Source organism: Cellulosimicrobium cellulans (assembly GCF_006539945.1).
Classification (GTDB): domain Bacteria; phylum Actinomycetota; class Actinomycetes; order Actinomycetales; family Cellulomonadaceae; genus Cellulosimicrobium; species Cellulosimicrobium cellulans.
On record NZ_BJNZ01000031.1, the window covers coordinates 1 to 57,671 of the forward strand.

Annotated in this window: 48 protein-coding genes; 27 read left to right on the forward strand and 21 right to left on the reverse strand. The window is 75.3% G+C overall.

Going from position 1 to position 57,671, the window contains the following annotated elements:
* The 4 genes from CCE02nite_RS21100 to CCE02nite_RS20575 form a co-directional block, all read left to right on the forward strand.
* A partial coding sequence (locus CCE02nite_RS21100; protein WP_141390905.1) for a response regulator transcription factor occupies nt 1–469 on the forward strand: 469 nt, incomplete at its 5' end.
* Nucleotides 470–728: 259 nt separating this feature from the next.
* Nucleotides 729–2,636 carry a glycosyl hydrolase family 18 protein gene (locus CCE02nite_RS17585; protein ID WP_141390946.1) on the forward strand — a complete coding sequence of 636 codons (1,908 nt, stop codon included), beginning with the start codon at nt 729–731 and terminating at the stop codon, nt 2,634–2,636.
* A gap of 303 nt (nt 2,637–2,939) precedes the next feature.
* Complete coding sequence (locus tag CCE02nite_RS17590) at nt 2,940–5,564, forward strand: glycosyl hydrolase family 18 protein (RefSeq protein WP_141390906.1); 2,625 nt, start codon at nt 2,940–2,942, stop codon at nt 5,562–5,564.
* A 204-nt stretch (nt 5,565–5,768) separates the two neighbouring features.
* The gene (locus CCE02nite_RS20575) at nt 5,769–6,389 is read left to right on the forward strand and encodes a hypothetical protein (RefSeq protein WP_170227370.1); all 621 of its coding nucleotides are present in this window, start codon (nt 5,769–5,771) and stop codon (nt 6,387–6,389) included.
* 106 nt (nt 6,390–6,495) lie between these two features.
* Here CCE02nite_RS20575 and CCE02nite_RS17600 read toward each other — a convergent pair whose 3' ends face one another.
* Complete coding sequence (locus CCE02nite_RS17600) at nt 6,496–7,536, reverse strand: hypothetical protein (protein WP_141390907.1); 1,041 nt, start codon at nt 7,534–7,536, stop codon at nt 6,496–6,498.
* Nucleotides 7,537–7,814: 278 nt separating this feature from the next.
* The gene (locus tag CCE02nite_RS17605; RefSeq protein ID WP_141390908.1) at nt 7,815–9,653 is read right to left on the reverse strand and encodes a DUF4012 domain-containing protein; all 1,839 of its coding nucleotides are present in this window, start codon (nt 9,651–9,653) and stop codon (nt 7,815–7,817) included.
* A gap of 139 nt (nt 9,654–9,792) precedes the next feature.
* Between CCE02nite_RS17605 and CCE02nite_RS17610 the strand changes: the two genes are divergently transcribed.
* The 9 genes from CCE02nite_RS17610 to CCE02nite_RS17650 all read left to right on the forward strand — a co-directional run bounded on the left by CCE02nite_RS17610 (nt 9,793) and on the right by CCE02nite_RS17650 (nt 19,657).
* Nucleotides 9,793–10,356 carry an RNA polymerase sigma factor gene (locus tag CCE02nite_RS17610; protein WP_255318945.1) on the forward strand — a complete coding sequence of 188 codons (564 nt, stop codon included), beginning with the start codon at nt 9,793–9,795 and terminating at the stop codon, nt 10,354–10,356.
* A 70-nt stretch (nt 10,357–10,426) separates the two neighbouring features.
* The gene (locus tag CCE02nite_RS17615) at nt 10,427–11,881 is read left to right on the forward strand and encodes a hypothetical protein (protein WP_141390909.1); all 1,455 of its coding nucleotides are present in this window, start codon (nt 10,427–10,429) and stop codon (nt 11,879–11,881) included.
* A gap of 289 nt (nt 11,882–12,170) precedes the next feature.
* Entirely contained in the window at nt 12,171–13,409 is a 1,239-nt protein-coding gene (locus CCE02nite_RS17620) for an inositol-3-phosphate synthase (protein ID WP_141390910.1), read from the forward strand.
* Complete coding sequence (locus CCE02nite_RS17625; RefSeq protein ID WP_141390911.1) at nt 13,406–14,323, forward strand: SCO3242 family prenyltransferase; 918 nt, start codon at nt 13,406–13,408, stop codon at nt 14,321–14,323. The genes CCE02nite_RS17620 and CCE02nite_RS17625 overlap by 4 nt, the downstream gene beginning before the upstream one ends.
* Nucleotides 14,320–15,267, forward strand: a complete 948-nt coding sequence (locus CCE02nite_RS17630; protein WP_255318946.1) for a sugar phosphate isomerase/epimerase family protein — start codon at nt 14,320–14,322, stop codon at nt 15,265–15,267. Before CCE02nite_RS17625 ends, CCE02nite_RS17630 begins: the two co-directional genes overlap by 4 nt.
* Nucleotides 15,264–15,968 carry an EboA domain-containing protein gene (locus tag CCE02nite_RS17635; RefSeq protein ID WP_141390912.1) on the forward strand — a complete coding sequence of 235 codons (705 nt, stop codon included), beginning with the start codon at nt 15,264–15,266 and terminating at the stop codon, nt 15,966–15,968. Before CCE02nite_RS17630 ends, CCE02nite_RS17635 begins: the two co-directional genes overlap by 4 nt.
* Entirely contained in the window at nt 15,968–16,846 is an 879-nt protein-coding gene (locus CCE02nite_RS17640; RefSeq protein ID WP_141390913.1) for a TatD family hydrolase, read from the forward strand. Before CCE02nite_RS17635 ends, CCE02nite_RS17640 begins: the two co-directional genes overlap by 1 nt.
* A gap of 28 nt (nt 16,847–16,874) precedes the next feature.
* A complete protein-coding gene (gene eboE, locus CCE02nite_RS17645; protein WP_174774932.1) occupies nt 16,875–18,242 on the forward strand; it encodes a metabolite traffic protein EboE in 1,368 nt (455 codons plus the stop codon).
* Nucleotides 18,239–19,657, forward strand: coding sequence for an alkaline phosphatase family protein (locus tag CCE02nite_RS17650; RefSeq protein ID WP_141390914.1), 1,419 nt, complete (start codon nt 18,239–18,241; stop codon nt 19,655–19,657). The genes eboE and CCE02nite_RS17650 overlap by 4 nt, the downstream gene beginning before the upstream one ends.
* A 5-nt stretch (nt 19,658–19,662) precedes the next feature.
* Here the strand turns inward: CCE02nite_RS17650 and CCE02nite_RS17655 are convergent, their stop codons facing one another.
* From CCE02nite_RS17655 to CCE02nite_RS17665, 3 genes are read right to left on the reverse strand one after another with little or no spacing between them, the layout of a single operon-like run.
* Complete coding sequence (locus CCE02nite_RS17655) at nt 19,663–20,052, reverse strand: HepT-like ribonuclease domain-containing protein (RefSeq protein ID WP_141390915.1); 390 nt, start codon at nt 20,050–20,052, stop codon at nt 19,663–19,665.
* On the reverse strand, nt 20,052–20,555 hold the full coding sequence (locus CCE02nite_RS17660) for an XRE family transcriptional regulator (RefSeq protein WP_141390916.1): 504 nt from the start codon (nt 20,553–20,555) through the stop codon (nt 20,052–20,054). Before CCE02nite_RS17660 ends, CCE02nite_RS17655 begins: the two co-directional genes overlap by 1 nt.
* A gap of 47 nt (nt 20,556–20,602) precedes the next feature.
* Entirely contained in the window at nt 20,603–21,289 is a 687-nt protein-coding gene (locus CCE02nite_RS17665; protein ID WP_170227371.1) for a DUF4241 domain-containing protein, read from the reverse strand.
* Nucleotides 21,290–21,373: 84 nt separating this feature from the next.
* Here CCE02nite_RS17665 and CCE02nite_RS17670 point away from each other — a divergent pair, with 84 nt between their 5' ends.
* Nucleotides 21,374–21,796 carry a GNAT family N-acetyltransferase gene (locus tag CCE02nite_RS17670; RefSeq protein ID WP_141390918.1) on the forward strand — a complete coding sequence of 141 codons (423 nt, stop codon included), beginning with the start codon at nt 21,374–21,376 and terminating at the stop codon, nt 21,794–21,796.
* A gap of 89 nt (nt 21,797–21,885) precedes the next feature.
* Here the strand turns inward: CCE02nite_RS17670 and CCE02nite_RS17675 are convergent, their stop codons facing one another.
* Complete coding sequence (locus tag CCE02nite_RS17675) at nt 21,886–25,509, reverse strand: S8 family peptidase (protein WP_141390919.1); 3,624 nt, start codon at nt 25,507–25,509, stop codon at nt 21,886–21,888.
* Between the two features lie 288 nt (nt 25,510–25,797).
* Here CCE02nite_RS17675 and CCE02nite_RS17680 point away from each other — a divergent pair, with 288 nt between their 5' ends.
* Nucleotides 25,798–26,523 carry a hypothetical protein gene (locus CCE02nite_RS17680; protein ID WP_141390920.1) on the forward strand — a complete coding sequence of 242 codons (726 nt, stop codon included), beginning with the start codon at nt 25,798–25,800 and terminating at the stop codon, nt 26,521–26,523.
* A gap of 4 nt (nt 26,524–26,527) precedes the next feature.
* Here the strand turns inward: CCE02nite_RS17680 and CCE02nite_RS17685 are convergent, their stop codons facing one another.
* From CCE02nite_RS17685 to pnuC, 7 genes are all read right to left on the reverse strand, one after another.
* The gene (locus CCE02nite_RS17685) at nt 26,528–28,054 is read right to left on the reverse strand and encodes an AMP-binding protein (RefSeq protein ID WP_141390921.1); all 1,527 of its coding nucleotides are present in this window, start codon (nt 28,052–28,054) and stop codon (nt 26,528–26,530) included.
* A gap of 22 nt (nt 28,055–28,076) precedes the next feature.
* On the reverse strand, nt 28,077–28,688 hold the full coding sequence (locus tag CCE02nite_RS17690; RefSeq protein WP_141390922.1) for a hypothetical protein: 612 nt from the start codon (nt 28,686–28,688) through the stop codon (nt 28,077–28,079).
* The gene (locus CCE02nite_RS17695) at nt 28,678–30,642 is read right to left on the reverse strand and encodes a hypothetical protein (RefSeq protein ID WP_141390923.1); all 1,965 of its coding nucleotides are present in this window, start codon (nt 30,640–30,642) and stop codon (nt 28,678–28,680) included. Before CCE02nite_RS17695 ends, CCE02nite_RS17690 begins: the two co-directional genes overlap by 11 nt.
* Nucleotides 30,639–31,883, reverse strand: a complete 1,245-nt coding sequence (locus tag CCE02nite_RS17700) for a hypothetical protein (protein ID WP_170227372.1) — start codon at nt 31,881–31,883, stop codon at nt 30,639–30,641. The genes CCE02nite_RS17695 and CCE02nite_RS17700 overlap by 4 nt, the downstream gene beginning before the upstream one ends.
* The gene (locus CCE02nite_RS17705) at nt 31,859–33,466 is read right to left on the reverse strand and encodes a MoxR family ATPase (RefSeq protein WP_141390925.1); all 1,608 of its coding nucleotides are present in this window, start codon (nt 33,464–33,466) and stop codon (nt 31,859–31,861) included. Before CCE02nite_RS17705 ends, CCE02nite_RS17700 begins: the two co-directional genes overlap by 25 nt.
* Nucleotides 33,467–33,556: 90 nt before the next feature.
* Nucleotides 33,557–34,684 carry an AAA family ATPase gene (locus CCE02nite_RS17710; protein ID WP_141390926.1) on the reverse strand — a complete coding sequence of 376 codons (1,128 nt, stop codon included), beginning with the start codon at nt 34,682–34,684 and terminating at the stop codon, nt 33,557–33,559.
* Entirely contained in the window at nt 34,681–35,325 is a 645-nt protein-coding gene (pnuC, locus tag CCE02nite_RS17715) for a nicotinamide riboside transporter PnuC (RefSeq protein WP_141390927.1), read from the reverse strand. Before pnuC ends, CCE02nite_RS17710 begins: the two co-directional genes overlap by 4 nt.
* 252 nt (nt 35,326–35,577) lie before the next feature.
* Between pnuC and CCE02nite_RS17720 the strand changes: the two genes are divergently transcribed.
* Complete coding sequence (locus tag CCE02nite_RS17720) at nt 35,578–36,021, forward strand: OsmC family peroxiredoxin (RefSeq protein WP_141390928.1); 444 nt, start codon at nt 35,578–35,580, stop codon at nt 36,019–36,021.
* Between the two features lie 90 nt (nt 36,022–36,111).
* Here CCE02nite_RS17720 and CCE02nite_RS17725 read toward each other — a convergent pair whose 3' ends face one another.
* The gene (locus CCE02nite_RS17725) at nt 36,112–37,155 is read right to left on the reverse strand and encodes an NAD-dependent epimerase/dehydratase family protein (protein ID WP_141390929.1); all 1,044 of its coding nucleotides are present in this window, start codon (nt 37,153–37,155) and stop codon (nt 36,112–36,114) included.
* A gap of 63 nt (nt 37,156–37,218) precedes the next feature.
* Entirely contained in the window at nt 37,219–37,929 is a 711-nt protein-coding gene (locus tag CCE02nite_RS17730) for a TetR/AcrR family transcriptional regulator (protein ID WP_141390930.1), read from the reverse strand.
* A 115-nt stretch (nt 37,930–38,044) separates the two neighbouring features.
* Here CCE02nite_RS17730 and CCE02nite_RS17735 point away from each other — a divergent pair, with 115 nt between their 5' ends.
* The 3 genes from CCE02nite_RS17735 to CCE02nite_RS17745 all read left to right on the forward strand — a co-directional run bounded on the left by CCE02nite_RS17735 (nt 38,045) and on the right by CCE02nite_RS17745 (nt 44,587).
* On the forward strand, nt 38,045–38,797 hold the full coding sequence (locus CCE02nite_RS17735; protein ID WP_141390931.1) for a hypothetical protein: 753 nt from the start codon (nt 38,045–38,047) through the stop codon (nt 38,795–38,797).
* Entirely contained in the window at nt 38,794–40,908 is a 2,115-nt protein-coding gene (locus CCE02nite_RS17740; RefSeq protein ID WP_141390932.1) for a YhgE/Pip domain-containing protein, read from the forward strand. The genes CCE02nite_RS17735 and CCE02nite_RS17740 overlap by 4 nt, the downstream gene beginning before the upstream one ends.
* A 706-nt stretch (nt 40,909–41,614) precedes the next feature.
* Nucleotides 41,615–44,587, forward strand: a complete 2,973-nt coding sequence (locus tag CCE02nite_RS17745; RefSeq protein WP_141390950.1) for an FAD-binding and (Fe-S)-binding domain-containing protein — start codon at nt 41,615–41,617, stop codon at nt 44,585–44,587.
* A 55-nt stretch (nt 44,588–44,642) separates the two neighbouring features.
* On the opposite strand, the gene CCE02nite_RS17750 is transcribed toward CCE02nite_RS17745, so the two are convergent.
* The gene (locus CCE02nite_RS17750) at nt 44,643–45,152 is read right to left on the reverse strand and encodes a DUF6174 domain-containing protein (RefSeq protein ID WP_141390933.1); all 510 of its coding nucleotides are present in this window, start codon (nt 45,150–45,152) and stop codon (nt 44,643–44,645) included.
* A 70-nt stretch (nt 45,153–45,222) separates the two neighbouring features.
* Nucleotides 45,223–46,809, reverse strand: coding sequence for a MocR-like pyridoxine biosynthesis transcription factor PdxR (pdxR, locus tag CCE02nite_RS17755; protein ID WP_141390934.1), 1,587 nt, complete (start codon nt 46,807–46,809; stop codon nt 45,223–45,225).
* A gap of 110 nt (nt 46,810–46,919) precedes the next feature.
* Here pdxR and CCE02nite_RS17760 point away from each other — a divergent pair, with 110 nt between their 5' ends.
* Genes CCE02nite_RS17760 through CCE02nite_RS17775 form a run of 4 tightly spaced genes read left to right on the forward strand, consistent with a single transcriptional unit; the run spans nt 46,920 to nt 49,903 of the window.
* Nucleotides 46,920–47,903 (forward strand): aldo/keto reductase, encoded by a 984-nt coding sequence (locus CCE02nite_RS17760; RefSeq protein ID WP_141390935.1) that lies wholly within the window; start codon nt 46,920–46,922, stop codon nt 47,901–47,903.
* 59 nt (nt 47,904–47,962) lie between these two features.
* Nucleotides 47,963–48,490 (forward strand): GNAT family N-acetyltransferase, encoded by a 528-nt coding sequence (locus CCE02nite_RS17765; protein ID WP_141390936.1) that lies wholly within the window; start codon nt 47,963–47,965, stop codon nt 48,488–48,490.
* Nucleotides 48,491–48,530: 40 nt separating this feature from the next.
* Nucleotides 48,531–49,148 (forward strand): nitroreductase family protein, encoded by a 618-nt coding sequence (locus tag CCE02nite_RS17770; protein ID WP_141390937.1) that lies wholly within the window; start codon nt 48,531–48,533, stop codon nt 49,146–49,148.
* The gene (locus CCE02nite_RS17775) at nt 49,145–49,903 is read left to right on the forward strand and encodes a hypothetical protein (RefSeq protein WP_141390938.1); all 759 of its coding nucleotides are present in this window, start codon (nt 49,145–49,147) and stop codon (nt 49,901–49,903) included. The genes CCE02nite_RS17770 and CCE02nite_RS17775 overlap by 4 nt, the downstream gene beginning before the upstream one ends.
* Nucleotides 49,904–49,937: 34 nt before the next feature.
* On the opposite strand, the gene cofC is transcribed toward CCE02nite_RS17775, so the two are convergent.
* Entirely contained in the window at nt 49,938–50,717 is a 780-nt protein-coding gene (gene cofC / locus CCE02nite_RS17780) for a 2-phospho-L-lactate guanylyltransferase (RefSeq protein WP_255318947.1), read from the reverse strand.
* The gene (cofD, locus tag CCE02nite_RS17785; RefSeq protein WP_141390939.1) at nt 50,710–51,663 is read right to left on the reverse strand and encodes a 2-phospho-L-lactate transferase; all 954 of its coding nucleotides are present in this window, start codon (nt 51,661–51,663) and stop codon (nt 50,710–50,712) included. Before cofD ends, cofC begins: the two co-directional genes overlap by 8 nt.
* A 104-nt stretch (nt 51,664–51,767) precedes the next feature.
* Here cofD and CCE02nite_RS17790 point away from each other — a divergent pair, with 104 nt between their 5' ends.
* From CCE02nite_RS17790 to CCE02nite_RS17800, 3 genes are all read left to right on the forward strand, one after another.
* A complete protein-coding gene (locus CCE02nite_RS17790) occupies nt 51,768–52,088 on the forward strand; it encodes an MTH1187 family thiamine-binding protein (RefSeq protein WP_141390940.1) in 321 nt (106 codons plus the stop codon).
* A 115-nt stretch (nt 52,089–52,203) separates the two neighbouring features.
* A complete protein-coding gene (locus tag CCE02nite_RS17795) occupies nt 52,204–53,676 on the forward strand; it encodes a restriction system modified-DNA reader domain-containing protein (protein ID WP_141390941.1) in 1,473 nt (490 codons plus the stop codon).
* A gap of 71 nt (nt 53,677–53,747) precedes the next feature.
* A complete protein-coding gene (locus CCE02nite_RS17800; protein WP_141390942.1) occupies nt 53,748–54,386 on the forward strand; it encodes an aspartate/glutamate racemase family protein in 639 nt (212 codons plus the stop codon).
* 13 nt (nt 54,387–54,399) lie between these two features.
* Here CCE02nite_RS17800 and CCE02nite_RS17805 read toward each other — a convergent pair whose 3' ends face one another.
* Nucleotides 54,400–55,254 (reverse strand): ABC transporter permease, encoded by an 855-nt coding sequence (locus CCE02nite_RS17805; RefSeq protein WP_141390943.1) that lies wholly within the window; start codon nt 55,252–55,254, stop codon nt 54,400–54,402.
* Entirely contained in the window at nt 55,251–56,339 is a 1,089-nt protein-coding gene (locus CCE02nite_RS17810; RefSeq protein ID WP_141390944.1) for an ATP-binding cassette domain-containing protein, read from the reverse strand. The genes CCE02nite_RS17805 and CCE02nite_RS17810 overlap by 4 nt, the downstream gene beginning before the upstream one ends.
* Before the next feature lie 94 nt (nt 56,340–56,433).
* Here CCE02nite_RS17810 and CCE02nite_RS17815 point away from each other — a divergent pair, with 94 nt between their 5' ends.
* A complete protein-coding gene (locus CCE02nite_RS17815; RefSeq protein WP_141390945.1) occupies nt 56,434–57,528 on the forward strand; it encodes a helix-turn-helix transcriptional regulator in 1,095 nt (364 codons plus the stop codon).
* Nucleotides 57,529–57,671: the final 143 nt, after the last annotated feature.

Genomic DNA, 57,671 nt, shown 5'->3' on the forward strand with positions numbered 1-57,671 from the left:
GCCGGTGGCGGACGACGCCGCGTCCGGTGCCCCGGCGTCGGCGGTCCCGCTCGGTGCCGCGCCCGCCTCCGGGCTCGGCGGGGCGCCGTCCGGGTCGTGGGCCGCCGCGGCGCGCGCGGCCGGACTGCACGCGCCGCTGCCCGGAGCTCTCGGCGGGTCCCGGCCGGGGGCTGGGCCGGCGGTCGCGACCCGTCCCACGCCTCCGGACGCGTGCCGGCTCGCGGTGCGGGAGAGCGACGTGTCGGACGAGGCGCTCGCCGAGCTCCGGGGGCGGTGGTCCGACGAGCTCACCGAGCGCGAGCTCGACGTCGCGCTGCTCGTCGTCCAGGGCGCGTCGAACAGGGAGGCCGCGGACCAGCTCTACCTCTCGGTGCGCACGGTGGAGGTTCACCTCGGCCGGGTGTTCCGGAAGCTCGGGGTGCGCTCGCGCGTCGAGCTCACCGTGCTCGCGCACCGCGTGGGGCGTTGAGGGGAATCCACGAGTCTCGTCGCCGCGGTACGTACCGAGGGTCCGGAACGAGGGTGGATTCGGGACGGTTTGTCCGGTTCTGCGCACCTCTGTCCTACGGGTGAACCCTTACGTGGCAGGTAAGTTCGCACCATGAACAATGTGGGAAGCGCGGATAACGCCATGGTGCCCGCGTCATTACGTTCGAGAGGACCCGAGGGCGACGACGACTCCGGAGGACGGCGACGTGGCCCACCGCACCAGCAACGAGGCAGGACCCATGGACGTGTCCCTCTTCACCAGACCACCCCGCGCCGGGCGCCGACGCGGCGCACGCCTCACCGCGCTCGCGACCGCTGCGGCGCTCGTCGGCGGGCTCCTCGCGGGAGTCGCGCCGGCTCAGGCCGCCGAGGTCGCACCCGCCGCCGTCTCCCACCCGGGCGACAGCGACGTGAACGGCTACCGCAACGTCGGCTACTTCACGCAGTGGGGCGTGTACGGCCGCAACTTCCAGCTCAAGAAGGTCCAGGACTCCGGCGCCGCCCAGGACCTCACGCACATCAACTACTCGTTCGGCAACATCCACCACCAGAACCTCACGTGCTTCATCGCGAACAAGGCGCAGGGCACGGGGCCGAACGGCTCCGACGGCGCCGGCGACGCGTGGGCGGACTTCGGCATGGGCTACACCGCGGCGAGCTCCGTGGCCGGCGTCGCCGACACGTGGGACCAGCCGCTCGCCGGCTCGTTCAACCAGCTCAAGCAGCTCAAGGCGAAGAACCCGCAGCTCCGCGCCCTCATCTCCATCGGCGGCTGGACCTGGTCCAAGAACTTCTCGAAGGCCGCCGCGACGCAGGCGTCGCGCGAGAAGTTCGTGTCGTCGTGCATCGACATCTACATCAAGGGCAACCTCCCCGTGATCGACGGCCGCGGCGGGGCCGGCGCTGCCGCCGGCGTGTTCGACGGCATCGACATCGACTGGGAGTGGCCCGGCTCGAACAACGGCGAGGTGGGCAACTACGTCGACACCGTCAACGACCGCGCGAACTTCAAGCTGCTGCTCGCCGAGTTCCGCAAGCAGCTCGACGCGTACGGTGCGCAGACGGGCAAGCACTACCTGCTCTCGGCGTTCCTCCCGGCCAACCCGGACGACATCGCGGCGGGCGGCTGGAACGACCCGGCGATCTTCGAGTACCTCGACTACGGCAACGTCCAGGGCTACGACCTGCACGGCGCGTGGGACCCCGCGCTCGCCGGTCCCCAGGCCAACCTGTACGACGACCCCGCCGACCCGCGGGCTGCCAACCGCCGGTTCAGCGCCGACAAGGCGGTGCAGGAGTACCTGCGCGCCGGGGTCGACCCGAGCCAGCTCGGCCTCGGCATGGCCATGTACGGCCGCGGCTGGAAGGGCGTGACGTCCTCGGCCCCGTGGTCGGCGGCGACGGGAGCGGCCCCCGGTACCTGGGAGGCGGGCAACGAGGACTACGACAAGCTCCGCACGCGAGGCCAGGACTACTACGACCCGGCCACGGTCTCGGCCTGGCGCTATGACGGTGACCAGTGGTGGGGCTACGACAACGCACGGTCCGTCGCCGCCAAGGCGGAGTACATCGACCGCCTGAACCTCGGCGGCGGCATGTGGTGGGACCTCTCCGGCAACCACGACGGCACGCTGCTCGGGGGCTTCACGGACAAGATCCGTGCGCTCCCGGCCGGTCCGGTCGACGGCACGGACGGCCCGACCGACCCGACCGATCCCACGGACCCGACGGATCCGACCGACCCGACCGATCCCACGGACCCGACGGACCCGACGGACTGCCTGGCGGCGTGGTCGTCGAGCGCGGTGTACACGGGCGGCGCGACGGTGTCGTTCGAGGGGAAGAACTACCGCGCGAAGTGGTGGACCCAGGGTGACCGCCCGAGCGCGGGCGGCCCGTGGGAGGCGACCGGCACGTGCGGCGCCACCGACCCCACCGACCCCACCGACCCCACGGACCCGACCGACCCGACCGACCCGACCGACCCGGGTACGTGCACCGCACCCGCCTGGTCGTCGAGCGCGGTCTACACCGGTGGCGCGACGGTCTCCTACCAGGGCCAGAGCTACCGCGCGAAGTGGTGGACGCAGAACAACGTCCCGGGCGCGGAGCAGTACGGCCCCTGGGAGTCGCTGGGCGCCTGCTGACGCTCGGCCCTCGTCGGCCCCTGACGGCGCCGGTCGCCACGAGCGACCGGCGCCGCCGAGCGGGACCCGCCCACGACGTCGTCGACGGCGGGCGCGGGCGACGAGTCCTGTGCACCCCGCCCGTGCACCCTCCCCTCGCCGCGTCGCCGACGCACCCGTCGTCGACGGCCGTCGTGGCGGGTCCCGCTCGGCAACCCTCAGCACCCCCTCAGCAATCCGTCGGTCGCCCTCCCCCGGGCGACCGTGCCCGACGCGACGCCGACCGGCGTCGTGCGCAGCAACCCAGCAGATCGAGTTACCCCCATGCGGTTGTCCCTGACCCCCCGGGCGCGCGCCCCCCGCGCTCCCGGACGCCGGCCACAGGCCGTCGCGGCCGTCACGACGCTCGCCGTGCTCGCCACCGGTCTCGTCGGTGCCGCCGCCGCGCAGGCCGCGACCCCCGTGGCCGCCGCCGCGACCACGACGTGCGCGGACCCCTGGTCCCCGACCCCGGCCTACGGGGGCGGCGCGACCGTCTCGCACGACGGCCAGAACTACCGGGCGAAGTGGTGGACGCAGAACAACGTCCCGGGCGCGGAGCAGTACGGCCCCTGGGAGTCGCTCGGTGCGTGCGGCGACACCCCGACCGAGGAGCCGACGACCGACCCGACGACCGACCCGACGACGGACCCGACGACGGACCCCACGACCGACCCGACCACGGACCCGACCACGGACCCCGCCGCGAACCCGGACGAGAAGTGCCGTCCTGACGGGATGGCGCAGACACCGGGCGTCCGGACGCCCTACTGCGACGTGTACGACGAGAGCGGACGCGAGAAGCTGCCGAACGGCCTGGACCGCCGCGTCATCGGCTACTTCTCGAGCTGGCGGACCGGCGCGAACGGCCAGCCGCGCTACCTCGCGAGCGACATCCCGTGGGACAAGCTCTCCCACATCAACTACGCGTTCGCGCACATCGACGGGAACGACGAGGTCTCGGTGAACGCCGGCGCGGCGGGCAACGCGGCGACGGACATGACGTGGCCGGGCGTCGCGGGCGCGGAGATGGACCCGACGCTCGACTACACGGGCCACTTCAACCTGCTGGCGAAGTACAAGAAGGCCAACCCGGGCGTCAAGGTCATCCCCGCGGTGGGCGGCTGGGCCGAGACGGGCGGATATTTCGACGCGAGCGGCAAGCGCGTCGCGTCCGGCGGTTTCTACACGATGACGGAGTCGCAGGCCCGGATCGACACCTTCGCCGACTCGGTCGTCGACTTCGTCCGCGAGTACGGGTTCGACGGCATCGACATCGACTACGAGTACCCGACGTCGAACAACCAGGCCGGGAACCCCGACGACTTCGCGATCTCCGACAAGCGCCGCGGGCAGCTCTTCCAGGGCTACGTGAACCTCATGAGGACGCTGCGCGAGAAGCTCGACGTGGCGGGCGCGCAGGACGGCGAGTACTACATGCTCACCACCGCGACGCCGTCGTCGGGGTGGCTGCTGCGCGGCATGGAGGTCTACCAGGTCACGCAGTACACGGACTACGTCAACATGATGACGTACGACCTGCACGGTGCCTGGAACGAGTACGTGGGCGGCAACGGCGCGCTGTTCGACGACGGCAAGGACCCCGAGCTCGCGGCCGGCGGCGTGTACAGCGCCTACAAGGGCATCGGCTACCTCAACGGCGACTGGGCCTCGCACTACTTCCGGGGAGCCATGCAGTCCGGTCGCATCAACCTGGGCGTGCCGTTCTACACCCGCGGCTTCCAGGGCGTCCAGGGCGGCACCTACGGCATGGGCGGCACCGCGAAGGCGCCGGCCGGGTTCCTGTGCCCGGCGGGCACCAACAACAAGTGCGGCTACGGCGCGGAGGGCATCGACAACCTCTGGTACGACAGCGACCCGCAGGGCAACGCGGTCCCGGCCGGCGTCAACCCGATGTGGCACGTGCTGAACCTCGAGAAGGGCGTGACGGGCGACTACGTCTCCGCGTACGGCGTCACGGACACGATCCAGGGCACGTACGAGCGCCACTTCGACCCGGTCACCAAGAACGAGTGGTGGTGGAACGCGCAGACCAGGACGTTCCTCTCCGGTGACTCGACCGAGGCGATCGCCGCCAAGGCGGACTACGTCGCGGACACCGGGCTCGGTGGCCTGATGATCTGGGAGCTCGCGGGCGACTTCGGCTACGACCAGGCGAAGGGCCAGTACGAGATCGGCAGCACCCTCGTCGACCTCATGCACAGCAAGCTCTCGGCCACGACGCCCTACGGCGCGTCGAAGGCGAACGCCGACCGGACGATGCCGACGCAGGCGCTCGACGTCGACATCCGGTACACGGAGTTCGCGCTCGGCGACAACAACTACCCGATCTCGCCCAAGGTCGTCTTCACCAACGACGGTGCGAAGGACATCCCGGCCGGCGCGACGATCTCGTTCCAGTACGGCACGACCGACCCGGGCGAGATGAGCGACTGGAGCGGCTTCAAGACGACGGTCACCGCGAAGGGCCACACGGGCGACAACGTCGGCGGCCTCGACGGCGACTTCCACACCGTGCAGTTCACGGTCCCGACGGGGGGCATCCCGGCGGGCGGCTCGATCACGAACCAGCTCAAGTGGTCGATGCCGGCCGCCCAGTTCTCCAACGTGATCGTCACGGTCGACGGCGTGGACTACGCCACGACGTACGACCACCCGCGCGGCGTGACCGTCGTCGACCTCCCGGGCTCCGGGGGAGGCGAGGGCCCGGGCGGCCCCGGCACCGGCACGGGTGAGTGCACCGCGGCGGCCTGGGTCGCGGGCACGGCCTACAGCGGCGGCGCGGTGGTGAGCCACGGCGGCCACGAGTGGACGGCGCGCTACTGGACCCAGAACGACACCCCTGGCGCCTCGGCGTGGGGTCCGTGGGCCGACGGCGGCGCGTGCTGACGCACCACCGACGTCCCTGACGAGGTCCCGCCTCGGTGGCTCGCGGGTACGGGGAATCCCGTACCCGCGAGCCGCCATCGTGTGGGTCTCACGCATCTCCACCCGCGTTCGCGCTCGCTAGCGTGACGAGAACCGACGAGGTCTCCGCAGCTCCCCCCAGTGGGCTGCGGGGACCTCCGACCGTGAAAGGCGACCATCGTGCACGTGCACCATCGAACGACCCGTATCTCCCGCTCCCTGGCGGTCGTCGCGCTCGGCGGCGTGCTCCTGGCCGGGTGCTCGGGTGCCTCCGCGCCCGACGCGACCGCCGACGGGGGCTCGGGCCCGGCCACGGCCGAGGACCACGGCGCGCACGGCGCCCACGCCGACCAGGGCAAGGTCCCGGTCGGGCCCCTCCAGCTCCCCGCGGCCGAGTACTGGTCCGTGCTCCAGCCTGCCGACGGCCTCACGCAGGTCCGCGCGGGCGGTTGCCCCGAGGACGCGGTCTGCCCCAGCTTCGAGATCCTCACCGGCGCGGCCCTCGACGGCGTCGACCCCGCCGCGGCGCACGTGCCCGACGGCTCCACCTGCCCCGGAGGCGACGAGCTCGCCGCGCGGGCGGTCGGGGAGGCGACGGAGTCGGACGTGGAGGTCGCCGGCACGCCCGCCACGCTCGCGCGCTGGACGCTCTCGTGCGTCGACGGGTCCGGCGCCGAGGTGCGCACGGTCGAGCAGCTCCAGTGGTACGTGCCGGACGCGCCTGGTGGTGCCGTGCTCGTCGTCGACCGCTGGGCCTTCGAGGGCCTGGAGTCTCGCCTCGCAGCCGGAGGCTGGGTGCCCGCCTGACGGCCTGACGGTCCGGGCGGACCCGGCGCCGCCCCACGACCCGTGGACGCCACGAAGGCCTCGCACCCTGCCGGGTGCGAGGCCTTCGTCGTCCGTGCGGTGCCGGTCAGCCCTGACGGGCCCGGCGCGTCAGGAGGACGATCGCCGCGCCGACCACGGCGAGCCCCGCCGCGATCGCCGCGTACAGGCCGACCGTGGCGCCGGTCTCGGCGAGCGTCGGGTTCTGGCTCCCGGCGACGGGGTTGTCGACCGTCGTCACACCGGGGAAGCAGTTGCTCGTGTCCTGCGGGTACGTCACCGGGACGGTCACCTCGGGGTTCACGGCGAACGTCACGTCCACCGTGCCCGTGGCCCAGCCGTGGGTCGCGGTGTTGATCCACATGTTGTTCACGAGCTCCCAGCCCTCGTCGGCCGGCAGGTCGACGAAGCGCTCGGGATACGCACCGGGCCACAGGACCCGTCCGCTGAGGGGCAGGTCGGCCATGACCTCGTCCTCGCCGTCCGGGTTGTGCCACGTCAGCGTCGCCGTCGTGTTGGGCGTGCCGGTGACCGAGACCCCGTAGTCGAGATAGGAGACGCCCTCGACGCAGACGGGCGTGAGCACGTCGACGTTGATCGTCGGCTCCGGGGTGCCGGGCGGGTTCGTCGCGCACTCGGGGGTCGACGGCGGGTAGGCCACCACGGTCTCGGCCGTGGGGTTGACCTCGAAGACGACCGTCACGCCCGCGCGGACCCAGTCGAACTCGTCGCCGACGACCCACTCGCCGTCCACGAGGCTCCAGCCGGGCCAGTCGACCGGGTCGCCCGCGCCGTCGACCTCCGCACCGGGCCACAGGACCCGGCCCGAGAGCGGCAGCCCGGACTGGACGACGTCCTCGCCGTCCGGGTTGACCCAGGTGATCGAGAGGGGGTTCGCCTCGTCGTTCTCGTAGTTCTCGGGGAGCTCGAAGACGTAGTCGAGGTACGGGACGTCGCCGTCGCAGACCGGAGAGGCCACGGTGATCTCCGGGACGTAGGTCTCCGGATCGGTGGTGGCTGCGCTCGCGGACGTCGCGGCGACGGGGACGGTCAGGAGCGCGGCGACCGCGGAGAGCGCTCCGACGAGCACCGCCCGTCCCGTGCTGCGCAGACCCTTCGAGGTACGCATGGCTTCTTCACCCGTCTCGGTTCAGGATTTGTGGAGTTCCGGTACACAGAGAGCCCCGGAGTGCGGTCCGTGATGCATCGCGTCACGGGCCAGTGGCACGGGTCGAGCGACAGGCGCCCAGAATAGCGAGGATCAGGACCCGAACTGGACGGTCGTCCGGGTGAATTGTGGTCGCCAGGACCATCGTTATCGCGCCGTGATCCTGTGCAGGTTCCGGTGTGTGGACGGGCACCCCTCGCGGGCGGCGCCGCCGGCGTCCGGCAGGACGCCGCGACGGTTCACGCGCACGCGGCGACCGGGACCACCTCGAGGCCGGGCGTCGACACCGTCGGGGTCGTCCACACGTCGATCGTGCCGTCGGCGCCCGGGTGGTCCAGCGTGCCGGGCGAGGTCACGGTGAACGAGACCGTCGTGCTCTGACCCGGCGCGAGCTCGACGGGGAGCGAGGACGCGCGCCGGCCGCCCACCTCCGCGACGAGCGATCCCGTCGGGCCCCCGCCCACCCGGACGGTGCCGACCTCGCCGCCGCGCGGCGGGTAGAGGACGACCACCGTGCGCACGTTCCCCGGGGTGACGCCCGAGATGCCCCCGCCGGTGACGTACCACGGCAGGCTCGTCCCGGCGTCGGCCGGCGCGGTGGACGTGAGCGCGGTGGTGAAGGTGTCGACGCGTCCGCCGTCGGCGCAGACGCTCCCGGTGAGCCGGACGTCCGTGTCGAGGTAGTAGCCCATCTTGCCGCCGGTGGCGTCGTTGAGGAACACGCCGACGGAGCTCGCCGCGCGGTCGGCGGTGTCGATGTCGCCCGCGACGACGGTTCCCGCCAGGCGGTCCTGCTCGTCGGGGTGCGCGGACCAGAGGAGCACGCGGTGCTCGTCCGCGCCGCGGGCGAGGGCGTCGCGCGCGAGGCCCGGGTCCGCGGCGCCGGTGAGGAAGGTGTCGAGGACGGTCGACGCGACGGAGGCGAAGAACGCGTCCGTCTGCTCCCCGGGCTCGAGCTCGGCGTAGGCGTCCGAGAGGAGGACCTGGGCGAGGTTGCCCGCGTCGAGCGCGACGGTCTCGTCGCCGAACGGCACCTCGACCCCTCCGGTGGCCTCGAGCAGGTAGGACAGCGCGACCGGGTCGATCGCCGCCACGCCGTCCACCGCCTCGCCCTGCGACTGCTCCCACATGGCCGCCGTGAGCTCCGCGGTCGTCGGGAAGTCGGGCGTGAGCGGGGTGTCCTGCACGTAGCGGCCCACGCGGTCGGTGAAGAGCTGCTCCACCCCGGGGTCCAAGGGGAGGACGGGCTCGGCGAACGGCGGGACGTCGGCCGTCGAGGCCTGGCGCTCCAGCGAGACGGCGCCGTCGTCCACCGTGAGGACCGCGAGCGCTCCGGGGATGCCGCCGCCCGCGCGCAGCTCGGCGTTGTTCAACGAGGCCACGAGGTATCGGCGCGGTCCGTCGGCACCGAGCATGGCCGGGCCGAGCGTGGCGAGGCGGTCGGCGGTGCGCACGACGGGGCGCAGGTCGTCCGTCCGCGCGACGAGCGTCGCGTACGGCTCCGCGATCTCCTGGTGCAGCGCGTCGGGGTCCACGCGGGCGAGCCGGGCGTCGATGTCGTCGAACGTGGCCGCTGCCCGGGCCATGGCCGGTGCCGCCTCGGTGAGCGGGGCGAGGTCGACGCCGTCGCCCGTGAGCGTCAGGCTGTCTCCCTCGACCGCGCCGAGCGCCTGCGTGAGCGACGGCAGGACGACCGCCGCGAGGTCGTCCACGGTCGCGGCCGCGGCGGAGAACGCCCGGACGTCCTGGCCGTACACGGGAAGGTGGGCAGCCAGGGACCACAGCGGGCCGTCGGTGCTGGCGCGCGCCGTCGCGGTGTAGGGCTGGACCCGGTCCAGGGCGGCCTCCGCGGTCTCGACGTCGCCGGAGCGCAGCGCCTCCTCGGCCGCGGGGACCTCGTCGAGCGCGCGCGTCAGCGCGTCGCGCGCGGCGAGGGCGTCGCGGGCCAGCAGCGCCACGCACACCACGAGGAGCACGGCCAGCAGGATCAGGCCCCAGCCCAGCCAGGACGCCCAGTGCCGACGTCGGCGACCGCCCGTGTGGCGCGGCGGCAGGTCGGCCGGCTCCGTCGTCGTCATGCCCCACAGCGTAGGTGCTGAGCGGGGGCGGGATCGGTGCCGTCACGGGTGAGGTTCGGGTGAAGGACGCGCCGTGCAAGGAATGATCGGCTCGGGACACAGAGCGGTTGACAGCCCGCCCCGCCGACGAGGAGCCGCCGTGACGACCGACGAGGGCAACGACGAGACCATCGAGGCCGCCGTCCACGACGAGGCCTGGTTCGCCGCGGTCTTCGCCGCGCACGCGACGCCGCTCTACCGCTACTTCCGCCGCCGGCTGCCGAGCGCCGCCGGTTCCGTGGGGCCCGACGCCGACGACCTCACGGCCGAGGTCCTCGCGACGGCCTGGCGGCGCCGCGAGGACGTGCCCGACGGCGCCGAGCTCCCGTGGCTGTACCGCACGGCGGGCTTCGTCCTCGCCAACCACCGGCGCAAGGCGCGGGCGGTGCCGGTGGCGGAGGTGCCGGACCGTGGTGACGAGGGCGCGGACGTCGAGCACGTCGTCGTGCAGGACGACGAGGTCCGGCGCGCGCTGGGCGCGCTGTCGGTCCGCGACCGGCGCATCCTCCTCCTGCACGCCTGGGAGGGCCTGGGCGGCGACGACCTGGCGGCGGTCCTCGGCACGTCGCGCGGGGGCGCGGACGCCGCGCTCTCGCGGGCGCGCGCGCGGCTGCGCGCCGCGTGGGCGGAGCAGTCGGCCCTCGCGCAAGAGTCGGGCGCCTGAGCACACATCACGGGTAGACCCGACCGGCCGCGGCCCCCGCGGCACGGTCCCGCAGTACCTGGAGGGCGACATGACCACCCGAACCCCCGACCAGCCCGACGACGCCGACCTCGAGCGCCTCCGCGCCGCCGACCCGGCGGCCGGCGCCGCACCGGACATTGGCGCCCTGGAGGCCGCGGTCCGCGACCGCGTCCCCGAGGCGTTCGCCGGCGGGGCGACGGCCGGCTCGCCCGACAGCCCCCCGCTCTCCGGGTCCGCGGGCCCGACGGCGACCCTCGTGGACGAGCTCGCCGAGCGTCGCGCCCGCCGCCTGCGCCGGCGGGCCCCGCTCCAGGTCGCCGCGGTGGCCGGCGTGCTCGTCGTCGGGGCGGGCGGCTACGCGCTCGGTGCGGGAGCGGTCGGGGCCTCGTCCGCGGGGGACACGGCCGTCGAGTCCACCGCGCTCGCGCCCATCCAGCTCGGCGCCGCCGACGCTCCCGCCGCGGAAGACGCCGCCGGCGGGGCCCCGGAGAGCCTCGCCGCCGGGTCGCGCGCGACGGCGGACATGGCGTACCCGGGGCTCTGGGGCGGGCGCACCGTGTTCCACCAGGACGGGCTCCCCACGCAGGGCGCGAGCGCCGATGCCTGGGCCTACGACGCGGCGAGCGTGTACTCGCAGGAGACGGCGCGCCGCGTCGCGGACGTGCTCGGGGTCCCCGGAGAGGTGCGCGAGGACTACGGGTCGTACGCCGTGGGGTCGACCGACGGGACCGGGCCGAGCCTCTACCTCCAGGCTGACGGGCTCGGGAGCGTGAGCTACAACGACCCGACGAAGGACCCGTGGGGCTGCGTCGTCGTGACGCCGATGCCGGCCGAGGGCGACGAGGGTTCGGGGAGCTCCGGCGCCGAGCCGGGGGCGTGCGAGGAGTCCGACCACGGCGCGCCCCCGAGCGGTGGGGACGCCGTCGACGCGCTCCGCGACGTGCTCGCGTCGCTCGGGCTGGACCCCGCGGGGTTCGAGGTGGTCGCGGACGAGCAGCCGGCCGACCAGGGCGCGCCGCGGGCGACGAGCGTGACCGCGTACGAGGTGGTCGAGGGTCAGCGCACCGGGACGCAGTGGAGCGCGACGTACTCCGGTGCCGGCCTCGCGTCTTTGTACGGGGGACTGGCGCCGCGCGTCGCGATCGGCTCCTACGACGTGGTGAGCCCTGCCGAGGCGGTGGGCCGCCTGGGTGACCCGCGGTTCGGCGGGGGCGGGATGATCGCCCTGGCGCGGGAGGGAGCGGCCGCCGAGCTCGTGCCGGAGATCGCGCCGGCCGAGCCGGAGGCGCCGACCGTGCCGCCGACGGTCGGCGAGGGCGTCCGGTTCGCGTGGCCCGTCACGGAGGTGACGATCACGGACGCGCGGCTCGGCCTCGCGGTGCAGTACCAGCCCGACGGCGCGGCGGTGCTCCTGCCCGCGTACGAGCTGTCCGACGCCGACGGCAACGTGTGGTCGGTCGTGGCCGTCGCCGACGACCAGCTCGACTTCGCCCCCGCCGGCTGACGCGAACCACCGAGCGCGGCCGGGCGGTCGTCATCCGCGCGATGACGACCGCCCGGTCGTTTTTGTCGTACGCTTTTGCACGCTGCAAGCGTCGTGCCTCGCGAAAGTGGCCACGCTTTTGATTGACCATCGACAAAAGTGTGACTAGGGTCGCAGCAGACCGGGCGCCCACCGGGTCGGAGAGCGTTCACACGCCCTCGTCCGGGCGTGCGGTCCGACGATGGCAGGGAGGCCATCGTCATCGTGCTCGGCGGCGCTCCGGCGCCCGCCGACGGGAACGGGAGCAACGATGCACCACTTCGCTTCTGACAGCTCGTCAGACCGCCCGGCTCCGGACGCGCGCACGGGGCTCTGGCTCGTCGGCGCCCGCGGCTCCGTCGCGACCACCGCGACCCTCGGCCTCGCCGCCATCGCGGACGGGCGCGCCGCGCCGACGGGGTGCGTCACGGTCTCGGAGCCCTTCGCGTCGGCCCCGCTCCCGGCGTTCGGCGACCTCGTGGTGGGTGGTCACGACATCTCCGACGTCTCGATGGTCAAGCACGCCGAGCAGCTCGTCGAGGCCGGGATGATCGCCCCGCGCCTGCTCACCGCCGCGCACGCCGCGCTGGAGCGGGCCGACGCCGAGGTCCGGCCCGGCTACACCGCCCACCCCGCCGAGGGCGCGCCGCGCGAGTCCCAGCAGGTCGCGGCGGAGCGTCTGGCCGCAGACATCGTCGACTTCCGCGAGCGGCACGGGCTCGCGCGCGTCGTCGTCGTCGACCTCGTGTCGACCGAACCCCTGCCCGAGCCGGGCCCCGAGCTCTCCGACCGGGAGCTCCTGCGCGCCGCGCTCGCGGACCCGGAGCGCGCCGTGCTCCCGCCGAGCTCCGTGACCGCGTACGCCGCCCTGCTCGCGGGGGCCCCCTTCGCGGAGTTCACGCCGTCGGCGAGCATGCACCTGCCGGTGCTCCTCGAGCTCGCCGCCGAGCGCGGCGTCCCCGTCGCGGGGCAGGACGGCAAGACCGGCCAGACGTGGCTGCGCACGATCCTCGCGCCCGCCTTCGCGGCGCGCGGCCTGCGCGTCCTGTCCTGGGCCGGGGCCAACCTGCTCGGCGGCGGCGACGGCGCGACCCTCGCCGACCCGGAGGCCGTGCAGAGCAAGCTCGCGTCCAAGTCCCGGGGCCTCCAGGACCTCACGGGCAGCGGGGTCACCCCGCTGCACATCGACAACGTGCCGGACCTCGGCGACATCAAGGTCGCGTGGGACCACGTGCACGTCGAGGGCTTCCTCGGCTCGCGACTCACGCTCCAGACCACGTGGTCGGCCTACGACTCGATGCTCGCGGCGCCGCTCGTGCTCGACCTCGCGCGCCTGCTCGCGCTCGCCGACGCGGCCGGGTACGGGGGTCCGGTCCCCGAGCTCGGGTTCTTCTTCAAGGACCCGTGGGGGAGCGACGTGCACGACTTCGCGGCGCAGACCGTCGCGCTCGCGGACTGGGTCCGCGAGGCGGCGGCCCGCGTCGGTGCCGCACCGGCCGACCGGCCGTGACCGGCTCCCTCCACGACCACCTGGACCTCGTCCGCGCCCCCGCGGTCCTCTCGGTGGTCGGTGACACCCTCGCGGGCGCTGCCGCCGCCGGTCACGCGCTCACACCGCGCCGTGCGCTGCTCCCGCTCGCGTCCGCGTGCCTCTACGCGGGGGGCATGGCGCTCAACGACTACGCCGACCGGGAGCTCGACGCCGTCGAGCGGCCCGAGCGGCCGATCCCGTCCGGTCGCATCTCCGAGGGCCGCGCGCTCCGGGTGGCGGTGGGGCTCACGACCGCGGGCGTCGGCCTTGCCGCCGCAGGCGGGGGAGCGCGGGCGCTCGCCGTCGCCGTCCCGCTCGCCGCGAGCGTCTGGACGTACGACACGGTCGCCAAGGAGCACGCCGTCGGCCCCGTCGTGATGGCCGCGTGCCGCGGGCTCGACGTCCTGCTGGGTGCGGGCGTCGGACACCTGCGCGCCGCGCTGCCCGCCGCGGCGGGGATGGCGGTGCACACCGCGGGCGTGACGTTCGTGTCGCGCGGCGAGGTGCACGGCACGACGTCGTCCCTCGCCGCCGGCGTGGCGGCCGCCACCGCGGTGGGCGGGGCGGTCGTGGGCGTCGGGGCGCTGCGCCGTGGTCGTGGGGCCGGCCCAGGCCGCGCGACCCGCGTGGCGACGGCGGTCGCCGGGGTCGTCGCGGTCGGTGCGTACCTCGCGACAGCGCTGCCTCGTCAGGTGGACGCCGCGATCACGCCGTCCGCGGGAAACGCCTTCGCGGCGACGAAGGCCGGGATCCGCGCGATGCTGCCGCTCCAGGCGGCGTGGGCGGCGCGCGGCGGGAGCCTCGCGTCGGTGGGCGTGCTCGCGGGCGTCGAGGTCGCGGGCCGGCTCCTGCGCCGGGGCGGTCGCGGGCGCGCCGAGATGAGCGAGACGTGAGCGCTCACGAGACCCGGCAGGCGATGCCCTTCACGCTCGGGTACGGCACCAACGGCTTCACGGACCACCCGCTCGACGTCACGCTCGACGTGCTCGACCACGAGGGCTACGGCGCCGTCGCGCTCACGCTCGGGTTCCCGCACCTCGACCCGTTCGCGCAGGGGTGGCGCGCGGAGGTCGACGCGCTGCGCGCGCGCCTCGCCGCGCTGCGCGGCGGCGCGGGGATGCGGGTCGTCGTCGAGACGGGCACGCGGTTCCTGCTCGACCCGTACCGCAAGCACCGGCCCACGCTCGTGGACGCCGAGGCCGACGCCCGGCTGCGCTTCCTGCGCCGCGCGGTCGAGATCGCGGCCGCGCTCGACGCCGAGTGCGTGTCCTTCTTCTCCGGCGTCCTGCCCGACGGCGCGTCCCCGGCCGAGGGCTGGGCGCTCCTGCGCGACCGCCTGCCCGGCCTCGTCGAGCACGCCCGCGACCACGGCGTGCGGCTCTCGCTCGAGCCCGAGCCGGGGATGCTCGTCGAGACCGTCGGCGACGCGCTGCGGCTGCGCGACGAGCTCGGTGGCGACGCGGGGGACCTGGCCGACCTCGGTGTGACCGTCGACGTGGGCCACTGCCTCGTCGTGGAGCCCGACGGCGTCGTGGGCGCGCTGCGCGCCGCCGCGCCGTACCTCGCGAACGTGCAGCTCGACGACATGCCGCGCACGCACCACGAGCACCGCCCGTTCGGCGAGGGCGAGATCGACCTGCCGCTCGTGCTCGCGACCCTCGCCGACGTCGGGTACACCGGCGTCGCCGCGGTCGAGCTGCCCCGCCACTCGTACGACGCCCCCGGGCTCGCGCACCGCAGCATGACAGCGCTGGAGCAGGCCTGGGACCGACGCTCCGCGGTGCCCGCGCCCGACCAGGAACCACCCGTCTCCGACCACCCCCAGGAGGTGCCATGACCGAGCCAGCCCCCGCCGCCCCCGCGGCCCAGGACGGCGCGACCACCGAGGGCGAGCGCTGGCTCGCCGAGGCGCGCGCCGCCGTCGAGCAGGACCCCGCGGCCGTGTCGCGCGCGTTCGCGCTCGCCGGTCGCAAGGTCGGCCGCACACCGGTCCGTCCCGAGACCGACCCCGCCGGCATCGTCCACGGCACCGTCGACGACGGCGCGCGCGCCGCGCTCGTGGTCGCCCTCGCCGAGGCGGTCGGGCGCCGCGGGTCCGACGCCGACGCCGCGCTCGCCGCTCGCCTCGCGGACCTGTACCAGCACGGCGACACCGCCGAGCGGCGCGGCGTCCTGCGCGGGCTCGACGCGCTCACCGAGAGCGGGGCGCTCGCGGGCGACGCCGCGGCCTCGGTCGTCGCCGTCGGGCGCGACCTCGCCGCCGACGCGCTGCGCACCAACGACCAGAGCCTCGTCGCCGCGGCGGTCGGGCCGTTCGCGGCCGCCCACCTCGACCCGCACGCGTGGCGGCACGCCGTGCTCAAGCTCGTGTTCATGGGCGTGAGCCTCGACGCCGTCGCCGGCCTCGACGAGCGCGCGGACGACGAGCTCGCCCGCATGGCGCGCGACTTCGCCGCCGAGCGCCGCGCCGCGGGCCGCGTCGTGCCCGACGACGTCGCCCTCCTCGCCCCTGACGTCACCACCGGGAGGACCGCCTGATGCGCATCTTCGACCCCCACATCCACATGACCAGCCGCACGACGGACGACTACGAGGCGCTGTACGCGGCGGGCGTGCGCGCGCTCGTGGAGCCGGCGTTCTGGCTCGGCCAGCCGCGCACGAACGTGGGGTCGTTCCTCGACTACTTCGACGCCCTCCTGGGCTGGGAGCGGTTCCGGGCGGCGCAGTTCGGCATCCGCCACCACGCGACGATCGCCCTCAACCCCAAGGAGGCCAACGACGCGCGCTGCCGCGAGGTGCTCGACGAGATCCCGCGCTACCTGCTCAAGGACGGCGTCGTGGCCGTCGGCGAGGTCGGGTACGACTCGATGACGCCCGAGGAGGACGAGGTGTTCTCCCGCCAGCTCCAGATGGCGCGCGACGTCGAGCTGCCGGTCCTCGTGCACACGCCGCACCGCGACAAGCTCGCGGGCACGCGCCGCACGCTCGACGTGGTGCGCGAGTCCGGCGTGCCGTCCGAGCACGTGCTCGTCGACCACCTCAACGAGACGAACGTGGCGCTCGTGCTCGACGCCGGGGCGTGGGCCGGGTTCTCCATCTACCCGGACACCAAGATGGACGAGGACCGCATGGTCGCGATCCTCCAGGAGCACGGCACCGACCGGATGATCGTCAACTCCGCGGCGGACTGGGGGCGCTCCGACCCGCTGAAGACGCTCAAGACCGGTCGCGCGATGCTCGCCGCCGGGTTCACCGAGGACGACGTGGACAAGGTGCTGTGGCGCAACCCGGTCGAGTTCTACGGGCAGTCCGGCAACCTCGTGCTGGACCCGGTGCCGGGCTTCGTCGAGGGCGACCTGCCGACCCCCGGGATCGAGTTCGAGGGCTCGTCCGTGCTGCGCGGCGTGCGGGCGTAGCGGGCCGTCTCGGAAGGGCACCACCACCATGCTGTTGTCGTACTGCACCAACGTCCACCCCGCCGAGGACCTCGACGGGGTCGTCGAGCAGCTCGTGACCTACGCGGGCCCGGTCCGCGCGGCCGCGGGGCTCGACGTCCTCGGGGTCGGTCTCTGGATGCCCGCGACGCTCGCGCACCGGCTCGCCGCGTCGCCGGCGGACCGGGCGTGGCTGCGCGCCGTCCTCGACGAGCAGGGTCTGCAGGTCCACACGCTCAACGCGTTCCCGTACGGCGGGTTCCACGCGGACGTCGTCAAGCTCGACGTCTACACGCCCACGTGGGCGCAGCCCGAGCGGCTGGCGTACACGCTGGAGTGCGCCGAGGTCCTGGCGGACCTCCTGCCCGACGGCGCGGCGGGCTCGATCTCGACCCTCCCGCTCGCGTGGCGCGAGCCGTGGTCCGCGGCCGACGACGAGGCGGCGACCCACGCGTTCGTCGCCCTGGGCGCGGGGTTGCGCGACCTCCGCGAGCGGACGGGGAAGGTCGTGCGCGTTGCGGTCGAGCCGGAGCCCGGCTGCGTGCTGGACACGGTGGACGACGTCGTGGCCTGGCTCGCGGCGCGCACGGGGGGCGACGGGACCGCGGCGGGCGCCGGGGAGCGGAGGATCGACCCCGAGCACGTCGGCGTCTGCCTCGACACGTGCCATCTCGCGGTGTCCTTCGCGGACCGGCGCGCGGGGACGGCCGCCACGGTGCGCCGCATCACCGACGCCGGCCTGCGCGTCGTCAAGGTGCAGGCGTCGGCCGCGCTGCACGTCGACGACCCGTCCGACCCGGCCGCGCGCGCGGCCGTCGGTGCGTTCGCCGAGAAGCGCTACATCCACCAGGTGCGCGAGCTCACCGCGGCAGGCGACGTGCTCGCCGCGGACGACCTGCCCGACGCGCTGGGCGACGACCCCGCGCCGGGGGCGGTCGACGTCGTCGGGCACGACGACGCGGCGCCCCTGCCGGCCGGCGGACCGGGCGCGCTCCCCGGGGCCGGACCGTGGCGCGTGCACTTCCACGTGCCGCTGCACCACGAGCCGGCGGCTCCGCTCATGGCGACGACCGACGTCCTGCGCGACGCCGTCGATGCGGTGCGGGCGGCCCCGCACGGCGACGAGGCCCACCTCGACGTCGAGACGTACACGTGGGCGGTGCTCCCGGAGGGAGCCGCGACCGACTCGCTCGTCGCGGGCATCGCGGCCGAGCTCCGCTGGGCCACCACCCACCTGACCCCCACCCCCGCCGATCCCGACCTGGCCGAACACGACATGAAGGACGCGAACGGGCCGTTGACGACCTCGATGTCGGGTTCGACGGCGGGCCAGGTCGTGCTCGGCGCGCAGGACACCACCACCAGGAGGACCGCATGAAGCCCGTGCTGCTGCTCGACGTCGTCGGGCTCACCTCGACCGCGCTCGCGCACATGCCGCGACTGCGCCAGCTCGCCGCGAGCGGCTGGCAGTCCGAGCTCGCGACGGTCCTGCCCGCGGTGACGTGCAGCGTCCAGGCCACGATGACGACGGGGCTCAGCCCGTCCCAGCACGGGATCGTCGGGAACGGCTGGTACTTCCGCGAGCTCGGCGACGTGTACCTGTGGCGGCAGCACGCCCGGCTCGTCGAGGGCGAGAAGCTGTGGGAGGCCGCGCGCCGGGCGCGCCGCGAGTACTCGTCGGCGAACGTCTGCTGGTGGTACGCGATGGGCATGTCGACGGACGTCACCGTCACGCCGCGCCCGATCTACCACGCCGACGGCCGCAAGTCCCCCGACGCGTACGTGCGCCCCCCGGCGCTGCACGACGACCTCGTGGGCCGGTTCGGCGAGTTCCCGCTGTTCACCTACTGGGGCCCGACGGCGGACATCTCGTCCTCGCGGTGGATCGTCGACGCGACGCGGCACGTGCTGCGCACGCACGCCCCGGACCTCACGATGGCGTACGTCCCGCACCTCGACTACGACCTCCAGCGGTTCGGGCCGACGTCCCCGCAGGCCGACGCGGCCGCGGCCGAGCTCGACGCGACCCTCGCCCCGCTGCTCGACGACGCCGCGAACCAGGGCGTGACCGTCCTCGTGGTCTCGGAGTACGGCATCGCGGACGCCGACCGGCCCGTGCACCTCAACCGCATCCTGCGCCGCGAGGGCCTGCTCGAGGTCTACGTGCAGGACGGCAAGGAGCAGCTCGACCCGTGGACGTCCCGCGCGTTCGCGGTCGCCGACCACCAGGTCGCGCACGTCTACCTGGGCGACCAGCACGACCCCGCGCTCCAGCGGCGCGTCACCGACCTGCTGCGCGGCGTGCCGGGGGTCGACGAGGTCCTCGACCGCGAGGCGCAGGCCCGGTACGGGCTCGACCACGAGCGCTCCGGAGACCTCGTCGTCGTCGCGGAGCCGGGGGCCTGGTTCACGTACTACTTCTGGCTCGACGACGCGCGGGCGCCGGAGTACGCGCGCGGCGTCGACATCCACCGCAAGCCCGGCTACGACCCCGCCGAGCTGTTCTTCGACCCGGCGGACAAGCTCGCCAAGGCGAAGGCGGGGCTCAACCTCGTGAAGAAGAAGGTCGGCCTGCGGTACGCCATGAGCACCGTCCCGCTCGACGCGTCGTACGTGAAGGGCTCGCACGGCCGGCTGCCGACCTCCTCGGCCGACACCCCGCTCGTGCTGTGCTCCGACGCCGAGGTCCCGGCGTCGGTCGCGTCCCTCGTCGAGTCCGACGCCGGGCAGGTGCCGGCCGCGGCGATCAAGGGCCTGGTCCTGGAGCTCCAGGGGCTCGACGTCCGGGTCTGAGGGTTTCAGGTCGTTGGCGGGACGGGAAGGAGCTCCGGAGGAATCCCTGCGATCACCGCGGCCGCAGACAGGAGCGTGCCGAGGTCTTCGTCGTGCTCGACCGTCGCGACCACGATCGACGGGTCGCGACGGTGGTAGTGGTGCGCGAGGAAGTCCCGTAGTCCGACGATGTCGCTCCACGGAACGTCGGGACCGAACGCGCGCGCCTCGGGTGAGAGGTTCTTGCATGCCTCGCCGACAGACATGAGCCGATACGTGAGCGCGTCGACGTACATGGGCTCAGCCGACGAGCGGGCCGCGTCGGGGAGCGCGCGGTGTGACGCCTGGTGGGAGTAGATGGCCGCCACGGCCGCGACGATGTCGGCAGCCCAGTCGGCGTCCGTCCGGCGGGGCATCAGACGTCGATCGCCTCGGTGAGGGCGCGCGCCGCGACGTGCTCCGCAAGGACGTGCCGGGACGCGAGGTCGACCTTCTCCCCGAGGATGGTCTCGAGCTCCCGGGACAGCCGGACCATGGGCATGAGGCCGACCTCGCGCGGGTCGATGTCCACCAGGAAGTCGATGTCGGAGTCGGGACCGTCCTCGCCCCGGACGACCGATCCGAAGAGCTGGATGCGAGAGGATCCGTGCCGCCGTGCCGCTGCGCGCACAGCGGCACGATGGCGACGGACCTGGGCGTACCGGTTGCCACGGACGTCGAGCGACGGCGCGTCCTTCAGGTCGGCGTGCAGCCGCGCCCCGGCGGCACCGAGCAGCCGCTCCAGCGTCGCGACGGTCGGAGAGTCGCCGGCCTCGTAGCGGGAGACGGCCGCCTGGGACGTCCCGGCCCGGCGTGCGAGCTCGGACTGCGAGAGGTTCGCGCGGCGGCGTGCCGTGTGGATGAGAGCCGCGGTGTCCATGGATTGACTATACCGATATCGGCATATCCAGGGAAGAGTCCTGCAGGTCAGTCGGCCTCGTCCGGGAGAGCCACGAGGAGGTCGAGGTGCAGGCCGAGGACCGTGCCGTCGGCGGCGACGGTCCGCACGAGCGGGTAGAAGCCGTCGCCCCACCCCGAGTGGGAGAGCACGACGTTCTCGCCCTCCTGGGCGCCCGGGAGCAGGATGTTCGCCGACCCCTCGCGCAGGTGGTCGGGCGAGTCCGTGAGCGCGAACCAGCTCGTGTCCGTGCCGTCGTCGAACACCTCGTCGTACCAGTCGCCGTCCGGCATGAGGCGCGCGACGGCGTCCGCGTCCGCGAACGCGACCGTCCCGGCGTCCACGGGCACGCCGTAGGCGGCACCGGCCTCGGGAGGCCCGTCGGCGCCCTCGGGGACGACCGGCTCGACGGCCGCCACCTCGCCCTCGGCGAGCACGACGCTCAGGTACGCCTCGCGCAGGTGGGAGCCGTCCTGCTCGTCGGAGACGTCGGCGACGGTGACGCGCACGGGGTACCGGCCCGGCTCGACCTGCACGACGAGTCCTTCGCCGAGCAGCGTGAACGGGTCGGACGCCTCGAGCCGGCCGCTGGGCAGGACCAGCTCGCCCAGGTCGTGCACGGTGAGGCGCAGGCCGGGGCCGCCGGGGGCGCCGGTGCCCGCGGCGGGGCCAGGACGCAGGGCGAAGAACGTGTCAGGGGTGGGGAAGTCGCTCACGCCGCGAGCGTAGCCGCCGGAGCCGACGTGCCGCCCGGGGAGCCGCCGTCGCGCCCTCGGCGCGGAGCCGGGCATCATGGCCCGATGCCGCTGACCACCGACGACGACCCTCGCCACCTGGACCGGGACTGGGTCTGGCGCATGCTCTCGACCGAGGTCTACTGGCACCGCTGGCGGGAACGCGCCGACGTGGAGCGGCAGATCGACGGCGCGTGGCGGGTCGTCGGCGTCTACGACGAGGCGACCGGGCGCCAGCTCGGGTTCGCGCGAGCCGTGTCCGACGGGGTCAACGACGCCTACCTGGCGGACGTGGTGGTCGACCCGGCGGCGCGCGGTCGTGGTGTCGGCACGCTCCTGGTGCGCACGATGATCGACGACGGCCCCGGGGCGCGGTTCCGCTGGACGTTGTTCACCGACGACGCCCACGGGCTCTACGCGAAGTTCGGCTTCCAGACGCCCGACCGCACGGCGATGGTGCGCCCGGGCACGCGGCATGTCGCGCCCTGACGCGGCGAGGGCCGCCACCCGGTCTCGGGTGGCGGCCCTCGCCGTCGTGCGTGCGGCCGCTGCTGACGGCCGCTGACTGCCGCTGACGACTACGAGCAGCTCAGCGCCTCATAGTCGGCGTCGTAGGTCGTCGTGACCTCCTCGCCGTCGACCTCGGCGGTGAGGGTCGCGGTCACGGACCCGGCGTCGAACGACGCCGCGCGCGACGAGAACGACTGGTACGCGTTCTTGCCGTCCTTGACGTTCGGGAACGTCTTCTCGCCGTACGGCGTGGTGACGACGACGTCGGCCGTCGCGCCCGACTCGTTGAGCACGCGGACCGCGACGTGCGCCTTGCCGCCGAGGCAGCGCGCCTCGGCAGTGACCGTCGCGACGACGACGGCGGACGTCGTGACGTCCACGGTCTGCCAGCGCTTGGTCGGCGTCGCGTTGTGCAGGTGCAGCAGCAGGAGCGTGCCGCTGCCCGCCTCGGCGGCGGCCTCCGAGCGGTGCACCGGGATCGACGTGTCGTCGGCTCCGACGTACAGGAGCTGGTCGCCGCCGTCGAACCAGTAGGCCGGGTCGTACGGGTCGCCCGTGAACGTCTCCGTCGCGTCGACGAGCTGGTCGGCCGCCTGCGAGTACGGCGAGTACGTGAGGACCTGGAACGTCGGCACGTCGCCCTCCTCGATGCCGAGCGACCCGATGCCCACCGGGATCACGACGACGTTGTTGTCGAACACCGAGGTGTCGACGTTCCCCCACAACGAGTTGATCGGCTGGAGGTCGACGTTGTCCCCGGCCTCGTACTCGGTGCCGTCCGGCGCGGTCCAGTCCTTGAGCGTGAACGTCGCCGCGAGGGTCAGGTCCGTCTCGCTGTTGTACTTGATCGCCGCGACCTCGAAGTCCGCGGTGCCGTCGGAGTCGACGTCCACCTCGACCGCCGGGATCGAGACCGAGCCGAGGCTCGCCCACTCGCCGTCGACCGCGACGCCGACGCCGATGACGCCGTCCGCGGGGTCGCCGCCGTCCGCGGCGACCTGCGGCGCCGTCGACGTGAAGCCGACCGCGCGCACGTCGGCCGCGGCGATGGCCGACGCCGAGGCGCCGACGGCCGCGTCCGCCTCGAGGCGCGGGCTCGTCGTCTTGAGCTCGAACGGCGCGACGAGCGAGTACCAGCCGCCCGAGGCCACGCCGCGGCCGTCGAGTTCGAGGTCTGCGGTGGTCGCCGAGCCCGGGAACGCCACGGCCTTGCCGGAGAGGTCGCTCACGAGCTTGGGCGACGCCTGGACCGGGACGCGCAGCGCGGTGCCGCCGTCGGTCGGGGTGAGGACGACGCGGCCGCTGACCGACGACACGTAGTCGCGCGGCACGCCGAGGCCGGAGTCGTCGGACGACGTGGGGTCGAGCTCCTTGGCGAGCGTCGCCGGGTCCGCGGTGAGCGTCACGGTCACGACCGTGCGCTGCCCTGCCGGGACGGTGACCGACGCCGGGGCGACGGACACGGTCGCGCCGCCCGCGGTGCTCGACTGCGCGAAGCTCGTCGCGTACGTCTTCGGGGCGACACCCGTGTTCTGCACGGTCACGGTCTTGCGCACGGTCACGGTGTCCTTGCCGACCGGCACGACGCCGAACGCCACGGACACCTGGTCGGAGTCCTGCGACGCGTAGGCGAGGGTCGTGTTCCCGACCGCGTCGACGGCGTCGACGCGACCGGAGCCCACACGCTCGGGACCGTAGGCGGTCCCCGTGCCCGACGGCCCGGTGAAGACGTCGTGCGTCGCGGTGTTCATGACCGACGCCTTGACCTCGGCCGGCGCCCAGCCCGGGTGGGCCTCCTTGACGAGCGCCGCGATGCCCGCGACGTGCGGGGTCGCCATCGACGTGCCGGACTTGATGCTCGCGCCGTCCAGCTGGCCGGACGCGACGGACGCGATGCCGGTGCCGGGGGCCGCGACGTCGGGCTTGGCGACGCCGAGCGATCCGTGCACGCCGCGCGACGACCCGCTGTTGAGCGTGTCGCCGATCTCCGGGATCGAGACGAACGAGGACAGCGCGAACGACGGGCCGATGGTCATGGTGACCTCGCCGGCCTCGATCGCCGGGCGCAGCGCGTCGTGGCTCGCGGCGGTGAGCTGGGCCCCGGGGATCCCCGCGTTGCCCGCGATGCCCGCGACGAACGACGGGAGCTCGGAGGACAGCAGCACGCCGACCGCGCCCGCGGCCTCCGCGTTGTTGAACCGCGCGGCGCTGCCGCACGCGCGCGTCGCGTCGTTGTCGTCCCAGTAGAGGAACGCGATCTTGCCGTCGACGGCCGCCGCCTGCTCGGGCGTGAACGCAGCGCAGCCGTCGACGTCGGCCCCGAGGAACGCGACGGGGGCGGTCACGTCCGCGCCACCCGCGTAGTCCTGGGAGTTCTGGGCCGGGTACTCGCCCGCGAGCGCCTCCGGGGCGTCGACGCGCACCGCGTCGAACGTCTGCGTGTCGCCGACCGAGTTCGCGACCGTGAGGGCGGTGCGCGCGTTGCCGGGCGAGCCGCCGACGTCGGTCACGTCGCCCGCGTTGCCCGACGCGATGACGGACAGCGTGCCGAGGCGCGAGAGCTGGTCGATGAAGAGGTTCTCCGGGTCGTCCGCGGGGGAGCCGTCGGAGCCCAGGGAGAGGTTGACGATGTCGAGGCGGTCGGAGAGGTCGCCGTCGCCGTTCGGGTCGGCCGCCCACTCGAGCGCGTCGACGACGACGCCCGTCGAGCCGCCGAGGTCGCCGAACACCTTGAGCGCGTACAGGCCCGCCTCGGGCGCCGAGCCCGGGCCGACCTGCCAGTCGGAGATGTCCGTCAGCGTGGAGTAGTCGCCGTCGAACGTCTCGCCGTCCGCGGTGACGCCGTACGCGGCCGTCGTGCCGGCCACGTGGGAGCCGTGACCCGAGCCGACCGAGTCGAGCGAGTCGATGGGGTTCTCGTCGGGCGTCGGCACGAGCGTCGTGCCGGGGACGGTGCCGCTCGCGTCGTAGTCGTAGCCCGCGAAGTCGTGCCCGCCGAGGAACTTCAGCTCGTCGAACGTGCCGTCGGGGACCGGGCCGGTGCCGCGGTCGCCGTAGGCCTCGTCGAACGCCTCCTGCGTGCCGGGGCCACCGAACGCCTTGTGCGTGTAGTCGATGCCCGTGTCGATGATGCCGATGCGCACGCCCTCGCCGGTGAGGCCCGTGCTCTGCCACGTCTCGAGCGCCCGCGTGAACACGTCCGTGCCCTTGTTCGCGGGCTTCTTGGGGATGATCCGGTAGACCGTGACGACCGAGGCGTCGCGCGCGAGGTCGCGCACCCGGGCCGCGTCGCCCGTGACGACGACGCCCGCGACGAGCGTGCTCGTCACCGACACCTGCTGCGGGTCGCGCGCGCCGGCGCTGCGGGCGGTCGCCTGCTGGGGGACGACGTCGTCCGCGAGCTGTGCGACCTCCTGCGCGTTGGCCTCGACCTCGTCGGGGCTCGCACCCTGCGCGGCGAGGTCGACCGCCGACGGCGCGTCGAGCTCGACGAACGCGGTGACGGTGCCGGCGGCCTTCGCGAGGGACGGGGCGACCTTGTCGGTCGGGGCGAGGGACGCGCCCGACTGCACGCCGAGGGAGTCCCCGGGGTCGGGCGGCGGGTCCGCGACAGCGGGCGCGGCGGCCGCCGCGACGACGGCGAGGCTCGCGGCGGCAGCGGTCAGCGACACGGGTAGAGAACGGTGCTTCATCGACACTCATCTCCCCGGCAAGGCCGGTTCGGCGAAGGGTTCGTGGATGGGTCCTTCCCAGCGGTCTCGCCCGGGTGGGACGGAGGCCACCCGAGCACGGTAACCAACGAGAGCCTGACCTGCCCAGCGGCAGGTGCCGGAGCCGGCCCCGAGCCGGAGACAACGGGGACGGCACGCTCTACGATGCGGGCGGGGTCACAGGACGTGGCCGTCCTGTGGGAGTCCCCTTCCCGCGGCAGGTCCACGGGGTGCGAACCCGGGGGCGTGGCCCACGCAGAAGGAGAAACCATGACCAGATCCGCGCTGCGCGTCCTGTCCGCCGCGCTCGTCGCCGGACTTGCCCTCGGTGCGGCCGCCACGGCGCCCGCCCTCGCGTCGGAGCCGGACCTGCGGGTCGTGACCTGGGACCGCGGCCCCGACCCCGCCGCCGACGCCCAGGTCTCGACGGGCGAGAGCTGTGCGGTCGAGGCGCAGCCCCTCCTGCCCGGCCAGGACCCCGGCGCGCTCCCGCCCGCGCCCGAGGTGTGCTTCGGCTCGCTCGAGGAGGCGCTCGAGTTCGTCTCGGGCGGCGACGTCGCCTCGTCGCGGCTCGCCGACGTGACGGCGGCGGAGGTGGAGGGCCTGGTCTCGGACCTCAACGCGTCGGCGTCGTCGGCCGCGGCCGGGCAGCGGCTCGCCGGGACGGAGCGCGCGACGACCGCCGCGGCGAGCTCGCTGGTCCTGGGCGTGCTGTGGCGCGACGCCAACTACAAGGGCACGTCCAAGGTGCTCTACGGGTCGGGCACCAACGGGTGCTACACCGGCTCGACCTACGGTTTCCCCAACCTCGCGAACCTGCTCATGAACAACGTCGTCACCTCCGCGACGACCTACGCGGGCTGCTGGGTGACCCTGTACGACTCGTACGGCTACGCGGGCGCGAAGAAGAACTGCACGCCGCACTGCGCGACGCTGGGCACGTTCGACAACAAGGCGTCCTCGGTCGTCTACCGCCCCGTGGGCCAGCTCGGCTGAGACGTCACGCGGCGCCGCCGGGCACGTCGCTGGACCAGCGGCGGGCGCGACCGGCGCCGAGCCGGGCCGGGCTCACCTCGCGCACGGCGACGCGGCGCCCCAGCAGGTGCCCGACGGCGTCGCCCGCGGCCCGCGCGGCCCGCGCCCCGGCGTCGCCCCGGACGTCGGGGACGACGTCGAGCACGACGCCCCCGTCGGCGGACTGGTGGAGCTGCCACGCGGCCATGCCGTGGGCCTGGAGGTGCTGGGCGGCGTCGACGGACGGCACCCACGTCCCGTCGGGACGCAGGTAGCGCACGGGGGACCGGCCCTCGAGGTCGTGCAGCTCGACCCGCTCCCCGCGCCGCACGATCCGCGCGCGGTCGCCGGTGCGGTAGCGCAGGAGCGGCAGGTACGGGTTCTCGTCGACGGTCACGACGACCTCGCCGAGACCGCCGTCGGGGACCGGGGCCCCGTCGTCGTCGAGGACCTCGACCCAGACGCGCCGGCCCGCGACGACCACGAACGGTCCCGCGTCGGTGCGGGCCGCGACCGCGCCCGTCTCGCGCAGGCCGTAGAGGTCGACGACGGGGACGTCCCACGTGGCGCGCAGGCGCGCGCGGGCGACGTCGGACAGGTGCGCGGCCCCGCTGACGAGCGCGAGCGGGTGCAGGGCGAGGCCCTGTTCCTCCACGAGGCGGGCGAGCGCGAGGAGCGGCAGCGGCGAGCTCGACACCACCTGCGGGTCCTGCGCCGCGAGGAACGCCACGCGGTCGCCCGGGTGCGTCCAGGCGCCGGGGTCGAGGTTCACGCGCGCCATGCTCGGGGCGGCGACGCCGGGTCCGCGCCGGAACCCGGTCATCGCCGACGCGTACGTGAAGGCGTCGCGCTGGTCCACGAGGTTCATCAGACCGAGGCGGCCGGGGACGGGCTCCCAGGTCGCGCCGGCGCCTGCTGCCGTCTCGGTGACGAGGTGCTGCAGCAGCACGAGGTCCGCCGCCACGGCGACGGGGTGCAGCGGCACGCGGACCGCCGCGCCCGTGCTGCCGGAGCTCGTGCCCTCGAGCACGCGGCCGAGCGGCACGTCCACCGGGACGAACGACGCCACGTCGTGCCGCAGGTCGTCGCGCGTGACCGGGCGGACCGCGGTGAGCGGCGACCCGGCCCGGCTCTCGCCGCGGTCGCGCGCCCGGCGGTACCGCGGCACGACGGCGTGCGCCCGGTCGACGAGCGCGCGCACCCACGCGGGGGGTGCGAGGGGCGACCCGTCCGCGGCGGCGGGCGGCGCGCCCCGGTCCTCGGCGCGGGTGTCGGGACGGCCGGCGGCGAGGCGAGCCGCGACCTCGTCGAGCACGGGCAGGTCGTCGGGGCGCAGCCGGTCGCCGGTGACGTGGACCCAGGCGGGCGCGGCGGGGTGGTCCCGCACCGCGTCGAGCGCGGCGCGGCCGGCGTCGTCGAGCGTGGGCCAGCGCTCGGCGTCGGTGAGCGCGACCGCCGCGCCGGGGGTGTACTCGTCGAGGGTGAGGTCGGGGGCGTCGTCGGGTGTCGTCATGGAGTCCTCGTCAGGGGCTTCGTCAGTAGTTCGCGTACTGCGCGGCGGCCTCCTTGGCGCGCTTCTCCGCGAGCTCACGCGCGAGCTGCTCGGCCCGCCGCGCCTCCTGCGCCATCTCGCGCGCGATCCGGCGCTGCTCCGCCGTGCTCACGGCGGCCCACCGGTCCTGGGCCACCTCGGGGCTCTCGCCCGCGGGCCGCAGCCCGAGCTCGCGCAGCACGGCGCGGGCCAGCTCCTCGCGCGCCGCGGGCGCGTGCAGCCAGTCGTCCGGCGTCCGCAGCAGCGCGAGGGCGGGCACGGCCTGCTCGACGACCCGGACGAGCGCGCCCGGCGTCGCGGCGGCCCGGAACGCGGGCGCGGCGCGCAGGTGCTCGTCGCGCACGAGCCAGCAGACCGTCCCGGCGAGCGCCGCGTACGGGGCGTGGGTGCACAGCGCCTCGACCGCGGCACGCTGCGGGCCGCGCAGCACACCGACCGCGCCGTCGCCGGCGAGGAGGTCCGCGGTGTCGCCGACGAGCGCGGCGGCCACGACCACGGGGTGGTCCAGCACGTCCGGGGGCGTGTCGGCCAGGCGGTGCACGACGTCGGCGAGCGCGGGGCCCTCGACCGTGGGGCGGGTGAGGTCATCGGCCACGGCGGGCTCCTTCCGGTCGGCCGCTCGCTGTCGGTGCACCCGCCGGGGCACCGGTCGAGGCGCCCCACAGCTCGCGCGCGAAGGCGCGGGCGAACGCGACGAGATCCTCCTGGGTCTGCACGGCGTGGACCCGGTAGCCCACCGCGTACTCCCGCACCGTCTCGGCGCCCTGGGCCGAGACGTCCAGCACGAGCGTGCCCCCACCGCCGGCGGCCGCGACGGCGCGCGCCGCGGTGCCCTCGGGGGGCGCGACCAGCTCGGCGTCGGGGCGAGAGCCCCACCGGATCCGGACGACGTCGTCGAACATCGACACGACGCCGTCGTCGGAGATGACGGCGACGTGGCACGGGCGCGTGCGCGTCGGCGGAGCGCCCGTGGCCGGGTCGCCGAGGTGCGTGCGCTCCAGGAGCGGCACCGGGAACGACGTCGAGCCGCCGAAGTGCGCGACCACCGCGTCGAGCACGCGGTCCTCGTCCCGCACGAACCCGTCCGTCCCGGCGACCTGCCGCGGCCCGCTCCACGTCGTCGCCTGCACGCGGGCACCGGCGCGCAGGGCCGAGAGCGCGAGGACGGCCCCGGCGAGCGCGATCGGCGCGACCCGCCGCGTCGGGTCCGGCATGGAGCCCGACGAGTCGAGGTAGAGGTCGAGGTCGACGGGCACGCGGGCGGGCTCGTCGCCCGTGTCCTCGTCGACCGACCGGCGCACGGTCGTGAACCCCGGCACGACGACGGGCGAGCGCAGCAACGTCCCCGTCCAGTCCACCTCGCCGAGCTCGTCGCCCACGTCCCACTGCTCGTGCGCGCCGAGCAACGGCTCCGTGGCGCGCACGTGCTCGCGCACGGGGAACGGGACGAGGAGGGGCGCGGCGTGCTCGCGGTACCAGCGCCGGGCCGACGCCGCGGCGTCCGTCGTGAGCCCGAGCAGCCGGAGCGTCGCGTCGTAGTCCGCCGGTGCGAGGGCCTGGCCGGTCGCGTCCTGCGCGCCCTCGCCGTCCGGCCCGGGGGCGTGCTGCGTGGTGCCCGGTCGCGCCGGGGGGTCGTCGTCGGCGCCCAGCCCGAGGTCCCCGACGACGCGCGGGTCGAGGGCGGGGTGGCGCACGGGCTCGACGGCGCGCGGGTCGGTCGCGAGCCCGCCGGGGACTGCCCCGGCCACCTCGTCCTGGCCGCAGACCACCTGGGGCAGCGTGGACCGCCGACGCCGGAGGTGGCGCCGCCGCGCCTCGCGGTCTCCGTGCTCGGGTCGGGCCTGGCGGCGCGGGTCCTTCGCGGTCGCCGGCGACCCCGCCTCGGACGCGAGCAGCGTGCGCAGCAGCGCGGCGAACCCCGCGGCGCCGCCGACCGGGTCGTCCGCGTAGGCGCGCACCAGCCGCGCCACGAGCGTCGCCTCGCGCTCGGCCACCGGGACGTCGGACGCGGTGAGGTCGCCGCGCGGCAGGCCCCAGAGGATCTCGTCCGCGCGCAGCACGGTCTGCATGACCGTGCTCGTGCCCGGCCCCAGCGCGCGCCACAGCCCCGCCAGGTCGACCCCGGCCCGGCGCTGGAGGCGGTCGTTGATGAGCAGGTCGCTCCACAGGTTGGCGGTGAGCGGCGCGAGCTGGTCCTGGTCCACGAGCCCGGCGCGCGTGCGCGCGACGAGGAGCGCGCTCGTCGTGAGGTCGCCCGGGGAGAGCACGTGGTGCCCCACCTCGTGCGCGAGGACCGCGACCGCGTGGTCCTCGATGCCCAGCTCCACGACCTCGGCGAGGTCCACGTGGACGCTCACGCGCGTCGTCGAGAACCACGCGAACGACCCGACCCCGTCCGGGGCGGTGCCCGGGCCGTGCAGCGTCGGGGCGCCGAGGCGCGTGAACCGCCCCCAGGCCGCGAGCGCCTCGGGCCACGCGGCGTGCCACCGCGCGCGCAGCGCCCCGAGGTCGGGCGTCGCGCCGGAGCGGTCCGGCGCCGCGGCGCTCACCGGGGCCACCGCACGAGGAGGACGTCGTACGAGCCGGTCCGGCTCAGCAGCGCGAGCCGGCCCGACGGCGTCTCGACCACCGCGGCCCCGCTCACGTCGCCCAGGACGTCCTCGGGGGCCGGTGCGGCCGCACGCCGGCCGGCGGGTCCGTGGTCCGACCCGTGGAGGCCCTGGTCGGCGGCGTCGGGCTCCGGCGTGGTGACCGTGCCCGTGGCGTGGTCGCCGGCACCCGGGGCGCGCGCGACGAACGCGCCGTGGACGTCGGCGACGAGCGTCCACTCGACCGTCTCGTCGCCGGTCGCAGCAGCGTCGCCGGCCGGTGGGCCGTCGCCGGTCGAGAGCAGCACCCAGCGCAGGCCCGGGTGGCGCGCGTCGGCACCGACGACCAGCGCGGGCGACCGCCACGGGCCGCCGAACCCGCGGAAGCCGCCGAACCGCCCCAGGACCTGGGCGGGTCCGGGGGCACCCGGCAGGCGGACCCACCTCGTGCCGGCGGGCTCGCCGCTCCGCGGGGCGGCGGGCCACCACCACGGGTCCGCGGCGTGGCGGTCGAGCACGGCCCCCAGGTCGGCGGGACCGGTCCGCGCGTCCGCGCCGGTCGCCGGGAGCGAGAGCGCGGCCCGCGCGACCTGCGCCGGGAGCGAGCGCGCGGCGTCGAGCGCCGCGCCCCGGTAGCGCACGAGCCCGCTGCGCCACGCGGCGACGAGCACCGCGCCCCGGACGGTGCCGGCCACGGACGCACCCGTACCCGCGGCGGGCGACGCCTCGGCCGCGGCCACGACGCGCGCCGCCCAGCCGGCGACGTCCCCCCGCGACCCCGGCCCGCCGCCGACGGCACGCGCGCCGTCGACGACGGCGGCCACCGTGACGGCAGGCGCCGCCGCGAGCCACGGCTCCAGGCGCGGCACCAGGTCGAGGACGGCGCTCCGCTCCGGCCCGCCGACGCGCCAGCGCCGCGCCGCCACGAGCCGCGCGACCGCGTCGAGCAGCGCGTCGCACGTCGCCGCGAAGGCGTCGGCCCCGAGCGGGCCGGCGAGCGGGTCCGCCGCGGCGGCCGCCTCGCGCACCGCCTCGGCGAGCACCTCCCGGTCCGCGCCGAGCGCGAGGGCGCGGGCGAGCGCCGCGTCGTAGCGCTCGCGCGCGGCGAGCGCGCGGGACGAGAACGCGGCCGGCGCGACCGCGCGCGGCCCCGGGGCGGGACCGGTGGCGACCCCGGTCACGAGCCGCTCCAGCGCAACCACGCGAGGTAGTTCGTGTACCGCTGGTGGGCGTACTTGAGCGCGAGCGCGTCCTCGTACACGTGGCCGTGGAGCTTGGCGTGCTTCTCCCACGACGCGAGGACCTGCTCGATCCGGGCGAGCCGGCGCAGCACGTCCGACTCGGGCAGGCCCTCGAACCCGGCCGCGACGTCCGCGAGGACCGCCCCGACGTCGTCCTGGTCGTCGAGACCGGCGGCGTCGTACTGCCGGCACGCCGTGTCGAACAGGTCGCGGATCCAGGACACGCGGTCCGAGCGCAGCGGCTCGCGCTCGCGGTCGTCGAACGGGGCCGACTGCAGGTCGGGGAGCAGCTTGTCGTGCAGGACGAACGGGAGCACCGCGCGCAGGTCGGCGAGCTCCACCTCGTCGTCCCCGCGGAAGTACGCCATCGCCTTCGCGTACGCGACGAGCGACTGGAGCGCGCGCACCGACAGGCCGTTGAGCGTCTGCGCTCCCACGTCGCCCAGGCGGTCGCGGCCCGTGTCCGCCGTCGCCACGAGGTGCGGGTCGACGCCGGCGACGCGCGCCGTGTCCTTGGTCCGGTACTCGAACTGCCACCCCGCGCGCTCCAGCACCTCGAGCTGGCTCGCGAAGAACTCGAGGCGACGACGCACCGGCTCCGGGAACGGGACGGCGAGGATCGCGGCGTGCAGCGCGTCGTGCTCGGCGGCGTCGAACACGATCTCCGGCGGCACGTTCTCCTCCGGGCGCACGCGCCGCTCCGCGCGGGCGACGAGGTCGCCGAGGAAGCGGTTGTTGAACGGCATCGCGTGCACGACGACGTCGATGCGGTCCCGCAGCGCGTCCACCACCTGGTAGGTGCCGCCGCCCGCGTCGTCGTTCGCCGTGAGGTACCAGGCGGCGTCGCCCGTCTCGTACACCTGGTCGTACACCTCGACGTACCCGTCCGCGAGCACCGTGAGCAGCGCGGACTGCGTGCGCGTCGGGATGCGGTTGTACTCGTCGACGATCTTCACGCGCATGCCCAGCCACGACCGCCACGCGACGTCCACGTCCGCGAGGCTGTCCGCCTGCACGAGGTCCTTGGGCAGCGGCGTGCCGAACAGGTCGGACACCGTGAGCTGCGGGTGCCCGTGCTGCATCGCGCGGCGCACGTCGCGCACGGGGTAGCCCGCGAGGACGCCCATGAGCACGGCGCTCGCGGTCTTCCCGCGGCCCGGCCCGCCGATCATGAGGCACCGCCCGCGCACGGCGAAGGTCAGGAGCGGCAGCAGCACGAAGCTCGAGTACGACTGGTCGCTCGGCAGCGTGAGCAGCGCCTTCGAGTCGCCGAGGCGAAAGCTCGTCTCCCGCGCGCCGGGCGCCGCGAACTCGACGTCGTAGTGCGGGCTGATGATCGCGTGGTTGACGACCCAGAAGTACGCCTGGCGCAGCTTCTCGTCGAGCGGCAGGCCGCTCGCCGCCGCGCCGTCGACGGGGCCTGCCTCGGCGACGGGCGTGCCGAACAGGTCGTCGACGCCCAGGGCGAACGGGTCGCGCCCGCCGGCCTGCCCCGCGGGCTGCGGCCGGGTCGGCGCGGAGGACACGTGCTCGAGATCGGTCACGGGCCGATCCTGCCACCGTCGTGCGCGGGGCGCGGGGACGTCCGTGGCCGGGAGACCGGCCGACCCGGCCCCCGCGCGCGACGTCGGGGGTCAGAAGACCTCGGTGCCGGCCTGGGGGAGCGGGGCGGCCACGTGGCGCGGGGTGGCGAGCAGCGGCCCGACGGCGGCCAGGGCCTGGGCGAGCCGGCTCGCCCGGTCGCCACGCACCTCGAACCACGGGACGCCGGGGTGCCGCCCGTCCGGCGTCGGCAGCTCGGCGGGGCCGAGGTGCCGCACGACGTCGGCCGGGTCGTCGAGGCGCGGGCCGGTCGCGGCGAGGACCTCGCGGAACCGGTCCTGCATCGCGTGGCGCACGTGCTCGCCGTCGCGCAGGCCGTCCTGGACGAACGGGATCTCGTCACCGGTGAGGACGTAGAGGTCGGGTCGGCGGGCGGCGGCGAGCGCCTCGACGCTCGGGGAGCGGTGGCCCACGTAGCGCTCGTGCCACAGCGTCGTGGCGAGCACGTCCGTGTCGCACACGAGGAGCGGGACGGGCGAGACCGCGGCGGCGTCGTCCTCACGCCGGGCCTGCTCGCGCGCGACGAGGTCGAACTCTGCGGTGTGCCACGGCGCGGCGAGGCCGCCGGGCCGGACCTCGGACCACTCGCGCCCGAACTCGAGCACCGGGTCGAGCCCGAGGTGGGCGGCGAGGTCGGTCGCGAGCGTCGTCGAGCCCGTGGACTCGGCACCGAGCACGACGACGCGCCGCACGTACCAGGACCGGACCGGCGCGGGCAGCGCCCACCAGTGCGCGGCGGGGTCGGCGCGGACCGCGGACCCGGACACGGGCAGGTGCCGCCGGTCGGGGTCCACCTGGACCCACGTCGCGTCGAACCGCCGCGCGAGCTCGACGCCGTACCGGTCGGACGTGAGCACCGCGTCGACCGGCGGGTCGTCCGGGTCGAGGAGGGAGCGCATGACCTTGACGTGCTCGTCCCACGCGTGCGGGTCCGCGTAGTCGACCGGGGAGTCGTCGAGCCCGTGCACGACGCGCGCACCGGGCGCCTCGGCCTGCAGCCACTCGGCGCGCAGCGCGGCGGGGATCGACTCGCTCGTCGAGGCGAGCACCTGGACGGTGACGCGCTCGCAGCGCGCGAGCGCGGTGCGGACGAGGTGCACGTGTCCGGCGTGCGGCGGGTAGAACTTGCCGATGACGAGGCCGTGGGCGAGCCGGGTCACCGGGCCGGCTCCGCGTCGTCGGGCACGGGCGCGGGTGCCGGGCCGACGGCTCCCGGCTCGATGCCCGCGGGCGCCTCGGTGGTGGGGTCGCGCCGGGCCGCCGACCACTCGCGCAGGCCCTGCACGCACAGCGCGACGAACCCGACGTAGAGCGCGGCGGTGAGCCACAGCCCCTGGCTCGCATAGAGCCCGACGAGGACGACGTCCGTGACGATCCACACCCACCAGTTGCCGATCCACTTGCGCCCCAGCATCGTCTGCGCGAGCAGGCTCGACGACGTCGTGAGGGCGTCCCAGAACGGCACCGCGGAGTCGGTCCACGTGGTGAGGACGGCGACGAGCGCCGCCGTGGTCGCCGCGGCGGCGACCAGCCCGACCACCCACGCCGCGCGTGGCGTGCGGTGCACGACGAGCCGTCCCCGGTCGGCGCCGCCCCGGAGCCACCAGTACCAGCCGAGCGCGCCGAGCACGAGGTACACGACCTGGAGCCCCGCGTTCGCGTACAGGCCGGTGCCGGTGAACAGCACGAGGAACACGACGTTGTTGGCCAGCCCGACGGGGAACGTCCAGACGTTCTGCCGCACCGCGAGCCACACGCACGCGGCGCCCGTGACGAACCCCAGGATCTCCTCGACGCTCACGGGCGCTCACTCTACGGGCGCGGTGGCGGGAGCCGGGCGACGCTCGTGCGAGCGCACCGCGACGTCGGCGCCTGCGGTCGAGATCGGCGACTGCGACCGCCGATCTCGACTGCGACCGCCGATCTCGACCTGACTGCCGATCTCGCGGCACTGTGACGTGCGCCGCGCTCGGGGGCAGGTGGGCCCGCGGGGCGTTACGGTCGGGACGAGCCCGGTCCCTGCCGGGCACCCCGACGTCGAAGGAGATCTCGCATGCCCACGCGTATCGCTCGTACCGCCTGGAACGGTGGACTGCAGGACGGTCAGGGTCAGGTCGAGCTGTCGAGCTCGAAGGTCGGCACGTACGACGTCTCGTTCCCGCGCCGTGCCGCGGACGACGCGGGCGGCGTCACGAGCCCGGAGGAGCTCATCGCCGCCGCGCACTCGTCCTGCTACGCCATGCAGTTCTCTGCGGTGCTCGCCGAGGCCGGCGCGACGCCCGTCTCGCTCGAGGTGACCGCCGAGGTGACGCTCGCGCCGGACCCGGCCGGCGGCTTCCAGATCCCGACGATCGCGCTCACGGTCCGCGGCGAGGTCGAGGGCATCGACGAGGCCGGGTTCCAGCAGGCGGCCGAGACGGCCAAGGCGACGTGCCCCGTGTCGAAGGCGCTCGCGGGCGTCCCGACGATCACGCTGGACGCCGCGCTCGAGAGCTGACGCACGCGCACCCGCGCGCCGAGCACGACATGAGGGTCGTTGTCCGTGGGATAGCGACCCTCATGTCGTGCTCGGCGACGCCCGGGGCGGTCAGCGGGGGAGGAGCGGCGGGGTCGACGTCCCGGCGCCCGCGCGGATGCCGTCGACGAGCTCGGCGAGCGTGTCCTTCGCGCCGTGCGCCGGGTGCCACCGCAGGAGCTCCCCGGCGAGGCTCGTGTCCAGCACGGGGACGCGCATCGCCATGTCGAGCCAGCCCTCGCCGACCGGCACCAGGCGGGCCCGCCACGCGGCCGCGACGGCCGTCCGCGCCGTCCCGTAGGGGACCGTGCGCAGCGAGCCGTCCGCGACGACGTCCGCCACGTCCTGCGGCGTGAGCACCGTGGGGTGGGCGACGTTGAACGGCCCGGGGTGGCGCCCGACCACGATGCGCGCGTACGCCTCGGCGACGTCCTCGGCGTGCACCACCTGGAGCCGCAGGCCGTCGGGGAGGGGGACCGTGGGCAGGGGAGCGCGGCGGAGCACGCGGGTGCCGAACGGGCCGAGGAAGTACCGCGTGATCTCGGAGGCGGCGTCGCGCTGGAACACGAGCGCCGAGCGCACGCGCGAGACGACGATCCCGCTGTGGCGGTCGACCTCGTCGAGGAGCGACTCGACGGCCGCCTTGTCCTCCGAGTACGACGAGCCCGGCACGCCCTCGACGGGCCAGCCCTCGCCGACCGGGGTGTCGCGTGCGTCGCCCGCGTACGGGGCGGGCGAGTAGGCGCCGACCGACGACGCGGCGACGAGGTGCGCGACCCCGGCGCGCTGCGCGGCCTCGACCACCCGTCGCGTGCCCTCGACGTTGACGCGGCGCAGGCGCTTGCGGTCGTGGCTCGGCTGGATCGCCCAGGCGAGGTGGACGACGACGTCCGCCCCGGCGAACGCGGCGTCGAGCCGCTCGTCGGCGTCGGCCGCGGCGACGTCCGCGTACCGCCACGTCGCCGCGTCGTGCGGGGCCCGCACGGTGCTCGAGCCGTCGGCGCGCGGCACGCGTCGCGCGACCGCCACGAGGGACGTCACGACGGGTTCGGCCGCGAGCCGGCGCAGCACCGCCGTACCGACGTTCCCGCTCGCCCCGACGACCACCACGCGCATGTGCTGCCTCCCGATCTCGTCCGCGCCGCCCGGTGTCCGTGTGTGGCGGGCGCTCTCCCGACGCTAGCCCGCCGCGCCCGAGTTCGCCCGGGCGATGGCGAGGACGGCACCCCGCGCGGGCTCGGGGAGCTCGGGCACGAGGACGACGGTGCTCGCGAGGACGAGCCGCTCGATCTCCGCGCGGGACAGGTCGCCGCCGCCGAGCCATGCGGCGGTGACGTTCTCGACGAGCGCGACCCAGCCCGCCGCGATGAGCCGCAGGCGCGGCGAGGCGAGGGGCGAGCCGGACGTCGTCGCGGAGACCGTCGAGGTGAGACGGGCGACGAGGCCCTCGCGGACGCGCGCGAGCGCCTCCTGCGTCGCGTCGTCCTCGCCGAGAGCGCCTCGCCAGAGGTCCTGCCAGACGAGGCGCCGGGCCTCGACCGCGTCGAGGAACGACGCGACGGCGAGCGCCGGGCGTTCCACGAGGGGACGATCGTCCGGTGCGACGGTCGCCGCCTCGAGTCCCGCCACCGCCTCCAGCACGACGGCCCGGCGCAGCCCGGCGGTGGACCCGAAGTAGTGGAACACGAGCGCCTTGGACGCCCCGGCGCGCGCGGCGACGGCCGCGGGTGTCAGCGAGTCCAGGCCGTGCTCGTCGGCCTCCTGCGCGGCGGCGTCGAGCAGCTCGCGACGGCGGTCGGCGGGCTCGCGACGGCGGCGCGCGCCGTGCGGTCGGCCCGCCGCGTCGGCGGGGGACGGGGGATCGACGGAGGGGGCGGTCGCGCGGGCCATGGCATCCGTTCTACGCCGTTGTTGACCATGAGTCAACAAGAGGCGTAGCGTTGTTGACCGTGAGTCAACGGCGTCCTCGGCGAGGACCGGGGACCCACGAGAGGGAAGAGCCGGGATGCAGATCACGCTGACGGACGTCCGCGTCGACGGGCGGCGCGAGCCGATGCTCGAGCCGATGGACCTCGCCTGGTCCACGGGCGAGTGCGTGCTCGTCGCGGGCGAGCCCGGGCACGGGCACACCGCGCTCGCGCTCGTCGCCACGGGACGGTTCGACCCCTCCGCGGGCGAGGTCCGGCTCCTGCCGGCGAGCACGCCGTCGCGCCGCGCCGGGCGCGCGTCCCGCGGCGCCGCCGCGACCCTGCGCGACGTGACCGCCGTCGTCGACGTCCCCGGCATCAGCGAGCCCGACGACGCGCTCACCGTGTCCGACGTCGTCGCCGAGGGCCTCGCGCTCGCCGGGCGACGCTCCCTGCCCTCCGACGTGACGCGCTGGCTCGCCGACCACTCGCTCACCGCCGACCGCGCGCGGCGCCTCGACCAGGTCCCCGGGGTCGTGCGCACCGCCCTGCTCGCGGCGCTCGCGGCCGAGGACCCCGACGTCCGCTTCCTCGTGCTCACCCTCCCGGACCGGCACGGTGGCGAGCCGTCGGGCTGGTGGGAGGTCGCGCAGTCGCTCGCCGGCGCGGGCTACGGCGTCCTCGTGCAGTGCACGCGCGCGTCGGCCCGCGACGTCGGCGTCGACCTGCCCCCGGCCCGCGGCGCCTCGATCCACGAGCCGCCCGTCGTCGCGCTGCGTACCCGCCCCACCCCGCCGCCCGACCCGGACCCGTCGCCCGAGCCCGAGAACGTCCCCGAGGAGAGCCGATGACCGCGATCCGCCTCGGGCTGTCCGAGCTGCGCCGCCTCGCCGCGGGCACGCTTCCGCGCCTCGCCATCCTCGCCATGGCGCTCATCCCCACCCTCTACGCCGGGCTGTACCTGTTCGCGAACCACGACCCCTACGACAAGCTCGACCGGATCCCCGCCGCGCTCGTGGTGCTCGACGAGGGCACCACGACCACGGACGCCTCGGCCCCAGGGGGGACGGGCACGACGACGGAGCGCCACTTCGGCCGCGACGTCGCCGACCAGCTCCTCGACGACGGCGGGTTCGGCTGGGTCGAGACGAGCCAGGTGGACGCCGAGTACGGCGTGCGGTCGGGGCGGTACGACGCCGCGCTCGTCATCGGTCCGTCGTTCTCGGCGGACCTCGCGTCCGCGGGCGAGTTCGAGCCGCAGCAGGCGAGCCTCACGCTCATCACGAACGACGCGAACAACTACCTCGCGCGCACCATCGCGGACCAGATCGTCGGAAAGGTGCGCGACTCGATCGCCGAGCAGGTCGGCACCGAGGCCGCGGACACGTTCCTGCGCGGCTTCGCGTCCATCCACACCAACCTCGCGGACGCCGTCGACGGCGCGGACCAGCTCCTCGACGGGGCCACGCAGCTCCGCGACGGCCTCGTCACCGCGGACGACGGCGCGCGCACGCTCGCCACCGGCGCGGGCCAGGCCGCCGACGGCGCCGAGCGGCTCGACGCGAGCACCGGGGCGCTCGCGGACGCCGTCGGGCAGCTCGACGACGGCGCCGAGTCGCTGGCGTCGGGGCTCGGGACGCTGCGCGGTGCGACGTCGTCGCTGCCCGACCAGACGCAGCAGCTCGCCGACGGCGCCGCGCAGGTCGCGGACGGGAACGCGCAGGTCGCGCGGTACGGGCAGGAGGCCGCCGACGCGGCGGGCCAGGTGCTCCCGACGCTCGACGCGATCCGCGGCGACGTCGACGCGCAGCTCGACCAGCTCGTCGCCGACGGCGTGATCGACCAGGCGACGGCCGACCAGGTGCGGTCGCAGGTCGCGCCCGTGCTCGACGAGCAGCGCGAGCAGGTCCAGGGCGCCGTCGACCAGGTGACCGCGGCGTCCGGGAAGCTCGACCAGCTCGCCGACGGCTCGCGCCAGGTGTCCGACGGCGCGGCCCGCCTCGCGGCCGCGACGCCCCAGCTCTCCGCCGGGATCGCCACGGCCGCCGACGGCGCGAACCGCCTCGCCGACGGCACCGGGCAGCTCGCCGCGGCGACCCCGCAGCTCGTGGACGGCGTCTCGCAGCTCGCCGACGGCACGCGCCAGGTGTCCGACGGCGCGACCTCGCTCGCGGACGGGACGTCCCAGCTCCGTGACGGGTCGGGCGACCTCGTCGACGGCGTCACGCAGCTCCGCGACGGTCTCGCCGAGGGCCTGGGCCAGGTGCCGGACCTCGACGAGCAGACGCGCCAGGACACCGCCGAGACCATCGGCAACCCCGTCTCCGTCGAGAACGAGGCGCTCTCCTCCGCCGGCACGTACGGGGGCGGTCTCGCACCGTTCTTCCTGTCGCTCGCGACGTGGATCGGCGCCTACGTGCTCTTCCTGCTCGTACGCCCGCTGTCGTCGCGGGCCCTCGCCGCCGGGCGGTCCGGCCTGGCCACCGCCCTGGGCGGGTGGCTGACCCCGGCCGCGATCGGCGTCGTGCAGGTCGCGGCGATGTTCACGGTGACCAAGTTCGCGCTCGACATCGACCCCGTGCACGGCGTCGGGACCGCGCTGTTCCTCGTGCTGGTCTCCGCGACGTTCGTCGCGATCCTCCAGGCGCTCAACGTCTGGCTCGGCGCGGCCGGCCAGTTCCTCGGGCTCGTGCTCATGCTCGTCCAGCTCGTCACCGCCGGCGGCACGTTCCCGTGGCAGACCATCCCGCAGCCGCTGCGCTCGATGCACCAGTTCCTGCCCATGACCTACGCCGTCGAGGGACTGCGCCAGCTCCTCTACGGCGGCAACATGGCGACGGTGACGCGCGACGGCACGGTGCTCGTCGTCGTGCTGGTCGCCGCCCTCGCTCTTACGTCGGTCGCCGCCCGCAAGCAGCGCGTCTGGACCATCAAGAAGCTCCAGCCGGAGCTCGTCCTCTGACACCGAGGTAGCCCCCCGCTCCGCCGAGGTAGAGCCGCGGTCCACCGAGGTAGAGCCCTGGTCGCGCGAGGTAGAGCCCTGGTCCGCGAGGTAGAGGTCTGGTCGCGCGAGGTAGAGCTGTGGTCGTGGTGACGACGCGGGCGGTCGGGGGGTGTGGCGAGGGCCGACGCCGCGTGGTCAGCGCGGACCCGTGGCGTGCCTCGATCACGGGTCGCGCCTGGGCGACGGCCGCTGCGCCGTCCGCACCGTCGACACGCGATGGCGAGCCGGCTGCCGGACGCGACCGGCCGCCGTCGGGCACGACGGGCCTCGACTCCGCGGGCCAGGCCTCTACCTCGGCGGACCGGGCCTCGACCTCGCGGACCAGGCCCCTACCTCGGCGCAACGCGGGGCCACCCCGGCCGACCAGGCCTCTACCTCGCCGGACCGGGCCTCTACCTCGCCGGACCGGGCCTCTACCTCGCTGGACCGGGCCTCTACCTCGCTGGACCAGGCCTCTACCTCGACCAATCGAGGGCTCTGCCTCGGCAGATCGGGGGTCAGGGGGCGGACCGTCCGGAGGGTCCGGGCGCGAGGGTGCGACAATCGCGACGTGTCCGCTGAGATCGACGCCACCACGACCCCCGCCCCGCAGCACGACGGGAACGGTTCGCGGCGGTCCGGCTCCCGGGCGACGACGTCGCCGGAGGCGGAGCGCCAGGCCGCTCTGCGCGAGGCCGAACGGGCGGCCGACGTCGCGCGCACCGCTCTCGCGGACGCACTCCGGACGGTCGTGCGCGGCGCGGTCGACTCCTCGACGCGGCGCCGGGCCGAGTACTCGACGGACGCGTCGAACTACCGCGTCGTGCCCGAGGCCGTGGTGTACCCGCAGGACGCGGACGACGTCGTCGCCGCGCTCGACGTGCTGCGCGAGCTCGAGGTGCCGATCACGGCGCGGGGCGCGGGCACGTCGGTCGCGGGCAACTCGATCGGTCCGGGCGTCGTCCTCGACTTCACGCGGCACGTGAACCGCGTGCTCGACGTCGACCCGGAGGCGCGCACGGCGCGCATCGAGCCCGGCGTCGTCATGTCGGCGCTCCAGCAGCAGGCCGCGCCGCACGGGCTGCGGTTCGGGCCCGACCCGTCGACGCAGAACCGCGCGACGCTCGGCGGCATGATCGGCAACAACGCGTGCGGGCCGCACGCCGTCGCCTACGGGCGCACGGTCGACAACGTGATCGAGCTCGACGTCGTCGACGGCCGCGGCCGCCGCTTCACCGCGGGCAAGGGCGACCCGACGTTCGCCGACGTCCCCGGGCTCGCGGAGCTCGTCCGCGAGAACCTCGCGCTGATCCGTACGGAGTTCGGGCGGTTCGGGCGTCAGGTGTCGGGGTACTCGCTCGAGCACCTGCTCCCGGAGAACGGGTCGGACCTCGCGAAGGCGCTCGTCGGCACAGAGGGCACGCTCGTGACGATCCTCGAGGCGACGGTCCGCCTGGTGCCGGTGCCCTCGAAGCCGACGCTCGTCGTGCTGGGCTACCCGGACATGCCGTCCGCGGCCGACGACGTCCCGACCTTCCTGAACCTCAGCCCCCTCGCGGTCGAGGGCCTCGACGCGCGGCTCGTCGACGTCGTGCGTCGCGCCAAGGGCGACGCGTCGGTCCCGCCGCTGCCGCCGGGCGCGGGCTGGCTCATGGTCGAGGTCGGCGGCGCGACTCCCGAGGAGGCGATGGCGAACGCGGAGGCGATCGTCGCGGCGTCGGGCAGCGAGGCCACGATGATCCTCCCTGCGGGGCCCGAGGCGACCAAGATGTGGCAGATCCGGGCCGACGGCGCGGGGCTCGCCGGGCGCACGCCCGCGGGCGAGCAGGCGTGGCCGGGCTGGGAGGACTCCGCCGTCCCGCCGGAGAAGCTGGGCGACTACCTGCGCGACCTCGACGCGCTCATGTCGCGCTACGGCGTCGACGGCCTGCCGTACGGGCACTTCGGTGACGGCTGCGTGCACCTGCGCATCGACATCCCGCTCGAGGCGTCGGGGTCGGTGCTGCGCACCTTCATGCTGGAGGCGGCGGAGCTCGTCGCGAAGTACGGCGGCTCGCTCTCGGGCGAGCACGGCGACGGCCGCGCGCGCTCGGAGCTCCTCCCGGTCATGTACAGCCCCGAGGCGATCGCCCTCATGGAGCGGTTCAAGGCCCTGTTCGACCCGCAGGACGTCATGAACCCGGGCGTCGTGGTGCGCCCGAGCGCGGTCGACGACGACCTGCGCCGCCCGCACGCGCACCCGCTGCTCTCGACGGTCGGAGCGCCGGGAACGCCCGGGACGAGCACGGCCGCGCCCGCCAAGGTCACGAAGATCTCGCGCCGCGCCGGATACCAGGGCTTCTCGTTCGCGCACGACCACGGCGACATGACCCAGGCCGTGCACCGCTGCGTCGGCGTCGGCAAGTGCCGCGCGGACAACAGCGCCGCGGGCGGCTTCATGTGCCCGTCGTACCAGGCGACCAAGGACGAGAAGGACGTCACGCGCGCTCGTGCCCGCGTGCTCCAGGAGGCCGTGAACGGGACGCTCGTCGGCGGCCTCGCGGCGCCGGAGGTGCGCGACTCGCTCGACCTGTGCCTGTCCTGCAAGGCGTGCTCGAGCGACTGCCCCGCGGGCGTCGACATGGCGCAGTACAAGTCCGAGGTCCTCTACCGTACGTATCGCGGCAAGCTGCGCCCGGTCGACCACTACTCGCTCGGCTGGCTGCCGATCTGGGCGCGGCTCGCGACCGGGATGCCGCGCCTGGCCAACAAGCTGCTCGGCATCCGCCCGCTCGCGAAGACGGTCCTCTGGGCGGGCGGCATGGACACGCGCCGCTCGATGACGACGTTCGCCGAGGTGCCCTTCCGCACGTGGTGGAAGCGTGGCGGCGCGACGCAGGGCGTGCCCGGGCTGCACATCGGCGAACGGCCCGGCCACCCCGTGCGCGACGAGCGCCCCAAGGTCGTGCTGTGGACGGACTCGTTCAGCGACAACATGTCGCCCGGGGTGCCGCAGGCGGCCGTCAAGGTGCTCACCGCGGCCGGATACGACGTCGTCGTCCCGGACGAGCAGGCGTGCTGCGGTCTCACGTGGATCAGCACGGGCCAGCTCGGCGGCGCGCGCAAGCGCCTGGAGAACCTGCTGTCCGTGCTCGGCCCGTACGCCGTGAACGGCATCCCGATCATGGGCCTCGAGCCGTCGTGCACCGCCGTGCTGCGCTCCGACCTCGTGGACCTGTTCCCCGACGACCCGCGCGCCCAGGCGGTCTCCGCCGCGACGCGCACGCTCGCCGAGCTCCTCACGTCGGTAGACACCGCCCCCGGGCGCGAGTCCGGGTGGCGCGTGCCCGACCTCTCGGACGTGACCGCCGTCGTGCAGCCGCACTGCCACCAGCACTCGGTGATGGGGTTCGCCGCGGACGAGCGCCTGCTGCGCGACGCCGGTGCGACGATCAAGGTCCTCGCCGGCTGCTGCGGCCTCGCGGGCAACTTCGGCATGCAGAAGGGCCACTACGAGACGTCGGTCGCCGTCGCGGAGAACGCGCTGCTGCCCGCACTGCGCGACGCAGCCCCCGGCGACGTGTACCTCGCGGACGGGTTCTCGTGCCGCACGCAGGCCGACGACCTCGCCGGCGTGCAGGGCAAGGCCCTCGTCGAGCTGCTCGCCGAACGTCTCTGAGCATCCCGCTGCGCGGCCGGCGAGCCCGACGGCGCGCGGTCGCACGGGTCTGCCGTCAGCCGCGCGCGGGGTGCACGTCCGTGATCGCGTAGCACTCCTCGTCGTCGATCGCGCGCGGCATCGGGTCGAGCGTGAGCGACGTCGGGTACCCGAGCTCGTCGTCGAACACCACGTCCGTGACGTCGTCGTGCCGCTCGTCGACGAGGTCGAGGAACCCGTCGATCGTGCGACCCCCGCTCTCGACGTAGGACTCGGGGGTCATCTCCAGGTGCGCGAGGCTCGCGGAGACCGCGACCACCTCGCCCCCGGCGACCTCGACGTCGAAGTCCCCGACGAGGTTCCGCTCCCCGCACGACGACGTGAGCGTGAACGCGTAGTCGTCGTACCCCGCCGCCGCCCACCGGTCCTGCGCGTCCGACAGCCCGGCGACCGGCCACAGCACGCCCGCGGGCGGCGCTGCGGGCGCGCACGAGGCCGCTCCGGACGAGACGGCGAGCAGCCCGCCCAGGACGAACGCCGCCGTCGTCCTGGACGGGCGCGGGTTGCGGCGTGGCGTCGTCTCCATGACCTGCTCGTGTCCCGACCCCGCCCGGTCTTGCGGCACACCGCTCGGCCTACCAGTGCGTCGGGCGACCTCAGGCGCCGGTCCGCGAGGTTCGGACCGCGTCGGCGAGGCGCGCGACGGCCTCGTCGACTCGGGCGTCGGCGAGGTTGCCGTACCCGAGCACGAGGGTCGTGGACCGGTCGGCGGGGCGGACCTGGTAGCGGCGCAGGTCGACGACGGTCACCTCGCGCCGCGCGGCCTCGCGCACGACGTGCGCGGCGTCGGGAGCGGGGTCGTCCGGCGCGCTCGGCAGGGAGAGCAGCGCGTGCATGCCCGCCGCGATGCCGCTCACCGCGGCGTCCGGCAGCTCGCGGGCGAGGGCGTCGAGCACGGCGTCGCGACGACGGCGGTACCGGCCGCGCGCTCCGCGCAGGTGCCGGTCGTACCCGCCCGAGGCGACGAACCGCGCGAACGTGAGCTGGTCGACCGTGGAGGGGGCTGCCGCGCCGTGCGTCGGGGAGGCGGCGCGCATCACCGACTCGCGCCAGCGTGCGGGCACGACCATCCACCCGACGCCGAACGCCGGGCTCATCGTCTTGCTCACCGACCCCAGCAGGACCACACGCTCGGGGTCGAGCTGCTGGAGCGCGGCCACGGGCCGGCGGTCGTACCGGAACTCGGCGTCGTAGTCGTCCTCGACCACGACGCCGTCGACGGCACGGGCCCACGCGAGGACCGCCTCGCGCCGCTCGGGCGCCAGCGCGGAGCCGGTGGGGAACTGGTGCGCGGGCGTGAGCAGAGCGGCCCGCGCGCCCGTCCGACGCGACGCCGCGACGAGCGCGTCGATGTCCGCGCCCGCGTCGTCCACGGGGACGGGGACGGGGATGAGACCGACGCGGCCGGCGACGTCGCGCAGCACCGACCAGCTCGGGTCCTCGACGAGCAGGTGCGTGTGGCCCGCCTCGACGAGCGCCGCGGCGACGCGCGCCATCCCGTCGGTCGCGCCGCGCGTGAGCACGACGGCGTCGTCCGCCCCGGCGACGACGCGCGCCCGGCGCAGGTGGTCGGCGACGACGGCCCGAGCGTGCGGGTGCCCGGCGGGGGAGGGCTGGCCGAGGTCGTCGTTCGACGCCGTGCCCCCGGGCGTGCCGAGCGCCTCCCGTGCCGCCCGCAGCCACGCGTCGCGCGGGACGTGCCGCAGGTCGGGCACGCCCGGGGCGAGGTCGAACCGGGCCCGCGCGGCATACGCCCTGCCGGTGTCGGGTCGTCCGGCGTCCACGGCCGCGGGTCGACCGTCGGCCGCTCGCCCCTCGCGGCTCTGGCCGGACCCGCCACGACCCGTGCCCACCCTCGCTCCCTCCGGGCTCGTCGGCCGGGTCGCGGCGGAGACCCGGGTCGCGGAGCCGGTGCGCGCTTCGAGAAAGCCCTCGGCGACGAGCTGGCCGTACGCCTCCGTGACGACCCACCGCGACACCCCGAGCGACTCGGCGAGCTGGCGGCTCGGTGGCAGCGCCGCCCCGACCGGGACGCGGCCGGTGTGCACGGCGTCGCGGACCGCGCGCTCGAGCCGCTCGACGCGCGAGCCCGGCCCCGTCCCCAGGTCGAGCAGGGCCTCCCAGGCGAGCTCCGCCGTCGTGCCCGGAGGCGTCCGGGCAGAATTGGTCTGGTCAAGTCCCATGGAATCGGACCGTACACCCGTGCCGATCGCTCCGTAGCGTGGAGCACGTCATCAGGACCACGGATCCGTCACGGACCGGCGGCCCACCGAGCAACTCCAGGGAGACCACCATGCGGTACCGCACCATCGGCGACGGGCGCACCTCCTTCGACGTGTCGACCCTGTGCCTCGGCACCATGAACATGGGCACGCTCGTCGACGAGGACACCTCGTTCGCGATCCTCGACCGCTACCTCGAGGCAGGGGGAACGTTCCTCGACACGGCGAACAACTACAGCGCGTGGGCAGGCGGCCACGGTCGCGACAGCGAGGACGTCATCGGCCGCTGGCTCGCGAGCCGCGGCGTGCGCGACGAGGTCCGCATCGCGACCAAGCTCGGCGCGGCGAAGAAGGACCCCGCCCTCCCGCTGCAGAACGTCGAGCCCACGAACTTCCAGGGGCTCGGCGCCGACGTCATCGGGTACGAGGCCCACGAGAGCCTGCGTCACCTCGGCGTCGACCACGTCGACGTGCTGTACGGGCACGTGGACGACCACGAGACGCCGCTCGCCGAGACCGTCGGCGCGTTCGGGAAGCTCCAGGCGGAGGGCGTCGTCGGCATCACGGGCATCTCGAACGTCGCGCTGTGGCGCGTCGTCGAGGCGCGGGAGGAGGCGCTGCGTCAGGGCATCGCGCCCTACGGGCTCGTCCAGCAGAACTACACCTACGCCTACCCGACGCCCGAGCCGGGCCGGCACAACTGGGCGTCGTACGAGCTGCTCGACTACGCGGCGTCCACCGGCATCGACGGGCGCCCGCCGCTCGCCGTCACCGCCTACTCGCCGATCCTCCAGGGCGCGTACGTGCGCCGCGACAAGCCGCTGTGGGACGGGTTCGACCACCCGACCACGCGCGAGCGCATCCGCCTCCTGCACGAGGTCGCGGGCGAGCTCGGCGCGACGCCCCACCAGGTCGTGCTCGCGTGGCTCCTCGGCGGCGAGCACCCGGTGGTCCCGATCATCGGGCCGAGCACGATCGAGCAGCTCGACGATCTTCTGGGTGCTGCCGACCTCGAGCTCGACCCGGAGCTGCGCGCCCGCCTCGACGCCGCCTGAGCCCGCGTGTCCGCCCGGCCTGACGCCCCGCCGTCGGGCCGGGCTGCCACCATGGGACCGTGCCCACCACCGTCGCACGCACCCGGCCGGACGACTGGCGCGACCTCCGGGACGTCCGCCTGCGGGCGCTCGCGGACGCGCCGTCCGCGTTCGGCTCGACGCTCGCGCGCGAGGTCGCCTTCCCCGACGACGTGTGGCGCGAGCGCGCGGCGCAGGGACGCACGCTCCTCGCGCGAGCGGTGCCCGACGGCGGCGTCCCGGCCGGGGACGAGAGGCCGGCCGGTCCGGTGGTCGGTGTCGCGGCGGTGTTCCCCTCGCACGACGACGCGACCGTGGCCGAGCTCGTGTCCGTGTGGGTCGACCCGGGCGCGCGGGGCACCGGCGTCGCGGCGGCGCTCCTGCGTTCCGCGGAGCTGCTCGCGGCCGAGCTCGGGGCGCGGACGCTCGCTCTGTGGGTGACCACGACGAACGACCTGGCGCTGCGGCTCTACGGGCGCGCGGGCTTCGCGCCGACCGGCGAGACCAAGCCCCTCCCGAGCGACCCGCGCCTCGTCGAGCTGCGGATGGCGCGGCGCATCCCCCGGTAGGGTGCGGGGACCTGCTGCCGGGCCGTGCCGAGGGGGCCAGTTGGAGTTCCAGGACGTCGTCCGACGCCGACGCATGGTGCGCCGGTTCACCGACGAGGCGGTCGCGCCGGAGGCGGTCGAGCGCCTCGTGCGCAACGCGGTCCGCGCGCCGAGCGCGGGGTTCGCGCAGGGGTGGTCGTTCCTCGTGCTCACCGAGCCCGACGACGTCGCGCGCTTCTGGTCCGCGACCTCCCCCGAGCAGCCCGAGCGGAGCATGAGCACGTGGCTCGCCGGGATGCGCACCGCGCCCGTGCTCGTCGTGGTCCTCGCGTCGAAGGACGTCTACCTCGACCGGTACGCCGAGGACGACAAGGGCTGGGCCGACCGGGACGAGAACCGCTGGGCCGTGCCGTACTGGCACGTCGACGCCGGGATGGCGGCGCTGCTCATGCTCCAGACCGCCGTCGACGAGGCGCTCGGCGCGTGCTTCTTCGGCGTCGCGCCGGGTGAGGTCGCGCGGCTGCGTGCGGCGTTCGGCATCCCCGACGCGTACGCCCCGACCGGGGTCGTCGCCGTCGGGCACCCCGCGGACAGGGCGACCACGGGCTCGCCGCGCCGTCGCGCGCGCAAGCCGCTCGACGACGTCGTGCACCGCGGGCGTTGGGGAGGCCGGCCGTGACGCGGGCGAGCCTGCGCGCCGGTGCGCTCGCCGCCGGCCTCGTGGTCGGCGTCCTCGGCGCCGGTGCCTGCACGGGGAGCCCGACGCCCGAGGGGCCGACGAGCGGGCCCTCCGCGACGCGGACGCGGGAGGCGCCCGGTGTCGGCCCGAGCGGCGACCCGACCATCACGGCAGACCCGGACGTCGCGTCGGGAGCCCCGGGCGAGCCGACGGCCGGCTCCTCCACCGGCCCGGGTGACGGCGCGTCAGGGCCCGCCGCCCCCGAGATCACGAGCCTCGGCGGCACGCCGGCCACGGCACCGCTCGTCGCGCGTGCCGGATGGCAGGTCGTCGGAGCGAGCGGTGGGTGCGTCCTGCCGGCCCGGGGGACGGGCGACCCGGAGACACCGACGGCGGGCGCGCGCGACGCCTCCGCCGCCCTGCTCGCGGAGACGGTCTCCGCGGACGGCGGCGATCCGGACGGCGCGCCGCGCGACGTCCTGCTGCCGGTCGGCTCCGACGGCGTGGCCGTCCAGGGCGTCAACGCCGTCGCGCAGGACTGGACGGTCGAGTCTCCGAGGGGACCGGTGCAGGTGCGGGGTGCCGCACGCGTCGTCGCCGTCCCCGCGTTCGACGGCAGCACGAACACGCAGTCCGTCGTGCTCGCGCTGGACTGCCCCGCGCCGTTCGACGAGGGCGCGTGGCAGCGCCTCCTCGCCGACGTGCGCGTCGGCCTCGTCGCGCCCGTCGAGGCCCTCGGCACCTGGCCGTCGTAGCGGCAGGTCTCGCAGGCTCAGGTCTCGGGAAGGCTCAGGCGTCGTGGTCGCGCAGGGCCGGGACGTGCAGCCCGACGACGGCGCGCGCGTCCGCGGGCAGCTCGCCCCAGTCCTCCACGGTGTCGAGGTCGACCGCGGTACCCGGCCGCTGCACGACGACGGCCCGCAGCCCGAGCCGCTCGGCCTCCGCGACGTGGGCTGCGCGGCTGTCCGGCCCGAACCGGAACCGGAACCCCGCGGAAGCCGGAGGGTCGAGGGCGAGCAGGTTCGTGCCCGCGCCCCGGCGGTCCGTCGCGACGACGACCGGGGCGTCCTCGGCGAGCAACGCCGCCACGTCCGCGGTCGTGAGAGCGGGGAGGTCGGCGTGCGCCACGAGGAGCCGCACCGGCCCCTGGGCCGCCGCGTCCTCCGACGCGATCTCGCGGCCCAGCTCGACCGCCGCGTCCAGGCCGGGCCGGTCCGCGGGCTGGAGCACGATGCGCAGCCGGTCCGCGTCGGCGGTCAGCAGGGGGAGGCCGTCGGACCCGGCGGCGTGCGCGGCGTCGACCACGACGTCCCGCAGCGCCCGCCACGTGAACCGCGGGTCCGACGTCACCACGACCACGCGCTCGACGCCGTCGCTCGCGAGCAGCGTCCCCACGACGTGCCGCGCGAGCACGGCGATCAGCCTGCTGCGCGACGCGGGGTCCAGGACGTGCGCGAGCCGCGACTTCCCCGAGGACCCGTCGCGCAACGGCACGACGGCGACCACGCGCGCCGGGCGGCTGGGCGCGCCCGGGCGAGCGCCGTCGTCGGGCAGCACGAGGTCACCCACGAGCGACCCCCGCCGACGCGAGCAGCGTGCGCGCGAGGCGCTCGCGGCCCGCGGGGCCGCCCATGACGGTGTCCGTCACGACGACGTCCATCCCCAGCGCCCGGACGGCGTCGGCGAGGTGGGCGTCGTGGTCGTCGATCACCATGACGTCGACGAGCCCGACGTACAGGCGCGCGACGCCGAGCGCCGAGACCTCGTGCCCGAGCGTCGTGAGGATCTGCGCGGCGGGTCCCTTGATCGCGCGGCCGCCGACGATCGGGCTCACCGCGACGCGGCGCGCGGACGTCCCGGCGAGCGCGTCACGCACGCCCGCGACGCCCAGCACCGGCTCCACCGACAGGAACGGGTTCGACGGCGCGACCACGACCACGTCGGCGTCGCGCACCGCGTCGAGCACACTGGGTGCCGGGCGCGCGGCGTCGATGCCGTCGTAGACGAGGCCCAGCACGTCGTCCGCGTGCCGGCGGCCGACGAAGTACTCCTGGAACCCGAGGCGCCCCGCGGGCGTGTCGACGAGCGTCGCGACGCGGTCGTCGCTCACGGGCAGCACGCGCGCCCGGACGCCCAGCGCGGACGTGAGCCGCGCGGTCACGTCGGTCAGCGACGACCCCGCGCGCAGCCGGGCCGTCCGCACGACGTGCGTCGCGAGGTCGCGGTCGCCGAGCGTGAACCACGTGTCCTCGCCGAGCCGGCCCATCGCCTCGAGAGCCGCGTACGTCTCGCCGACCACGCCCCAGCCGCGCTCCTCGTCCGCGAGCCCGGCGAGCGTGTACGTCACCGTGTCGAGGTCGGGCGAGATCCACAGCCCGTGCAGCTCGACGTCGTCCGCGACGTTGACGACGACCGTGAGGTCGACCCCGGCGAGGTCCAGGCCGTGCGCGAGGCGTGCCCCGCCGACCCCGCCCGCGAGCACGGTCACGCGGTCGGTGCGGTGTTCTGCTGTCACGACGACGAGCCTACGTCGGGGCGCCGGGAGCCCCGGCGGCCCGCGCCCGGACGTCCCGGCCGCCCCGCCCGGTCCGTGCACCGGACCCGTGCCACGATGGGCCCATGGCCGTCTTCGCCTTCTCCGTCGCCCCGCTCGGTGCCGGCGAGTCCGTCGCGGACTCCGTCGCCGAGGCCGTCCGCATCGTCCGCGAGTCGGGCCTGCCCAACCGCACCACGTCGATGTTCACCGAGATCGAGGGCGACTGGGACACCGTCATGCCCGTGATCCAGCGCGCCACCGAGGCCGTCGGCGCGGGCGGGCACCGGGTCTCGCTCGTCATCAAGGCGGACATCCGCCCCGGCCGCACAGGGGAGCTCACGGGGAAGGTCGAGCGCGTCGAGGAGCGCCTCGCGGCCGAGTCGGAGGAGACCGGGCACGCCTGACCTGCGGGTCGGGGCGGGGACGGTTCGACCGGTTCGCGGGACTTGACCGGCGACGTAGGCTATGGCGCAAACGCCCCCGCCCAGGTCGCGTTCCGCTGCCGCAGGAGATCTCCCGATGCCCCTCTTCGAGGTGGACGCCGAGCGTCCCGTACTGGTCCAGCCGCCCCAGCCGGCAGGTGCCTTCGGGACCGACGCCCAGCGCGTCGTGGACGGCAACATCGAGGGGCTGCTGGGCGAGCAGATCTTCCCCGTCGCGCAGGGCACGTCCGACGACGAGCCCCACCTCCTCGCGCTCGACGCCGCCGGTCTCCCGGTGGTCATCGAGGTCACCGCGGAGCTCACGGAGCAGGCCCTCACCGCGGCGCTCAACCACGCCGGCCGGGCCGGGCGCCTCACGCGCGCCGAGCTCGCCGCCCGCTACACCGGCGGCGCCTCGCGGTTCCAGCAGGACGTCGCTGCGTTCTACGACAACGTCCCCCTCACGCGCTCGCAGGCGACCGCCCGCGCCACCGGCGCGCGCCTCATCGTCATCTGCTCGAGCGCCGCCCCCGGCATCCAGGACGCGCTCGACTTCCTGCGTCAGCCCGGCTCACCGGTCGCCGTCCTGCGCCTCGGCGTGGTCCAGGGCGCCGACGGCCGCCGCTTCGTGGACGTGTCCCCGCTCGCGATGACGCGCGACAACCCCGCACCACCCGCACCACCCGCGGCGCCCGAGCCCCGCCGGGGCCGCGCCGTCGCCCCCGGATCCGACTTCGCGGACGGCGTCGCCGTGGGCCGAGCCCTGACCGGCAAGTTTCCCGTGGTGACGCGGCAGGCCGCGCAGTCCCGGGCCGAGCGTCGTCGTGCGGCCGAGCTCGAGCCGCGCGCCGGCTCCGCGACCGCGCCCAGCCCGATGGACGAGACCGGCCCACTCGCCGCGCTGGCCCCGATCGCTGCGCCGTCGGAGCCGTCGCGCGCCGAGCCTCCCGTCCTGGACTTCGTGCCTCTCGACGACCCGCTCACCGCCCGGACCGCACCCGAGCCCGCGTCCGCCGGGTGGGCCGACCGTCGACCCGTCGAGGCCGGGGACGAGCCGTCGACCCCGCGCACGTCGATCCTCACGCGGGAGTCGATCCGCACCCGGGAGTCGATCCGGACGCGCGAGTCGTACCTCACCCACGAGTACGGCGAGCAGCGCAGCCCGTCGCGCGAGCAGCCGTACGACCCGCTGTCGTACCGCCCGCCCGTCGACCTCGACGCCACACCCGCGCACGCGTCCGCGAGCCGCGACGTCGTTCCCGTGCCGCCCCCGCCCCCCGCGGACGTGCCGCTCGGTCCGGACGACGACCCCGACCTCGTCGCGCTCGCGCGCGCGTTCGGCACCCCGCGCCAGCTCGTCTGGTCACGCCCGCGCCGCGGCCAGCGCTTCGAGGCCCTGCTCCAGCCCGACGGCTACATCGAGCTGTCCGACGGCGCACGCTTCCGCCACCCGGATCTCGCCGCCGTCGCCGTGTCGGGCACCCACACCGCCGACGGCTGGAGCGTCTGGCGCCTCGGCGCCGAGGACGGCCCCACCCTCACCGACGCCTTCCGCGAGCACCACGCCTGAGTCGCGTCGTCCGCCCGGGTCCGCTGCCCGCGTGGCCCTGAGCGCGTGGACCACGACGACCGGAGGCGGACGTGATCGGGTTCCTGCACACGGCGGACGTGCACGTCGCGACGTTCGGTGCGCTGGTGGACGAGGCCGCGCCGGGGGAGGGGCACGCGCACCGCGTCGACGCGCCGCTCCTGGACGACGCGCGGGCGGGCGCACCGACCGGTGCGCGGGTCCGGGCGCACGTGGACGCGCTCGTCGCGGCGGGGGCGTCGGTGGTGGTGTGCACGTGCTCGACGCTCGGTCCGGTCGCGGAGGAGGTCGGCGGGCTCGGGGTGCCCGTGGTGCGGGTGGACCGGCCGCTCGCGGAGGCGGCGGTGCGCGACGGCGGCCGGGTCGCGATCGTGGCGGCGCTCGCCTCGACGCTCGGCCCGACGACGGACCTCCTCGCCGACGCCGCCCGGCGCGCGGGGGCGACCGTCGAGCTCGACCCCGTGGTCTGCGTGGACGCGTGGTCCGCGTTCGAGGCCGGTGACCTGGGCGCATACCACCGGGCCGTCGCCGACGCGGCGCGGGACGCCGTCAGGCGGCGGCGAGCGGACGTCGTCGTGCTCGCGCAGGCCAGCATGGCGCCCGCGGCGGCGTTGCTCGTCGACCTTCCGGTCCCCGTGCTGACGAGCCCGGGCAGCGCGGTGGCCCGGGCCGTGGAGCTGGCCCGGGCCTGACGCGCGCCGTCGGTCAGTCGGTGGTGCGCACCATGGTGCGGATCCCGACGGCGAGGCCGACGGCGGCCGTCACCGCGGCGGCGACCCAGCCCCACGCGACGACCGAGGCGGTGAGGTCGCCGGCGAACAGCGCACGCTCGGCGTCGACGACGTACCGGAGCGGGTTGACGTCGGACGCGACCTGCATCCACCGGGGCCCGGTCTCGAGCGGCAGGAGCATGCCGGACAGGATCATGAGGGGGAAGATCAGGGTCTGCTGCACGACCCAGAACATCCAGTCCTGCTTGCGGACCGCGAGCGCGAGGGCGTAGCTGAGGGACCCGATCCCGACGCCGAAGACGGCGAGCAGCGCGAGCCCGACGACCGCGCCGGCGGGGTGGAGCTCGAACCCGAACGGGAGCATGACGAGCACCACGACGACCGACTGCGCGACGATCGGGACCATCTCCTTGAGCGCGCGGCCGACGAGCAGCGAGGCGCGCGACAGCGGGGCGACGAGCATGCGCTCGTGCGCGCCGGTCTGGAGCTCGACGAGCAGGTTCGCCCCGGTCGTGGTGGTCCCGAAGAGCGTGGTCATCACGAGGATGGACGGGACGAACCACTGCCAGACGTTGCCGCCCAGGACCTCCTGGCCGGTCGTCGTGCCGCCGAGCGACCCGACGAGCAGGGGGCCGAACAGCGCGAGGAAGACGATCGGCTGGACGAGCCCGAACAGCACGGAGAACGGGTCGTGCACGACGGGCCGCAGCTCGCGGACGAGCACGATCCCGGTGTCGCGCGCGAAGGCGCCGAGCCCGCGGCGAGCGCGGGGGCGGGTGGGCGACTGGGGCGGGGTGACGCTGGTGGGGGCGATGTCGACGGTGCTCATGCTGCGGTCCTCTCGGTCGGGCGGGTGCCCTCGGCAGGGGCGTCGGTCGGGGTCGCGGCGCCGGCCTCGCGCAGGCTGCGGCCGGTGAGCGCGAGGAAGACGTCGTCGAGCGTGGGCCGGTGCACCTGCGCGGTCGCGACGGCGATGCCGTCCGCGTCGGCGGCGCGCAGCAGGCGGGGCAGGTAGGCGTCGCCGCGCTCGGCGCGCACCTCGAGCGTGGGTGCGGCGTCGTGCCCGACGGCGGGGGCGTCGTCGGGCGTGCGGGTCGCCTCGCGGAACCCCTCGACCCGGCGGGCGAGCGCGACGAGCCGCGCGGCGTCGTCGTGCGCCGGGCCCTGCGGGGGCGCGAGCGTGACGACGACGCGGTCCCCGGCAAGGTCGGCCTTGAGGTTCTCCGCGGTGTCGTCGGCGATGACCTGCCCGTGGTCGACGACGACCACGCGCTCGGCCATCGTGTCGGCCTCGTCGAGGTAGTGCGTCGTGAGGACGATCGTCATGGGCTCGCCCGTGGCCGCGAGCGAGTCCTCGCGCATGCGCAGGACGTGGTCCCACAGGTTCGCCCGGTTGTGCGGGTCGAGGCCGGTCGACGGCTCGTCGAGGAACAGCAGCGACGGTGCGTGGACGAGGCCCATCGCGACGTCGAGCCGGCGACGCTGCCCGCCGGAGAGGTCGGACACCTTGCGCGCGCCGTAGGACGCGAGCTCGAGGGAGTCGAGGAGCTCGTCGGCGCGGCGGCGCGCGGTGCGCCGGTCGAGGCCGTGGATGCGGCCCTGGCTCGCGAGCTCGTCGACGGCGCGCTGCGCGTGGCCCGCGCCGTTGCCCTGCCCGACGTAGCCGATGCGGTGCCGGACGGCGTCGGGCTCGGCGACGACGTCGTGCCCCGCGACCGTGGCGGTGCCCGACGTGGGGCGGATGAGCGTGGTGAGCATGCGGAGCGTGGTCGTCTTGCCGGCGCCGTTGGGGCCGAGGACGGCGACGAGCTCGCCGGGTGCGACGTCGAGGTCGATGCCGCGCACGGCGTGCACCGTGGCGCTCGCGTCGCGCCCGACGGGGAAGTCCTTGGTCAGTGCTCTGGTGCGGATCACGGTGGCTCCTCCTGGGTGTGCTTCGTGCGTCGAGGCCGACGTTGCCAGGGGTAGAGGACAGCTACGGTCCTCTACTTCGTGACACAGTGAGGTCATGCTCGAGACCTCAGGACGACTGCTCCGGCTCCTCTCGCTGCTCCAGGCGCGCCGGGACTGGCCCGGTGCGACGCTCGCCGAGCGGTTGGAGGTGAGCCCGCGGACCGTGCGGCGCGACGTCGACCGGTTGCGTGAGCTGGGCTACCCGGTGCGGGCGACGAAGGGGCCCGACGGCGGGTACCGCCTCGACGCCGGCGCGGACGTCCCGCCGCTCCTGTTCGACGACGAGCAGGCGGTCGCCGTCGCGATCGCCCTGCGCACCGGGACGCTCCCCGGGGTGGAGGACGCCGCGGCGCGCGCGCTCGCGACGATCCGTCAGGTCATGCCCGCCCGGCTGCGCACGCGCATCGACGCGCTGGAGGTGACGGCCGTGCCGGGCCGGAGGGAGCGGGCCCTGCCTGCCGTGCGGGCCGACGTGCTCGTGTCCGTCGGCGAGGCGGTCGCCGAGCGCCGTGTGCTGCGGTTCGACTACGACGGCGGGACGGGCGAGGTGCTCCGTGCGCCGGGCAAGGAGCACGCGGACGGGTTCCGTGCGCCGCGTCGGGCGGAGCCGCACCACGTCGTCACGTGGGGCGGGCGGTGGTACCTCGTCGCGTGGGACCTCGACCGGGACGACTGGCGGACGTTCCGGATCGACCGGATGGCGCCCCGCGAGGGTGTCGGAGCGCGGTTCGAGCGCCGGGCGCTGCCCGCCCCGGACGTGGCGACGTTCGTCGCCGAGCGGTTCACGCAGCCCGAGATGCCTGTCCGGGGGACGGTCGAGCTCGAGCTGGACGCCGCCGACGTGGCCGCCTGGGCCGGTACGGGTGCCCTCGTGGAGGCCGTGGAGGAGGGGCGGTGTCGTCTGACCGCGGGCTCCTGGTCGTGGGGCGGGCTCGCCGCGTGGTTCGGGATCTTCGACGCGCCGTTCACCGTGGTGGGGCCGGACGCCCTGCGGGCGGCGGTGGCCCGTCTCGCGGTCCGGGCGACGGCGGCAGCCGCGCCTCCTGCGTCAGGAGCACTGCCGCAGCGCGGGGCACCGGGAGAGGGGGTGCGCGCACCGGCGCGGGGAGCCGCACGGCGGAGTGGTCCGGGTCACGGCGGAGCGAGTTGACCTCCTGCCTCCCGACCCCGTAATGTTCTCGAGGTCGCCCGGCAGGGAGGAACAGACACCACGGCACAGCTCCTCGGAGCAGATGCGAAGTGGCTGGTCCCCCGGGTGAAACTCCCACCAGATTCTCGGAGCACAGTGCTGCG

Coding starts and splice junctions, on each gene's coding strand:
- CCE02nite_RS17750 (WP_141390933.1), bottom strand. CDS start 45,152: ATGGAGACGACGCCACGCCGCAACCCGCGCCCGTCCAGGACGACGGCG.
- CCE02nite_RS17730 (WP_141390930.1), bottom strand. CDS start 37,929: ATGGCCCGCGCGACCGCCCCCTCCGTCGATCCCCCGTCCCCCGCCGAC.
- CCE02nite_RS17670 (WP_141390918.1), top strand. CDS start 21,374: ATGCCGCTGACCACCGACGACGACCCTCGCCACCTGGACCGGGACTGG.
- CCE02nite_RS17685 (WP_141390921.1), bottom strand. CDS start 28,054: ATGACGACACCCGACGACGCCCCCGACCTCACCCTCGACGAGTACACC.
- CCE02nite_RS17735 (WP_141390931.1), top strand. CDS start 38,045: ATGCAGATCACGCTGACGGACGTCCGCGTCGACGGGCGGCGCGAGCCG.
- CCE02nite_RS17605 (WP_141390908.1), bottom strand. CDS start 9,653: ATGACGACGACGGAGCCGGCCGACCTGCCGCCGCGCCACACGGGCGGT.
- eboE (WP_174774932.1), top strand. CDS start 16,875: ATGCTGTTGTCGTACTGCACCAACGTCCACCCCGCCGAGGACCTCGAC.
- CCE02nite_RS17640 (WP_141390913.1), top strand. CDS start 15,968: ATGCGCATCTTCGACCCCCACATCCACATGACCAGCCGCACGACGGAC.
- CCE02nite_RS17720 (WP_141390928.1), top strand. CDS start 35,578: ATGCCCACGCGTATCGCTCGTACCGCCTGGAACGGTGGACTGCAGGAC.
- CCE02nite_RS17725 (WP_141390929.1), bottom strand. CDS start 37,155: ATGCGCGTGGTGGTCGTCGGGGCGAGCGGGAACGTCGGTACGGCGGTG.
- CCE02nite_RS17675 (WP_141390919.1), bottom strand. CDS start 25,509: ATGAAGCACCGTTCTCTACCCGTGTCGCTGACCGCTGCCGCCGCGAGC.
- CCE02nite_RS17650 (WP_141390914.1), top strand. CDS start 18,239: ATGAAGCCCGTGCTGCTGCTCGACGTCGTCGGGCTCACCTCGACCGCG.
- CCE02nite_RS17635 (WP_141390912.1), top strand. CDS start 15,264: ATGACCGAGCCAGCCCCCGCCGCCCCCGCGGCCCAGGACGGCGCGACC.
- CCE02nite_RS17600 (WP_141390907.1), bottom strand. CDS start 7,536: ATGCGTACCTCGAAGGGTCTGCGCAGCACGGGACGGGCGGTGCTCGTC.
- CCE02nite_RS17660 (WP_141390916.1), bottom strand. CDS start 20,555: ATGGACACCGCGGCTCTCATCCACACGGCACGCCGCCGCGCGAACCTC.
- CCE02nite_RS17805 (WP_141390943.1), bottom strand. CDS start 55,254: ATGAGCACCGTCGACATCGCCCCCACCAGCGTCACCCCGCCCCAGTCG.
- pdxR (WP_141390934.1), bottom strand. CDS start 46,809: ATGGGACTTGACCAGACCAATTCTGCCCGGACGCCTCCGGGCACGACG.
- CCE02nite_RS17760 (WP_141390935.1), top strand. CDS start 46,920: ATGCGGTACCGCACCATCGGCGACGGGCGCACCTCCTTCGACGTGTCG.
- CCE02nite_RS17585 (WP_141390946.1), top strand. CDS start 729: ATGGACGTGTCCCTCTTCACCAGACCACCCCGCGCCGGGCGCCGACGC.
- CCE02nite_RS17795 (WP_141390941.1), top strand. CDS start 52,204: ATGCCCCTCTTCGAGGTGGACGCCGAGCGTCCCGTACTGGTCCAGCCG.
- CCE02nite_RS17790 (WP_141390940.1), top strand. CDS start 51,768: ATGGCCGTCTTCGCCTTCTCCGTCGCCCCGCTCGGTGCCGGCGAGTCC.
- CCE02nite_RS17615 (WP_141390909.1), top strand. CDS start 10,427: ATGACCACCCGAACCCCCGACCAGCCCGACGACGCCGACCTCGAGCGC.
- CCE02nite_RS17655 (WP_141390915.1), bottom strand. CDS start 20,052: ATGCCCCGCCGGACGGACGCCGACTGGGCTGCCGACATCGTCGCGGCC.
- CCE02nite_RS17815 (WP_141390945.1), top strand. CDS start 56,434: ATGCTCGAGACCTCAGGACGACTGCTCCGGCTCCTCTCGCTGCTCCAG.
- CCE02nite_RS17680 (WP_141390920.1), top strand. CDS start 25,798: ATGACCAGATCCGCGCTGCGCGTCCTGTCCGCCGCGCTCGTCGCCGGA.
- CCE02nite_RS17590 (WP_141390906.1), top strand. CDS start 2,940: ATGCGGTTGTCCCTGACCCCCCGGGCGCGCGCCCCCCGCGCTCCCGGA.
- CCE02nite_RS17740 (WP_141390932.1), top strand. CDS start 38,794: ATGACCGCGATCCGCCTCGGGCTGTCCGAGCTGCGCCGCCTCGCCGCG.
- CCE02nite_RS17620 (WP_141390910.1), top strand. CDS start 12,171: ATGCACCACTTCGCTTCTGACAGCTCGTCAGACCGCCCGGCTCCGGAC.